Source organism: Cellulosilyticum sp. ST5 (assembly GCF_046529625.1).
GTDB classification, from domain to species: domain Bacteria; phylum Bacillota; class Clostridia; order Lachnospirales; family Cellulosilyticaceae; genus Cellulosilyticum; species Cellulosilyticum lentocellum.
On the sequence record NZ_CP132338.1, the window covers coordinates 3,573,935 to 3,631,605 of the forward strand.

At 34.7% G+C, this 57,671-nt stretch carries 50 protein-coding genes, 10 tRNA genes and 2 other annotated features (2 of these 62 running past the window's edge); of the genes, 20 read left to right on the top strand and 40 right to left on the bottom strand.

Going from position 1 to position 57,671, the window contains the following annotated elements:
- From QTL86_RS17280 to QTL86_RS17340, 13 genes are all read right to left on the bottom strand, one after another.
- Window positions 1–1,167, bottom strand: partial view of a DUF4129 domain-containing transglutaminase family protein gene (locus tag QTL86_RS17280; RefSeq protein ID WP_410495600.1) — the 5' portion only. It extends 1,083 nt beyond the left edge of the window; 1,167 of the gene's 2,250 nt are visible here — the first part of the coding sequence; the start codon lies at window positions 1,165–1,167; its stop codon lies off the left edge, out of view.
- Window positions 1,168–1,181: 14 nt separating this feature from the next.
- Window positions 1,182–2,399: a DUF58 domain-containing protein gene (locus QTL86_RS17285; RefSeq protein ID WP_410495601.1), complete on the bottom strand. Its 1,218-nt coding sequence runs from the start codon at window positions 2,397–2,399 to the stop codon at window positions 1,182–1,184.
- Window positions 2,392–3,327: an AAA family ATPase gene (locus tag QTL86_RS17290; RefSeq protein WP_410495602.1), complete on the bottom strand. Its 936-nt coding sequence runs from the start codon at window positions 3,325–3,327 to the stop codon at window positions 2,392–2,394. Before QTL86_RS17290 ends, QTL86_RS17285 begins: the two co-directional genes overlap by 8 nt.
- 330 nt (window positions 3,328–3,657) lie before the next feature.
- A complete protein-coding gene (locus QTL86_RS17295) occupies window positions 3,658–4,290 on the bottom strand; it encodes a DUF998 domain-containing protein (RefSeq protein ID WP_410495603.1) in 633 nt (210 codons plus the stop codon).
- A 1-nt stretch (window position 4,291) separates the two neighbouring features.
- Window positions 4,292–4,828 carry a PadR family transcriptional regulator gene (locus QTL86_RS17300; RefSeq protein WP_410495604.1) on the bottom strand — a complete coding sequence of 179 codons (537 nt, stop codon included), beginning with the start codon at window positions 4,826–4,828 and terminating at the stop codon, window positions 4,292–4,294.
- A 248-nt stretch (window positions 4,829–5,076) separates the two neighbouring features.
- Window positions 5,077–7,350: a glycoside hydrolase family 65 protein gene (locus QTL86_RS17305; protein WP_410495605.1), complete on the bottom strand. Its 2,274-nt coding sequence runs from the start codon at window positions 7,348–7,350 to the stop codon at window positions 5,077–5,079.
- Between the two features lie 20 nt (window positions 7,351–7,370).
- Window positions 7,371–8,021 carry a beta-phosphoglucomutase gene (gene pgmB, locus QTL86_RS17310; protein WP_127065211.1) on the bottom strand — a complete coding sequence of 217 codons (651 nt, stop codon included), beginning with the start codon at window positions 8,019–8,021 and terminating at the stop codon, window positions 7,371–7,373.
- Between the two features lie 10 nt (window positions 8,022–8,031).
- Entirely contained in the window at window positions 8,032–10,347 is a 2,316-nt protein-coding gene (locus QTL86_RS17315; RefSeq protein WP_410495606.1) for a glycoside hydrolase family 65 protein, read from the bottom strand.
- Window positions 10,348–10,364: 17 nt separating this feature from the next.
- Entirely contained in the window at window positions 10,365–12,467 is a 2,103-nt protein-coding gene (locus tag QTL86_RS17320; RefSeq protein ID WP_410495607.1) for a hypothetical protein, read from the bottom strand.
- Window positions 12,468–12,477: 10 nt separating this feature from the next.
- Entirely contained in the window at window positions 12,478–13,299 is an 822-nt protein-coding gene (locus QTL86_RS17325; protein ID WP_410495608.1) for a carbohydrate ABC transporter permease, read from the bottom strand.
- Window positions 13,299–14,213, bottom strand: a complete 915-nt coding sequence (locus tag QTL86_RS17330; RefSeq protein ID WP_243118637.1) for a carbohydrate ABC transporter permease — start codon at window positions 14,211–14,213, stop codon at window positions 13,299–13,301. The genes QTL86_RS17325 and QTL86_RS17330 overlap by 1 nt, the downstream gene beginning before the upstream one ends.
- Window positions 14,214–14,549: 336 nt before the next feature.
- A complete protein-coding gene (locus QTL86_RS17335) occupies window positions 14,550–15,815 on the bottom strand; it encodes an ABC transporter substrate-binding protein (RefSeq protein WP_410495609.1) in 1,266 nt (421 codons plus the stop codon).
- A 192-nt stretch (window positions 15,816–16,007) separates the two neighbouring features.
- Window positions 16,008–17,018 carry a LacI family DNA-binding transcriptional regulator gene (locus QTL86_RS17340; RefSeq protein ID WP_410495610.1) on the bottom strand — a complete coding sequence of 337 codons (1,011 nt, stop codon included), beginning with the start codon at window positions 17,016–17,018 and terminating at the stop codon, window positions 16,008–16,010.
- Window positions 17,019–17,487: 469 nt separating this feature from the next.
- Here QTL86_RS17340 and QTL86_RS17345 point away from each other — a divergent pair, with 469 nt between their 5' ends.
- From QTL86_RS17345 to QTL86_RS17355, 3 genes are all read left to right on the top strand, one after another.
- Complete coding sequence (locus QTL86_RS17345; RefSeq protein ID WP_410495611.1) at window positions 17,488–18,162, top strand: hypothetical protein; 675 nt, start codon at window positions 17,488–17,490, stop codon at window positions 18,160–18,162.
- A 75-nt stretch (window positions 18,163–18,237) separates the two neighbouring features.
- Complete coding sequence (locus QTL86_RS17350; RefSeq protein ID WP_410495612.1) at window positions 18,238–19,746, top strand: catalase; 1,509 nt, start codon at window positions 18,238–18,240, stop codon at window positions 19,744–19,746.
- The gene (locus QTL86_RS17355) at window positions 19,743–20,150 is read left to right on the top strand and encodes a YbaN family protein (protein WP_410495613.1); all 408 of its coding nucleotides are present in this window, start codon (window positions 19,743–19,745) and stop codon (window positions 20,148–20,150) included. The genes QTL86_RS17350 and QTL86_RS17355 overlap by 4 nt, the downstream gene beginning before the upstream one ends.
- Window positions 20,151–20,391: 241 nt before the next feature.
- On the opposite strand, the gene QTL86_RS17360 is transcribed toward QTL86_RS17355, so the two are convergent.
- The 6 genes from QTL86_RS17360 to QTL86_RS17385 all read right to left on the bottom strand — a co-directional run bounded on the left by QTL86_RS17360 (window position 20,392) and on the right by QTL86_RS17385 (window position 24,674).
- Window positions 20,392–21,309: a hypothetical protein gene (locus QTL86_RS17360; RefSeq protein WP_410495614.1), complete on the bottom strand. Its 918-nt coding sequence runs from the start codon at window positions 21,307–21,309 to the stop codon at window positions 20,392–20,394.
- Entirely contained in the window at window positions 21,306–22,439 is a 1,134-nt protein-coding gene (locus tag QTL86_RS17365; RefSeq protein WP_410495615.1) for a hypothetical protein, read from the bottom strand. Before QTL86_RS17365 ends, QTL86_RS17360 begins: the two co-directional genes overlap by 4 nt.
- A gap of 13 nt (window positions 22,440–22,452) precedes the next feature.
- The gene (locus tag QTL86_RS17370) at window positions 22,453–23,346 is read right to left on the bottom strand and encodes an ABC transporter ATP-binding protein (protein ID WP_410495616.1); all 894 of its coding nucleotides are present in this window, start codon (window positions 23,344–23,346) and stop codon (window positions 22,453–22,455) included.
- A complete protein-coding gene (locus QTL86_RS17375; RefSeq protein ID WP_013655198.1) occupies window positions 23,347–23,733 on the bottom strand; it encodes a GntR family transcriptional regulator in 387 nt (128 codons plus the stop codon).
- 347 nt (window positions 23,734–24,080) lie between these two features.
- Window positions 24,081–24,458: a hypothetical protein gene (locus QTL86_RS17380; protein WP_410495617.1), complete on the bottom strand. Its 378-nt coding sequence runs from the start codon at window positions 24,456–24,458 to the stop codon at window positions 24,081–24,083.
- Between the two features lie 42 nt (window positions 24,459–24,500).
- Window positions 24,501–24,674: a DUF6472 family protein gene (locus tag QTL86_RS17385; RefSeq protein WP_013655196.1), complete on the bottom strand. Its 174-nt coding sequence runs from the start codon at window positions 24,672–24,674 to the stop codon at window positions 24,501–24,503.
- Window positions 24,675–24,867: 193 nt separating this feature from the next.
- On the opposite strand from QTL86_RS17385, the gene QTL86_RS17390 reads away from it, so the two are divergent.
- Window positions 24,868–25,710, top strand: coding sequence for a L,D-transpeptidase family protein (locus QTL86_RS17390; RefSeq protein ID WP_410495618.1), 843 nt, complete (start codon window positions 24,868–24,870; stop codon window positions 25,708–25,710).
- Here QTL86_RS17390 and QTL86_RS17395 read toward each other — a convergent pair.
- On the bottom strand, window positions 25,707–25,871 hold the full coding sequence (locus QTL86_RS17395) for a hypothetical protein (RefSeq protein WP_410495619.1): 165 nt from the start codon (window positions 25,869–25,871) through the stop codon (window positions 25,707–25,709). The genes QTL86_RS17390 and QTL86_RS17395 overlap by 4 nt on opposite strands.
- Window positions 25,872–26,214: 343 nt before the next feature.
- Between QTL86_RS17395 and QTL86_RS17400 the strand changes: the two genes are divergently transcribed.
- Window positions 26,215–27,462 (top strand): NAD(P)-dependent oxidoreductase, encoded by a 1,248-nt coding sequence (locus QTL86_RS17400; protein ID WP_410495620.1) that lies wholly within the window; start codon window positions 26,215–26,217, stop codon window positions 27,460–27,462.
- Between the two features lie 85 nt (window positions 27,463–27,547).
- Here QTL86_RS17400 and QTL86_RS17405 read toward each other — a convergent pair whose 3' ends face one another.
- From QTL86_RS17405 to thrS, 3 genes are all read right to left on the bottom strand, one after another.
- Window positions 27,548–28,456 (bottom strand): helix-turn-helix domain-containing protein, encoded by a 909-nt coding sequence (locus QTL86_RS17405; RefSeq protein WP_410495621.1) that lies wholly within the window; start codon window positions 28,454–28,456, stop codon window positions 27,548–27,550.
- A gap of 102 nt (window positions 28,457–28,558) precedes the next feature.
- Window positions 28,559–29,902, bottom strand: a complete 1,344-nt coding sequence (locus QTL86_RS17410; protein WP_410495622.1) for a DUF4830 domain-containing protein — start codon at window positions 29,900–29,902, stop codon at window positions 28,559–28,561.
- 268 nt (window positions 29,903–30,170) lie between these two features.
- On the bottom strand, window positions 30,171–31,937 hold the full coding sequence (gene thrS, locus QTL86_RS17415) for a threonine--tRNA ligase (RefSeq protein ID WP_127065194.1): 1,767 nt from the start codon (window positions 31,935–31,937) through the stop codon (window positions 30,171–30,173).
- 79 nt (window positions 31,938–32,016) lie between these two features.
- Window positions 32,017–32,241, bottom strand: a binding site (T-box leader).
- Between the two features lie 224 nt (window positions 32,242–32,465).
- On the opposite strand from thrS, the gene QTL86_RS17420 reads away from it, so the two are divergent.
- The 10 genes from QTL86_RS17420 (at window position 32,466) to QTL86_RS17465 (ending at window position 40,831) form a co-directional block, all read left to right on the top strand.
- Entirely contained in the window at window positions 32,466–33,287 is an 822-nt protein-coding gene (locus QTL86_RS17420) for an N-acyl homoserine lactonase family protein (protein ID WP_410495623.1), read from the top strand.
- Between the two features lie 10 nt (window positions 33,288–33,297).
- Entirely contained in the window at window positions 33,298–33,675 is a 378-nt protein-coding gene (locus QTL86_RS17425; RefSeq protein ID WP_410495624.1) for an ArsR/SmtB family transcription factor, read from the top strand.
- A 38-nt stretch (window positions 33,676–33,713) separates the two neighbouring features.
- A complete protein-coding gene (locus tag QTL86_RS17430) occupies window positions 33,714–34,382 on the top strand; it encodes a nitroreductase family protein (RefSeq protein WP_410495625.1) in 669 nt (222 codons plus the stop codon).
- A 241-nt stretch (window positions 34,383–34,623) separates the two neighbouring features.
- On the top strand, window positions 34,624–34,953 hold the full coding sequence (locus tag QTL86_RS17435; protein ID WP_013655189.1) for a PadR family transcriptional regulator: 330 nt from the start codon (window positions 34,624–34,626) through the stop codon (window positions 34,951–34,953).
- Between the two features lies 1 nt (window position 34,954).
- Window positions 34,955–35,941 (top strand): permease prefix domain 1-containing protein, encoded by a 987-nt coding sequence (locus QTL86_RS17440; RefSeq protein WP_410495626.1) that lies wholly within the window; start codon window positions 34,955–34,957, stop codon window positions 35,939–35,941.
- A gap of 273 nt (window positions 35,942–36,214) precedes the next feature.
- Window positions 36,215–36,556, top strand: coding sequence for a hypothetical protein (locus QTL86_RS17445; RefSeq protein ID WP_410495627.1), 342 nt, complete (start codon window positions 36,215–36,217; stop codon window positions 36,554–36,556).
- A gap of 316 nt (window positions 36,557–36,872) precedes the next feature.
- Entirely contained in the window at window positions 36,873–37,820 is a 948-nt protein-coding gene (locus tag QTL86_RS17450) for an AAA family ATPase (RefSeq protein WP_410495628.1), read from the top strand.
- Between the two features lie 11 nt (window positions 37,821–37,831).
- Entirely contained in the window at window positions 37,832–38,968 is a 1,137-nt protein-coding gene (locus QTL86_RS17455; protein WP_410495629.1) for a DUF58 domain-containing protein, read from the top strand.
- A gap of 1 nt (window position 38,969) precedes the next feature.
- On the top strand, window positions 38,970–40,304 hold the full coding sequence (locus QTL86_RS17460) for a hypothetical protein (protein ID WP_410495630.1): 1,335 nt from the start codon (window positions 38,970–38,972) through the stop codon (window positions 40,302–40,304).
- Between the two features lie 80 nt (window positions 40,305–40,384).
- Window positions 40,385–40,831, top strand: a complete 447-nt coding sequence (locus QTL86_RS17465; protein ID WP_410495631.1) for a hypothetical protein — start codon at window positions 40,385–40,387, stop codon at window positions 40,829–40,831.
- Window positions 40,832–40,905: 74 nt separating this feature from the next.
- On the opposite strand, the gene QTL86_RS17470 is transcribed toward QTL86_RS17465, so the two are convergent.
- Window positions 40,906–42,696 carry an ABC transporter ATP-binding protein gene (locus tag QTL86_RS17470; RefSeq protein ID WP_013655182.1) on the bottom strand — a complete coding sequence of 597 codons (1,791 nt, stop codon included), beginning with the start codon at window positions 42,694–42,696 and terminating at the stop codon, window positions 40,906–40,908.
- Window positions 42,697–42,874: 178 nt separating this feature from the next.
- Here QTL86_RS17470 and QTL86_RS17475 point away from each other — a divergent pair, with 178 nt between their 5' ends.
- The 4 genes from QTL86_RS17475 to QTL86_RS17490 all read left to right on the top strand — a co-directional run bounded on the left by QTL86_RS17475 (window position 42,875) and on the right by QTL86_RS17490 (window position 46,600).
- Window positions 42,875–43,585: a PadR family transcriptional regulator gene (locus tag QTL86_RS17475; RefSeq protein WP_410495632.1), complete on the top strand. Its 711-nt coding sequence runs from the start codon at window positions 42,875–42,877 to the stop codon at window positions 43,583–43,585.
- Between the two features lie 442 nt (window positions 43,586–44,027).
- Complete coding sequence (locus tag QTL86_RS17480; protein ID WP_410495633.1) at window positions 44,028–44,774, top strand: ABC transporter ATP-binding protein; 747 nt, start codon at window positions 44,028–44,030, stop codon at window positions 44,772–44,774.
- A gap of 12 nt (window positions 44,775–44,786) precedes the next feature.
- Window positions 44,787–45,533 (top strand): ABC transporter permease, encoded by a 747-nt coding sequence (locus tag QTL86_RS17485; RefSeq protein WP_410495634.1) that lies wholly within the window; start codon window positions 44,787–44,789, stop codon window positions 45,531–45,533.
- Window positions 45,533–46,600 carry an ABC transporter permease gene (locus tag QTL86_RS17490; RefSeq protein WP_410495635.1) on the top strand — a complete coding sequence of 356 codons (1,068 nt, stop codon included), beginning with the start codon at window positions 45,533–45,535 and terminating at the stop codon, window positions 46,598–46,600. The genes QTL86_RS17485 and QTL86_RS17490 overlap by 1 nt, the downstream gene beginning before the upstream one ends.
- 75 nt (window positions 46,601–46,675) lie before the next feature.
- Here QTL86_RS17490 and QTL86_RS17495 read toward each other — a convergent pair whose 3' ends face one another.
- The 16 genes from QTL86_RS17495 to QTL86_RS17570 all read right to left on the bottom strand — a co-directional run bounded on the left by QTL86_RS17495 (window position 46,676) and on the right by QTL86_RS17570 (window position 55,870).
- Entirely contained in the window at window positions 46,676–47,851 is a 1,176-nt protein-coding gene (locus tag QTL86_RS17495; RefSeq protein WP_013655177.1) for a LolA family protein, read from the bottom strand.
- A complete protein-coding gene (locus QTL86_RS17500; RefSeq protein WP_410495636.1) occupies window positions 47,844–49,319 on the bottom strand; it encodes a histidine kinase dimerization/phospho-acceptor domain-containing protein in 1,476 nt (491 codons plus the stop codon). Before QTL86_RS17500 ends, QTL86_RS17495 begins: the two co-directional genes overlap by 8 nt.
- Entirely contained in the window at window positions 49,316–50,020 is a 705-nt protein-coding gene (locus QTL86_RS17505; RefSeq protein WP_013655175.1) for a response regulator transcription factor, read from the bottom strand. The genes QTL86_RS17500 and QTL86_RS17505 overlap by 4 nt, the downstream gene beginning before the upstream one ends.
- 293 nt (window positions 50,021–50,313) lie before the next feature.
- Window positions 50,314–50,727 carry a hypothetical protein gene (locus QTL86_RS17510; protein WP_013655174.1) on the bottom strand — a complete coding sequence of 138 codons (414 nt, stop codon included), beginning with the start codon at window positions 50,725–50,727 and terminating at the stop codon, window positions 50,314–50,316.
- 207 nt (window positions 50,728–50,934) lie between these two features.
- Window positions 50,935–51,007 (bottom strand) — tRNA-Phe (locus QTL86_RS17515).
- A gap of 31 nt (window positions 51,008–51,038) precedes the next feature.
- A tRNA-Met gene (locus QTL86_RS17520) sits at window positions 51,039–51,115 on the bottom strand.
- A 10-nt stretch (window positions 51,116–51,125) separates the two neighbouring features.
- Window positions 51,126–51,206: transfer RNA gene (locus QTL86_RS17525), tRNA-Tyr, on the bottom strand.
- A gap of 26 nt (window positions 51,207–51,232) precedes the next feature.
- Window positions 51,233–51,305: transfer RNA gene (locus tag QTL86_RS17530), tRNA-Thr, on the bottom strand.
- Window positions 51,306–51,492: 187 nt separating this feature from the next.
- Window positions 51,493–51,576 (bottom strand) — tRNA-Leu (locus QTL86_RS17535).
- 7 nt (window positions 51,577–51,583) lie between these two features.
- Window positions 51,584–51,656: transfer RNA gene (locus tag QTL86_RS17540), tRNA-Val, on the bottom strand.
- A gap of 56 nt (window positions 51,657–51,712) precedes the next feature.
- A tRNA-Asp gene (locus tag QTL86_RS17545) sits at window positions 51,713–51,786 on the bottom strand.
- An 11-nt stretch (window positions 51,787–51,797) separates the two neighbouring features.
- A tRNA-Lys gene (locus QTL86_RS17550) sits at window positions 51,798–51,870 on the bottom strand.
- 45 nt (window positions 51,871–51,915) lie between these two features.
- Window positions 51,916–51,990, bottom strand: a tRNA-Pro gene (locus tag QTL86_RS17555).
- Window positions 51,991–52,013: 23 nt separating this feature from the next.
- Window positions 52,014–52,085 (bottom strand) — tRNA-Glu (locus QTL86_RS17560).
- 230 nt (window positions 52,086–52,315) lie between these two features.
- The gene (locus QTL86_RS17565; protein WP_410495638.1) at window positions 52,316–54,145 is read right to left on the bottom strand and encodes a DUF6055 domain-containing protein; all 1,830 of its coding nucleotides are present in this window, start codon (window positions 54,143–54,145) and stop codon (window positions 52,316–52,318) included.
- 195 nt (window positions 54,146–54,340) lie between these two features.
- On the bottom strand, window positions 54,341–55,870 hold the full coding sequence (locus QTL86_RS17570; protein ID WP_410495639.1) for a 2-isopropylmalate synthase: 1,530 nt from the start codon (window positions 55,868–55,870) through the stop codon (window positions 54,341–54,343).
- A gap of 56 nt (window positions 55,871–55,926) precedes the next feature.
- Window positions 55,927–56,244, bottom strand: a binding site (T-box leader).
- Window positions 56,245–56,766: 522 nt separating this feature from the next.
- Here QTL86_RS17570 and QTL86_RS17575 point away from each other — a divergent pair.
- A protein-coding gene (locus QTL86_RS17575; protein WP_410495640.1) for a starch-binding protein crosses the window boundary here: on the top strand, window positions 56,767–57,671 show its 5' end (the start). Its footprint extends 1,426 nt past the window's final position; the window shows 905 of its 2,331 coding nt (coding positions 1–905); its start codon is at window positions 56,767–56,769; its stop codon lies beyond the right edge, outside the window.

Below are 57,671 nucleotides of genomic sequence, written 5' to 3' on the forward strand. Positions count from 1 at the left end.
GATTCTAGAAGCTAAGCTATCCTGAATGTCAGTAAAACCATTAATGGTAAAATAATTGACTTTATTAATAGGGTTTTGATTAATGGTATATCGCTTTTTCATAGTAATGGAGCTTTCTCTATTTAGAATTTGCTTATACTCTGAAAAAAGCTCCGGCTTTTGAGTCCTAAGCCATGCCATTTCATTTAAAATAGTAGCAGTCTGACTGTATTCTGCCTCTATATATGCCGGCCTAAACTCAATGTAGCTTTCATAGGAACTATCTCCTACTTCAAGCTCCCAAGCATTATTAATATATTTTTTATAAGCTACTTCTCTAAGGTAAATAGGTTCACTGGCATCCACTTCAAATAAAATAACATCCGATAAAACTAAATCCTTAGTAAGCTCAGAGCTAGCTGGCAAATTATTATCTAAATTTGCTTGTGTTCCAAAGTTACTTCTTAAGTTCTTTAGCCATCTAGTCCCCGGCAACTCTTGTACTTTGGGCATATTTGTTCCTAATCCCCAGAGCACTAAAACCATTATGGTAAAGGTAATGAAATAATGTCCTGGCTCAAATATATAGCGCGTGTGGTGCATTTTCCCTTCTGCTTTTCTCATAAATAGCACTAGAATAAGAACTCCTGAACCTATCATCAGACTACTAATTCTTGTAAAATGGTTAAACCCTTCTCTTGTATACACAATTAATATAATAGAAAAGATTAGAATCCAACTTGGTGGTAACCAACGATCTATTTTATCACCAAGCATCTTACTAAGAGGTTTTCCGTATAACACAACAGTCACAAAAAAATAGTTAACAAAGATATAGGTAGCTACTTCAAACTCTATAATAGATAGATTCTTATCAAAAAGATGAGAAAGCCAATATAAATAACTAATCTTCTCCGTATAAGCAGCCTGACTCATTAAATAGATAGCTATAGTAAATAAGCAGACGGTGATGATCTGAAAAAGAGGAAAAATGTAGCTTCTCTGCTCGCTATCTATCTGAGCTATAGCTAATAACTTTTTACAAAGACTAATAAGTAAGCCTTGTATTAACACTAAGAGAGTCAATCCAATAAGTAAATGAAAACCCCCGTATAAACTCATACTTAAAACTAGTAATATACTTACTAAGCTTGTACCTATAAACTTAGTTGTTGTAGGTTTACCCATCTTTATCCTCCTTTCTATAGCTTCTTCAGCTCATAATCCTTTGTTACTTGCCAGGCTTCTATGTCTACGGTGCTGGTTTTATTAATGGCTTTTCCAACACAAAGCAATTTAATATCCTCCGGCTTCTTACGCCATGCATCCAAATAATAAAGCACTGCTTGGTCTATATCTTGGGCAACTACTATTTTCAGACCTTGCTCCTTCTCTATTCCCTTTAGAAAGGCTCTTAAAGCCCCTCTATAAGTCCTATCCTTTGAAGATTCCAGTTGCTCATAGCTGGCTAATTTTTCTCTTAGGTATTGAATTTCCCTGGCATACTTTAAAGAAGCCTTAATCCAATTTCCTTTTTGATAATACATAAAAGCTACTTGATGCCCCTTGGCTACTAATTGATAACTTAAAGATAAACTAGCTGTTAAGCTTCTATCTTGTAATTCATAGCGTAGCTTTTCTTCCTCAATATGACTCCCTATTGGGTTTAAAATGAGGAGTACACTTTCTCCATCTTGCTTTCCTGTTTCTCTTTGTCTCACTAAAAGCTGATTCTTCTGTGCAAAGATTTTCCAGTGCAGGAGCTTTGGTGAATCGCCTGCTTTATAAGCTGTAAGATCCTCTGCTACTTCTCCTTCTCCGCCTAGCTTAGCACGATTTTGGCTTCCTCTACTATATCCTATTTCTGTGCCTGCACCTAAAAATTCATCTACTTCTAACCCTTCCCTAACTTCTGGTAATACCTTTATTTTCGGGTTATCAGGTAAAGTTATAGTTCTTCGATACAGACCTAAGTAATCTTTTAAAAATACATCTTCAAAACCCACTGTTTGTTTACCACTTAGCTGTGCTTCATAAACTAAAGCCAGCTCTTTAACAGATCCACTTCCAAGAAAAAGGCAGTAATTTTGTTTTTCCTTAAGACTTAGTCTATATCCATCTCGAGGGAAAATATGTAAATAAGGCGTAGGCCAAAAGCTATTATTTTTTACCTTAATAATAACTTCTAGCTGCTGCGCCTTTTGAACTTTGCTAGGAACAGGTTCTATAACCATCTCTATCTTTTTACTAACCAAGAAGAAATGAAATGTATCGAGTACGATGCTAATAAGAAGTAAACAAAAAAGGTCTATGGTGATATGATCAGGCTTTGTATAAGCTAGTACCCCAGACACTAATACGATTAAGATAAAGGGGACATTAGTCGTATCATCTTGGGGTAATTTGAACTTCTTAAACATGGAAAACAGGTGGTGTTATCTGCTCAAGTACCTCTTTTAAAATATCGCTAATTTGTGTACTTTTCCACTGAGCTTGAGTTTTTAACACTAATCGATGCCCAACAACAGCCTTTAATACTTGTTGCACATCATCTGGTGTAGCATAGGAGCGTCCCCCTACCATAGCTGCACCTCTTGTCGCTTTTAATAAAGCAATAGTTCCTCTGGGGCTTATGCCCACTTCTACCATTTCATGATGACTAATAGCTTCTGCTAAATCTAATAGATAAGCTTTAACTTCCTTACTTACTACAACTTCCCTTAGTTTTTTCTTGGTAGCCTCTAACTCTTGCAGGCTAACCACTTGCTTTAAAGCTTTAAGTGGTTCCACCCCTTCTGATTGCTCTAATATTTCCTCCCACTCTCCTCTAGAAGGATATTCTAGATGAAGCTTCATAAAGAAACGGTCCATTTGAGCTTCTGGAAGTGGATATGTACCTTGACTTTCAATAGTATTTTGAGTGGCAATAACCATAAAGGGACTAGGTAGTTCCCTTGTAACACCTTCTACGGTCACTTGTCTTTCCTCCATGGCTTCAAGTAAGCTTGACTGCACTCTTGGCGAAGCTCTATTAATCTCATCAGCTAATAAGAAATTACATAAAGCCGCCCCTTCTTTATATTCTAGCTCTCCAGTTTCTTTGTTATAAAGGCAAAAACCTGTTACATCTGACGGAAGCACATCTGGTGTAAATTGCACCCTCTTAAAGCTACCTTCTACACTACGAGATAAAGCTATAGCCAGCTTAGTTTTCCCTAGGCCTGGTGCGCCCTCTAATAAAATATGTCCTTCGCTTAAAAGACAAATCATCATTTGTTCAATGATATCATCTTTCCCTATAATTACTTTCTTGACATTGCTTATCATTCGTTCGATGATACCTTCCATCCGTACCTCCTGCGTCACTTTCATTAATTTATTTACAAATCATTTACAAAATTGCTCTTACACAAAAATCTCTCATATCAATAACCAAGGCTTCAAAAACACCTTGCTCACTTCTCTATAATTGGGGTATGTTCAATAATTAAGTTTATTATAGCATATAGTTTACACATATTTATTATTTTATAAATTACTATCACAAATTCTACTCTAGCTGTTTCAACACCGTATCAACCTAATACTGAGCGATCTGGGGCATAACGTAAAAATGAGAGGAAACAACTATCTTACGGTATTTCCCTCGCATTTCTATTAGCCCCATAATTGGTTCTTCTATTCTTTTAATAAGCTTAAGACTATATAAGGTATATACATTAATAAAAAAGAAAGCCTCTGCCATAGTCCGTTATAGATTAATAATTTCTTAATTCCACTGACTGATTGTGTCACATTGTCCCCAGATACAAATGCCCCAAATGTTAAAATAGCCATTAACCAACAAATAAGTAACCACCTAGCGGCTAAAGGATGATTTTTCCATAATAACATAGTGGCGAATAAACCTCCTAGAACAAATAATGTACACCCTATAGCTGATCCATAACCATGTAGTTTTTCAGCAAGGGTTAGCATCTCTTTTGAATCTCCTACCGAAAATATACTTGATACCAAGCAATCCAATATGGCATAGCTAATTGTAACCATTAGTAATAACATACTAGGGATGTACCATGTGCTTTTGTAGCTTGCAAACAATTTAAAGCCAATAATGATAAATCCTATCCCCAAACAAGCCATCCAAAAGTTATAAACCAGTCTTACAGGAGACTTCTTTGCACCCAGTACACTAAGTACCATCTTCATATGACTATACTTAGGATAAAATGCACCTAATATAAAAGGTGTTACTAGGCAGTCTAATAAAACAAGTGTTATTACAAACTGTGTCATTTTATTGATAGTCATCCTAGTCACCTTCCTTTATACTTAAAAGCATTCTATTAGCGCTGACTATTTCAGCTTCTACTATATCTTTCATACGTTCAATATTATCTATTATTAGTGGTGAAAGATTGGATTGCCTCAATTGACTAATATTTTCTTGTATCCCCCTTTTATATTCATCTAACATTTGTAATCTTTTATTTAACAACTCTATTATCTCATTTTTATGTAAAATACTTAAATAGCTTGCCGCTATTGAGAATGTCGTCGTATCATAATCCATATTAAGAAAAGCCCCATGGATGGAAGTCTCTAGAATCTCTTTTCCTTTTGATGATATAGTGTACACTGTTCTTTCTGGCATATTCCCATTTTTCTCTGTGCTACCAGTAATATATCTCTTCTTTTCTAAGACCTTAATGGTGCTATATACTGTAGAATCAGATATATTAAACCACCATTTTACTTGCATCACTTCTAACATTTTTGTTATTTCATACGCTCCTTTAGATGATTCATTAATCATACCTAAAAGCAGCATCCCTGGTTTTGATAACACAATCTTTCTCCTTTTTATCTATAGTACTTTATATATAAAGTACTATAGATAAAAATAATTATCAATATTTTTAATATATTTGAACTATTTTTTATTAAATCATCACTCAGTTATTCTTCAACTTCTAACGACCCGAAAATATCCAGTTTGGCCCTAATCTAAAAGAGCTATCCAAAAACAATTAGTCTTTGGATAGCTCTTTTGAGTTAATTTTATTTATTTGATATTCTAATATGACCTTACTTTTTCTATATCTCCAGAACAGTATCTTCCTCTACTAAATACATAACACCTTTAACTTTAATTTGAATACTTTGAGTAGTAAACACCTCTAAAATTGTCTTATCTTTTTGCATCTTCACCTTAATCTTAGCTCCCTTGTGAAGGAAGGTGAAGCTTAAGCCATCCCACTTAGCTGGCAGTTTAGGTTCTAAACTAATATGGTCTTTTTTAATTCTAAGGCCTGCAAAACCATAAACGATAGCCATCCAAGTACCACCCATGTTAGCAATATGCACACCATCTTTAGTATTATTGTGGGTATTATCAAGGTCTAATCTAGCTGTTTCAATGAAGTATTTATAAGCTTTATCTTCATAACCTATTTTAGAAGCAACTATACTATAAATCGCACAAGATAAAGAAGAGTCATGGGTTGTAATTTTTTCATAGTAGTCATAAGACTTTTTAATAGCCTCTAAATCTACATCGTCTTCTAATAAGAAGTGTGACAACACCACATCTGCTTGCTTAAGTACTTGATAGCGGTAAATAGTAAGTGGGTGATAGTAAAGTAATAACGGATAGTTTTCTTTTGGTGTGTTTTCAAAATCCCACACAGCCTTTGATAAGAAACTATCATCTTGGGCACAAATACCTCTTTCTTCATCATAAGGCAAGTACATATTTTCACTGGCTCTTTCAAAGCTATCTAGTTCTTCTTGTGTTAAGCTGATTTTTTCACAGATTGCCTTTAATGCCTCTGGGTCTGTTTCTTCTAATTCTTTAACCCATTTACCAACTGTACTTAAATTATACTTAGCTAATTGATTGGTATAGTAGTTATTATTTACAATAGCTGTGTATTCATCTGGACCTGTTACGGCATCTATTCTGAATAGACCCTTTTGGAAATGTCCAATTTCTAACCAGATTCTTGCTGTTTCACAAATAACTTCTAGGCCAAAGTCTTTAATAAACGCCTGATCTCCTGTTGCTAAATAATATTGAATATAAGTATAAGCAATATCACCATTAATATGGTACTGTGCGGTGCCTGCTGGGAAGTAAGCTGAGCATTCTTTCCCTGTAATCGTTCTCCAAGCATAAGCTGCTCCTTTACGGTGACCAAGTTCTTTAGCTCTAGCTCTGGCTTCATCTAGAATATGATAACGATATCTTAACAGTTGTTTTGCAATCTCTGGATTACATAGTGTAAAGAAAGGCATGACATAGATTTCTGTATCCCAGAAATAATGTCCCTCATATCCTTCTCCACTTAAACCTTTTGCTCCAATATTACTTACCTGGTCTTTTCCTACACCTTGTAATAACTGATAAATATTAAATCTTAAGCCTTGTTGAAGCGCCTCATCTCCTAAAATTTCAATATCTGCCACTTCCCAAAAAGTGTCCAAATAAACCTTTTGAGCTTCTTTAATAGTCTCAAAGCCTTGCTCACTTACTTGTTTAATTAAACATATACCTTCTGCTACAGGATCTGTATGCCTTCTTGTATCGGTATATACATTATACTTAGTAAATTCAATAACAGCATTGCCTTTATCAAAAGTATATCTTGCCGCAATGGATTTCTCAGCCACATCGACTTCGATGCCTGCCTCACAGTTTGTTCTATGAGTTGTAGTAAGGGCTACTTGTAACTTAGAAACCTTCGTTTCACCTACCACTTGTAAAACCTGATTTTCCTCTGCTACTTTTACAATGTTTAAAAGCTGAGCATGCGAAGCGCCTACCCTTGGGTCATTAGGGTTTGTATAGTTTTCTACGTTTCCATCTATAACAGACTCAATAATGACCTCTTCATCAAAGTTGATTTTTTCTATATGGTAATGGATAGCAAATAACTCAAGGGTTGTAAAAGAAGCTAGACGTGTAATGTCTATTTTAACTTCTTTACCCCTTGGAGAAACCCAGTGGATTTGTCTTGTGTAATAACCTTCTTTTAGATTCACAAAACGTTTTAGGTCTTTAAGCTCACCTTCAAATAGATTAACTCTTTCTTCCCCAATGGTTACAAATACTGTCTGCCCATCCATGACATTAACAATTTTTTGTAAGGTTTCAGGAAAGCCAAAAGCTTTTTCACCGTAAGTAATAGTTGCTTCTTCATAAAACGCATTGATATAGTTGCCTCGTATACTTACCTTATCAGCAGGATACCCTTCTTCAAAGTTCCCTCTAATCCCTATATAACCATTTGCCACATTAAAAAGACTTTCATTTTTAAGTAAGCTCACTTGGTCAATTTGATTCTCTTCTACAATCCATGCTTTAGTCATTTTGTTACACCCCATTACTTCTATTTAAAAGTGTCTATTGTAACTTGATCAAGCCCTGCTACAACTGTCTTTGCATTTGGTAAATTCTCTGCACTACCAATCCCGATGCATCCCATGCCCGCAATATGCGCTGCTTCTATACCAGCTACTGAGTCTTCAAAAACAACACATTTGCTTGGCTCAACCCCTAATCTTTGTGCGCCAAGTACAAAGACTTCTGGGTCTGGTTTTGCTTTAGTTACATGATTACCATCTACGATGGTATCAAAGTATTTAACGATTCCTGTACGTTCTAATATTGGAAGTGCATTTTTACTTGCTGAACCAAGTGCTACTTTAATCCCGTTTTCTTTAAGGGCTACAAGTAAGTCTTTCGCTCCGCTTAATAATTCACTTTCATCAAGTTCTCCTATAGATTCTACGTACCATTCATTTTTAAGGTTCGCTAATCTCTCACGTTCTTCCTGGCTCATGTCTTCTTTACCAGCAAGCTTACACATGATATCCATACACGCCATACGGCTTACACCTTTAAAGTCTTCATTTTGTTCTTCAGTAAAATCTATGCCTAATTCTTTACCTAGTCTTTTCCATGCTAAGTAATGATATTTTGCTGTATCTACAATTACACCATCTAAGTCAAATATCGCTAAATCGTATTTATTGCTCATCTTGTCACCCTTATCTAGTTATGTTTAGTCCGTTTTGTAATGTCACTTCTTCACCTTTTACAAACACAGTTACCGTTTCTTCACCTAGGTTTGTAAGGGTGATTTCTTCTTTTTCTATCTTAGCTTTTAAAGTCTGACCTTTATAAATCATGTTAAAGGTAATACCTTGAATTTCTTCTGGCAGTCTTGGGTTAAAATGAAGGTCCGTTCCAATCATTCTAAGCCCGGCAAATCCATTAATGACGCACTGCCAAATACCGCCATAAGATGCAGCATGAACACCAGCATCACAGGATTTCATATCTTGCCCCAGGTCTATAGTGGTTGCTTTTTTAAATAACTCATAGCTATAGGTTGTGTTACCAATATCATTTGCAAGTATGCAGTAAGTGCTAAAACTTAAAGATGAATCATGTAAACAATAAGGTTCATAATAGTTGAAGTTAGCTGCTTTTATTTCATTACTCCAGTTCTCACCAAAGAGTAAGAAAAGTACCATAATATCTGCTTGTTTAGATACCTTAAATTTACTAATTTGATCTAAGTTGTAGTCTTTTAAGATACCCATTACATTATTTCTATATTTAGTAAGATCAATTTCTTCAAGTGCTCTATAAGTCGTATCTTGATCAATAATTAAATCTTCACCTGGTACTGGAATATACACTTTGCTTGCACGCTCCGCAATAGTTGCCATCATCTCATCTGTTATTCCTATTTTTTTAGCAAGGCGCGCATACACTTCTGGTCTATTAGCTTTAATGTCGTTATAGCATTTTACTGCATAATCCATATTCCATTTAGCAAGATAGTTGGTATACGCATTATCATCTATGTGCTCTGTGTACTCATCTGGCCCTATAACATTAGTGATATGAAGTAAATCATCTTCCTTAGAAGTTTCAAGTCTTGAACTCCAGAAACTTGCTGTTTCAAGGAGGATTTCATAACCATAGTTATCCATAAACTCTTGGTCACCTGTAAAGTTGAAGTAACTATACACACCAAAGGCAACATCACTTGTGATATGAATTTCAATAAAGCCTGTTTTAATACGTTCTCTTTCTCCTGTATAAACGTCCATACCACCATAAATAGGTGTTACTTCTCCATCTTCTGGATTAGCTGCTTCCCAAGGGAACATAGCGCCTTCAAAGCCATTTTCCTTAGCTTTTTTCCTTGCCCCTTCTAAGCCATGATAACGATATTCAATAAGACTCTTAGCCACTTCTGGGTTTTGTACAATGTATCTTGGTAAAAGGAATACTTCTGTATCCCAGAAAGCATGTCCTTTATAACCTTCACCTGATAAGCCTTTTGCACCTATATTCATACGTGGGTCATGAGCTGGTGTCATAGCAAATAAATGATACATGGCATAATTAATAGCTAATTGGTCAAATTCATTTTTAGAACGAATCGTAATAGCATCTCTAGACCAAAGCTTCGTATCTAATGCCGCCATACTTTCTTTAAGAAGTGCTTCATAGCCCTCTTCCATGATGTCTTTTAAGATCAGATAACTTTTTTCATTATCTTCGCAGGCTACATTTTTATTATCAATGGAAGTGTAGTATGTAATATACTTCTCTATTGTTAGGGTACTTCCTACTGAAATATCAAAGCTATATTTTTGGAAAGCTTCTCTTCTGTTCATCAAAGGCTGTGGTAAAGTATGATCTTCTACGTCGTCTAAAAAAATACGGTGCGCTGCATTAATAAAGAAATCAATCTTTGACTGAGTCGTTGTTAGTTTCGTAAAGATAAAACGTTTCTCAAAAAATCTTCTTGTATCATCAATAAAATGTGCTTCACCTGAGTTAGTAGTCTTGCTATCAATACCAGAGATAATGACGATTTGAGCATCTTTATTAAGTGGTGTTATTTTCACCCTTTGCGCTGCTAAATGTAAATTATCTGCTGATACAAAGCGTGTAAACTCAAAACTAATGAGGTTATCTTTTGTTTGATATTTAAACGTTCTTGTTAATTCACCTGTTTTAAGGTTAAGTGTTTTATCATAATCCATGACATTATCTTCTGTTAAAAAGAATCTTTTGCCATCAATAATAATTTCCATCGAAAAGGTATCTGCTGTATTAGGAAGTTCTGTTGGCTCATACCCTGGCCCTTTATTAAAAGTACCTGCAATAAAAGTGTTTGCTGTCTTTTTAGGATAATTTTCTTCCGCAGCCCCTCTAATGCACATGTAACCATTCCCTTGACACATGATTGTTTCTGTCTTGCCTAAGTTGTATTCATCAAAACAGTCTTCTGTTATAAGAAAGTTTTGATACTCTCCAGTTCCTTTGTTGTATAGTATCATGGCTTTTCTCCATTTCCTTATTGTATCTCGAATGTATAATCTGCTCTGTCTTTCTCTACGCGCACAGTTACTTTGCCTTCTCTTACTTTATAAGTAATGTTGTAATGACATTCTCCTACAAGCAAGTTATTAAGTGTAATGTCTGTAAGTGACTCTGGTAAGTTAGGTTTAATAGTAATGTTCTTATTTGGTGCATCTACTTCAATTCCTAAGATATATCTTACAAATACATGGTGAATACCATAGCCTGACCAGAACTGCATAAAGCATCCCTGATTATCATTTGGCAAGATTTCACTAATAGCAGTTGGCATTCCTAATGCGGCACAATCCGTTAACTTTTTCAGTAATGCATACCCTCTATTGGCATCTTTATTTCTAGCAAATACTTCAGCCATATAACCCGTATTAATAGACATAGATTTGTTAATACTATATAAATCATCAGAAGGATCATTTGCGTCATCACACATACAACCAAGTTTCATACCTGATGCATTATAGAAGTTTGGTTTTTTCATTTCCTCTAAACCTTCTTCTAACATTTCTTCTGTTAAGAAATGCTCTGTGTAAGGCAATACTGTAATCCAATTTTTAAGTACTACAGGAATTAATTCATCTTGCTCACACTCTTTTTCAAGTAGCTTATCAAAATAAACTTTTAAAGCTTCATGTTGTGTTTTTGTATTCTTAACAGAGTTAATGAGAAGATCCTTGCTTGCCATAATCTCATCTTTTGTGCAAATAATATCTGCAAAGAATCTTTCTTCCTTGCTATAGAATTTTTCTACAATCTCTTTTGCCTGAGCTTCTGCTTTTTGTTTATAAGTTGTAGCTAAATCTTCTTCGCCAAAGATTGTAGCCATTTTTTCAAGGGTTTCATAAGCCTTATAGGTCCATATAGCAATATCAATAAGGCGTCCATCTACACCATTAATTTCAATAATACCTGCACCCTTTGGACAAATAATACCATCAATCGCTTTACTCTCTACCCATTTCATCCCTTTCTTACAGAAATCATACATTTCCTCTAAGAAAGCTCTATCTCCGGTCCAAGTATAAGCTTCATAAACAGCCGTAATGAACTGCGGTGTTTCTTGAAGATTACCTTTGTTATAAACATAGCCAAAAGGTGATATCTCATGCATCACACGTCCGTTGCCATCATTACATTCATGAGAGATCTGCTTAAGAAGTCTTAGACTTTGAAGTGTCATTTTGTGTTGTCCTACTGCTAACGTCCCATTAATGCCATAAGTAGTATCACATCCAAAGAACCAAGGATAATCAGGGAAGCCTGCTGTATAGCCTTCTCCAATGCCATCTATATTTTGAATAAGCATGTCATAATTGATTTTAAGAGCATTAAAAGCATCATCAAAAGCTTTATCATTTGTTTTAAGTTCTGACTTACCAAATATTTTATTTAACTTTTCGTTTTTATCCTCAAGTAAAATATTAAGCTGACTAAATAATTCTTGATGTTTTACTACTAAAGCTTCTTCACTTTCATTATTAGAAATCATAAGAAACTGAATTTCCTCATTAGTGATATTTTCAAAAGTTAAGGTAGCTAATAAATGATCTCCCTCTGCACGGAAAGCCTGCTCAAAACATAAGTTTGAGAAAAGACCTACATAATTAGGATGAATCTCACTTTTTACAATCACTTGTTTCTCATTAGCACTAGCTAAGATTGTGGCATCATTGATATGCCCACAATCTTCAGCTGTCCAACATCCCATAATATGAAAATCCATAGTCACTGTTAGTGTCTTTGCTTCTTTAAAATTAGGAGAAAGTTTAATAACAATTGCTTTTTCATTCGGCACAGCTATTTCACGACGTTCTAATGTACCAAAAGCTTCTTCATAACCAAATACGCTATCTCCATTATCAAAAGTATATTTTTTTCCTATTAACTGTTTTCCATCCATTTCCAAACCATAGCCATCTGCCATTTTAATAGGTTGGGCAATAATCCCTCCCATCTCTCCTGGCACATGAAAACCTAATTTTCTAAAGGTACCATCTTGTGAACCGATGATATAGATTTTATTTGAAGAAACAACATAATCATCATGTAAATCTTGTGTTTTAATTATTTTATCAATCATGGACATTCTCCTATTTAATTCCTGAAGTCGTAATTCCTTGGATGAAGTGTCTTTGGAATACTAAGAAAAAGATAATCATTGGTATAGATAACAACATCGCCCCTGCCATTATCTGGTTAGGATATGAGAAATATTGGCTATTTAATGAAGCCATACCTACTGGAAGCGTATACATATCTCTTGAAGTAATTAATAAGTTAGGCATTAAGAAGTTATTCCAGCTTCCCATAAAACTCATAATAGTGATTGTTGTTACCGCTGGTTTTGCTAACGGTAATGCTACTTTAAAGAAAATCTTAATTCTTCCCATTCCATCAATCTCAGCCGCTTCTTCTAAACTAGCTGGGAAAGATAAGAAGAATTGTCTCATCATAAAGATATTAAAAGCATTAAAGATGAATGGTAAAATAAGACCCACATAGTTATTTACTAGGTTTAACTCATTTAAAAGCATATATTGAGGAATCATTGTGATTTGAGCTGGTATCATCATTACACCAACGACAGCAATGAATAATATCTTTTTACCAAAGAATTCAAGACGCGCAAGGGCATATCCCGCCATTGTGCTTGTTGCTACTCCTAAAAAGGTAACGCAAGTAGCTACAAATATACTGTTTAAATACCATTTGCCAATGTCATTTTTTTGGAAAAGTGATTTGAATGCATTAAGACTTAAATCAGCAAAATCAAAAGTCAATTTATAGGCCTGACTTGTAGGTCTAAGGGCTGTATAAGCCCCCCATATATAAGGGAATATTGCAATGAGTGCATAGCTTATTGCGATCACATAAAATAATATTTTAGCCATTTTAGGTGTGCTCTTACGCATTATCTTCCACCTCTATTCTCTTGTCTTTTTTCACGGTCTTCAAAAAAGTATTTTTGTATTAAAGTAAGGGTTAGGATGATGACGAAAAGAAGCATTGCTACTGCTGAACCATACCCTAATCTATTTTCACCAAATGCTTTATTGTAAAGGTATAATACAACTGTTGTTGTTGAACCAAGTGGTCCACCTACTCCACCAGAGATAATAAATGCTTGGTCAAACATTTGGAGCGTTCCTATCATACCTACTACAAGTACGAACATCGTTTTAGAACTCAGCATAGGTACTGTAATTTGTATAAATCTTGTCCATGGGCCTGCGCCGTCCATGTCTGCTGCTTCATAAACTTCCTCTGGAATATCTTGGAGCCCTGCTAAGAAGATAAGCATCTGAGAACCTACTGTTGACCAAATCGCCATAATCATAGCAAGTGGCAAGGCAAACTTCGGATCATTAAACCAACTTACTGCTTCAAAACCAAATAGTCCTAGGAACTGGTTAGCAATCCCTTTTGTATTGAAAAGAAACATAAAAATGGAAGCTGCTGCTACAGCTGAAGTAACAGCTGGCACGTAATACGCTACTCTAAAGAAAGTTTTTCCTTTAATCTTTTGATTAGCAACCATTGCTAATAATAAAGATAAAATCGTTTGAACTGGCACAACGACAATAGAGTATTTAAATGTATTGTAAAGCGCCTGATGAAATGCTGGGTCTTTAATAACCTCTTTATAGTTTTCAAACCATGTCCATGTTGCTTGGTCTGGTTTAAGCATATTGTAATTTTGGAAGCTTAAAAACATAGAGTATATAGCTGGTCCAATTACGAATACAAGCATAAGAAGTACAATAGGAGCAACAAGTACTAAGCCTGCAATATTTTCTTGTGTCTTTCTGTGAGTAAGGTTTTTCACGCTTTCCACCCTTTCTAGTTTTATAACGATGGCCTACAGGTATGTAAACAATTCGTTTTTTTGGTAAATATCTTATTTTTGTCGTATTTTTCTACCGAAACGTTTTGGTAGCTTTATAGTTTTATTATACAATATATCTGCACTTTGTCAATTTAGTTTTGTATATTTTTATGCATTTTAAACTGTAAAACATCACCATTTCACTTTTTCTCCTTCTACTACTCGCGTCCAAACTCTCGACTAAGTTTTTCGTTATTTCCAAATCTACACAAAAAAGCAGACTCTCTTATCAAAAATTTAATAAGAAAGTCTGCTTTTTATTTAAATATCAATGTTTTATTGATTAGATAGTGCTTTATCAATGTTTGCTTGTGCTTCATCAAAAGCTTCTTTAACAGTAATTGATGAATCTAAAAGCAGTTTTTCCATGGCTTTAGCTGCTTCTGCTACAACTGTTGAAGAAATAACACCGTAGTTAAATTCACTAGCTACTGGTGCAGCTTCTGCGAACACTTTACGGTCTGGCCAAGCTTGTACAAACGCTTCTAATGATGATTTTCTAGAAGGCATAGCTCTACCAGCATCTGTGATTAATTTTTGTTGTTCTTCTGATGTTAAGAATTTGATTACATCTTTTGCTACATCTGGGTTTTTAGTTGATTTAGACATAGAGTAAGCTACTGTAAACTGCATAGAAGCTGGTTGTTCTTTTTGTGGAACTGGTACAACACCATATTCTAAATCAGGTGCAATCTCTTGTAAGTTAGCTATCATCCAAGTTCCTTCTACAGTCATAGCTACATGTTCACCCGCAAAAGCATCTCCATCCCAGCCTACACCAAGTTGTTGAGGTGTTTGAGCATAGCCATTTTTAAGTAATGATAACCAGAATTCATAAGCTTCAATGTTTTTAGGATTATTAAGTGTTGGTTTACCATCTTCTAACATAGAACCACCATTACTATAGAAGAATGGTTGTACACGATCGATTCCATTTTGTAGTGAAAGGCCTACTACACCGTCTTTTGTAAGTGCTTTAGCTGCACTTTCAAGCTCTTCCCATGTTGTAGGTGGTGTAATACCAGCTTCCTCAAACATTTTTTTGTTATAGTATAGTGCTAATGTGGAGAAATCTTTTGGGATACCATAAAGCACACCATCTTGTCCTTTAAAACCATTTACTAAAGCAGGTTCGAAGTCAGCTAATTCTTCTGGTGTAAAAAGATCATCTAAAGATGCTAATTTACCTGCATCAATAAACTGCGCCGCTTGGAAAATGTCCATATAGAAAATATCTGGCTCCGCATTAGATACCATTCTAGTTTTAAGTACTTCCCAAATATCACCTGCGATCGGCTCTACTACCAATTTAACATTTGGATTTTTTTCCATATAAGCTTCAGCTTGTTGCGTTACTAAATCAACCTCAACAGGATCCGCACTTATTCCGATGGTTAACTCTACTTTTTCACCATTATTTACGCCTGCGCCTTCAGTTGATGGTGTTGAAGTATCTCCTTTTGAGCTAGAGCACCCAGTTACAACTGAGCCTAGCATAGTTGCTGCTAACATTAAACTCATTGCTTTTTTTGTCATTTTCATAGTTGTGTCCTCTTGTTGTTAGATTTACCGAATCGATTTGGTTTTATACTCTTATTATACATTAGACAAAACTTTTGTCAATTACTTTATTTTTTGTTACATATTTTACAAAAAATATACACAAAAAAATATTGTTTATGCTTCAATTATGTCCACACAAACAATATCTTATTAGAAATTTGGTTTATTTCTTTACACTGAATCTCTTATTTTCAATTCACATTCCAAAGTAATAATCCTTGGTGTATTTTCTTTTCTTATGATTTCATGAATAAGTGTAGCTGCTGCATATCCCTTTTCGTAACTATTTTGAGCAACCGTGCTTAAACTAGGCATCAAATACTCAGACACCGGAATATCGTCAAATCCTACAACTCCTATATCCTCAGGAATACTTTTTCCCATTTCTCTTATACCTTCCATGCACCCAATTGCCATATAATCACTGGCACAAAAAAATCCATCTATGTCTGGATATTTCTTTAATATCTCCTTAGTACATTCTCTAGCAGTTTCTCGCTCAAAATTTCCCTTTAAAATAAATTCAGTATTCCAATCTATTTGGTGTTTAGCGAGTGCAATTTTATAACCAGTTTCTCTTTCCATACTTACTATGGCATTTTCTTTACCGGTGATCATTGCAATTTTCTTTTTACCTGCCTTTATAAGTAGCTCCACCGCTTCACTTGCATAGTAAGAATTATTAACGATAATACACCCATTATTTCCTGCCGTAGTAGGAATATCAATACATACACAAGGTATAGGTGACTCTAACAATTCGGATAAGTAGGGGTCATTGTATTCAAATCCAATTAAGATAGCACTCGTAATTCCCTTTGCATTAAAATAAGCTACATAAGATTGCATTTTTTCACGTATTGTATAAATAGTTAAATCATAATTAATCTTGGATGTATAAGCTTCAATACCTCTTATTACAGAATAAACTGCGCTGTATGTATTATATTTATTGTCATTCTCCATACCCTTAATAACAAGCGCAATTTGATTAGAACACTGAGTTGCCAATTTTTGAGCTGCCACATTTTTTATATATCCCATTTCATCAGCTAACGCTTTAATACGTTCTTTTGTACTTGCGCTAACATCATTATAACCATTAAGCGCTCTAGATACTTGTGTGACAGACATACCTGCTCTTTCTGCTACATCCTTAAGTGTTACCGTATGTTTTCCCATATTTTCTCCTCTTCATTCCCCTTATATCGAAATACGTTCCAATTCTGGCTATTATTATTTTTCTTTATTATACCTTATTTATATCCTCTGTATAACACCAAATAGATAATTTCATCGTTTTTGTAAATAACTTACAGTTTTTTCGGTAAAAAATTAGCTTAGTGCTCTCTATTTTATTATTCCCAACACTTCTTAATCCATCAAGTAACGAAACGAATGTTGACTATAATAATAAAAATTATTATAATTATATATAATATTACAAATATCAACAAATTATATGTAACTATTTACTAATCATAATATCTTCAATCTCGCCCATTTAGAATATGCTTGCATCTTCTTCGCTATTATTTTAATGAAGGATGTATTGCATAGATTATGTGGAGATTAATCCTCTTATTTTATTGTAAATATCATCACACACCCTAAATGTGCGAATAAAAATATGAATTGGGGAGGATGAATTATGGTACAAACTAATCCAAAGAGAAAAATGATGAACACTGTTGAAGCCATATTTGACTTATTATATCTTTTTACAGTGTTCATAGCCGCAGTGTTACTATATATGACTGCAGAACCTGGAAGCTTACGATGGCAATATGCACTTATGGCTTTTACTTTAGGAATTGGAGATGCCTCTCATCTTATTCCTCGTATCTACGCCATAACTGATAAAAATAATCATAATCATACACCTGTATTAGGAATGGGGAAACTTATTGCGTCCATAACAATGACCCTATTTTATATTTTCTTATGGGAAATTGGTAACGGTTACTACCCTTTTCATGCTAATAAATACCTTTCCATAATTGTTTATGGTTCTGCCCTATTACGTATTTTCCTATGTGTTCTACCTCAAAATCGTTGGCTAGATGAAAATCCACCATTGATATGGGGTATTATCCGAAACATTCCATTTTTTATTTTAGGAATGACCGTCATGCTATTCTATATGATAGCAGCCTTCAAATATGGAGGCAGTTTATCTCTTCTATGGCTTGCAATACTGATTAGTTTTGTCTGCTATCTACCAGTAGTATTATTTTCAAAAACAAATCCAAAAGTTGGGATGCTTATGCTCCCAAAAAGCTGCGCATATGCCGCTATTGTACTGATGGGGGTTTCACTTACTTGAGTATGAATGCAGCCCGATTATATTGATTGGAGTCCGCATTTCATATAAATACATAACTTTAAAGGAGGTATTATGATGGATGAAAACAAAAAACTAACAAATGAAGTAGGGGCACCAGTAGCTGATAACGAGAATTCTATAACAGCCGGCCCTAGAGGACCTGTGGTTATGCAAGATGTATGGTTAATGGAAAAAATGGCACATTTCAATCGCGAAGTTATACCAGAACGTCGTATGCACGCAAAAGGTTGGGGAGCATATGGTAATCTAACCGTTACTGGCGATATTTCAAAGTATACTAAAGCAAAAGTTCTTCAACCTGGTGCCAAAACAGATCTTTTCATTCGTTTTTCTACTGTAGCTGGTGAACGTGGTGCAGCAGATGCAGAACGTGATATACGTGGCGTTGCTGTTAAGTTTTATACCGAAGAAGGTAACTGGGACCTTGTTGGAAACAATACACCTACTTTTTTCATTCGTGATGTTCATAACTTCTCAGACCTTAACCGAGCTGTAAAACGCGATCCAAGAACTGGTATGCGCTCAGCTCAAAATAACTGGGACTTCTGGACACTACTTCCTGAGAGCTTCCATCAAAGGACCATTGTCATGTCAGACCGTGGCATACCAGCCTCCTTCCGAAATATGCATTTTTATGGAGAGCACACCTTCTCATTCTATAATGATAAAAATGAACGCGTTTGGTGTAAATTCCACTTCCATACACAACAGGGAATTAAGAATCTCACTAACGAGGAAGCAACTGCTATTTGTGGACAAGACAGGGAAAGCCATGGTCGAGATCTTTTTGAGGCTATTGAACGTGGAGATTATCCAAAGTGGACTATGTATGTTCAGATTATGACAGAAGCGCAGGCAAAAAATCATTATGAAAATCCTTTTGATATCACCAAAATTTGGCGCCACAAGGAATTTCCACTGATAGAGGTAGGCGTTCTTGAGCTTAACCGTAATCCTGAGAACTATTTTGCCGAGGTTGAACAATCAGCCTTTACACCAGCACACGTCGTTCCTGGAATCGGATTTTCACCAGATAGGTTTTTACAAGGAAGACTTTTTGCTTATGGTGATGCTCAGAGATATAGACTTGGTGTCAACCATAATCATATACCGGTTAATCGTGCCAAATGTGAAGTCAATGAATACCACCGTGATGGTGCAATGCGCGTAGATGGCAACTATGGAAGGTTGCCTGCATATTCTCCAAATAGTGACGGCTATTGGTCACCACAACCAGATGTAGCAGAACCACCTCTTGAACTTGAAGGTGCTATGTATAGATTTGATCCAAAGGATGATCCTACAGATGATAATTTCCGAGCAGGAGGAGATCTTTATCGATTAATGACAGAGGATAAGCGTAAGCTTTTAATTGAAAATACTGCGGCTGATATTGCTCCTGTAACAGATAATGTAAAATACCGTCATGCTGTACACTGCTATCTAGCTGATCCTGAATATGGAGAACGTATTACAGCAGCTATGGGTCTTGATTTTGATAAAGTAAAAGAATTATCAAAACTAGACAATGATGGACTCATTCAGGCAACATTAAAACCATGAGCTTAAAAAATAGATTGCTCATTATTTTAGGTTTCGTTTTTCTTGTAATAGGAGCAATTGGCGTGTTTTTCCCGATATGGCCCACGACTCCCTTTGTCCTCCTTGCTGCCGGATGTTTCACTAGTAGTAAAAGGCTGTCAAACTGGTTAAAAAAGAGTAAGTTTTTCGGAGAATATATTACAAATTATAGGGAGCGCAATGGATTAAGTACTAGAACAGTTATCAAGAGCTTGAGTTTTCTATGGACTATGCTAATACTCTCTGCTATATGTGTTCATACTTTATGGCTAACAATTCTTTTGTTCTGTATAGGGATTGCTGTAACTACTCATATACTATGGATCGCAAAACCAAAGGTAAAAAGAACACCACAAGGGAATCTTAAGATGGATGAAAATTCGTAGTAGTGGTAACGGTTAAAATGCTAAAACAAGCATTAACTATCGAAACTAAAAATCAACGAGACAAAATTAATTTCATTTGAGAGATCAATACTTAGAGTATCATAATCTCAGATACTAATGAGCATGAAAAAAGATGGCTTCTAAACAATATAGAAGTCATCTTTTTCTTGCTTAATCTCTTTTCATCATATTGTTGACAAAAGGGACCGTTTATTTTGCCTAGCACCTTTATATATACTATTTAAGGAGTAACTACCACTTCTATTAGCTTTTCATACCATATGCGTGCATCTTTTCTAGTGACTTCATAGTTAAGCGTTCCTATTTTACCAGACTCTTTGCTACTTTTTTGGTCAGCTACTTTATAAATATCATTAATAAAGTCAGTCATATCAATCTCCTCACCAGCAAGTTCATTCACCATTCTTTGAAGTGGTTCTAACTTCTCTGGATCTAAGTCTCCTTCACTATAATCATCACTATTCATATACTGATTAACTATCATCCTCACCTTTTCTAATTTTCCTTCATTTGTTCTAAACATTTGGAAATATGAGGTGGTATTATGAAGGTTTACGAAATCATTTCTAATTAAATAACTTGGATAACTTACCTCTATTAAATGCTTATCTTCTCCTCTCGTAGCTGCACTTACTACTAGATCTTCACCGCAGATTGCTTTAAGCCAATTACTATCTATCTCGTCTTTCATTTGAATGCTTGATGCTACAATACCTAAGTGAACTTCCCCTGACTTTATTTTTTGTAAAATAATTCCTGTACCATCTATTACTTTTTCTTTAAAAAAATAACTATTACCTTCTGGAATCTCATTCAAAAAAACATCGAAGCTACTTCCTAACTGTGCACCTAAAACTTCTATCATTTCTTTACCTAATGGTGAGTATATATTTTCTATCATCATTCCACCATCTAGTCTTTTGATTCCAAGTTCATTAATATACCAACTTCTACTCATACTCCATGTGCCATCATCCTTCAAGTTTTGTATATCCACAAGCTTCTCCCAATTCGTTACATCCTGACTAAAATACTCATCTGTTTTACTTTGAACCCTGTACTCCTTCTGTAATTCTAATACACTTTGGCAGCCTGGTAGAAACATGGTTATACTTAATAAAAGGATCCACTTTTTCATGCGCTCTTCACCTCTTTTCTCTTTACCTGTCCAATAGAAGCAATATTCTTACTAATGATGAAGCTTATAACGGCTCCAATTGTTAAAGCAAACCATCTATCTCCACTAATACTATTTCGCAAAAGCCGCTCTACTAGTAAAAGGTATAAATCACATAATAAAAAACTTCCGCAAAGTGTAACACCAGCTATAAAAACCCATCTGAGCTCTTTCACTGGAATTAACTTATCAGCTTGCTCTAAAAGTTGACATCGACTCAATTTCCAAATCGCTAGGATCATTAAAGCAATGGCAATCAGATAAAAAGCAATTTGATATATTTCTATATCCTCTGCATAAAAATAGAGACTATAATTGTTTCCTCCTTCTTGTATAGCCATTCGTCTACCTGTCGGACCTCTTACCACCGAAACATACAGCCAACCAATTGCTCTATCAAAAATTTTTATATCAAACTGTGGAAAACAGTAACAAATGCTACCCAACAAGAATATAGGTGAAGCCAGTATACAAATTGCAATCAAAGTACTCCCCAGTTTATGTGATACTATATACTGTACTAATATAAAAAAGAGATATACTGCTAAAATAGTTAAATAAACAACTAGTAATCGTCTTGCCAGATCAGTTGCGCTCATGAATTGATCTTGTATCTGCCCAAACGGAAGTACATCATAAATCTCCTGTAATTTAACTACATAACTGCTTCGCATAACCATTACTATTAAGCTATAAAATCCAAAGCATATGGTAAAGCTCAATGTTCCTAATCCTACTTTAACTAAACTTCTTTCACCACTTGTATAAGGTAAACTTTTCAAAAATCGGCTTGTTTCTATACTTTTGTCATATCTGACACTTAAAATACTTAGGAATAGCATACCTATCAAATAAAAAATTAATAGGGTAGTTATTTCATTATTAAATATATTTCTTATTAAATCTATCCTATCTACTCGATTAACAAACTCCCCTATGCCACCTACTAGATAGTTTTTCCATACCTCATTCATCTCTTTGCTTAAAGTAATAAATCCGAAAATGTTAACCAGCATCAAATAAATGCCAACTCCTAACACAGGTTTTAACTCTAACTTAATAAGTGGTTTTAATCGCTTGATTGATTTCATATGCCTCCCCTTTCTATGCTTCTTCCCCGATATTTTCTCTAGAAATAGCTGTGTAAATAAACACTTCTTCTAAATTTAGACCTATAGTCTCTACTAACATAGCACCTGCTAACTTTAGGCGTTTTTCTAAAGCTGCATTATAATCATTGGTTACCACATAGTACACACTACCTACATGCTCTACATTTAAAATCCCATGCCATTTATCTAGGTCTTCTGGCGCTCCTTTGTCAAAGACTACTTGAAGCTTTTTCACCTTGCTCTTTAAGTCTTCTACTGAACTTTGATAGACCACCTCTCCTTTAGAAAGCATAGTAATTTCATCACAGATACGCTCTAATTCTGCTAAGTGATGTGAGGAAATAACAACAGTCATACCTGTTTCATCCACTTGTTCAATAATAAAGTCTAATACTTGTTTCTTTGCTAAAGCATCCAGCCCTGAAGTAGGCTCATCTAATACTAATACCTTTGGCATACTTGCCATATTAAGCATTAAGGAAAGACGCATTTGCATCCCTTTTGAGAGATTTTTTACTTTAGTCTTTGGATTTAATTTAAAGGTTTCATTGTAAGCATTAAACTTTTCTCTTGAAAATTTAGGATAAGTTTCTTCAAAAAAGGTCACCATTTGCTCTACACGGTAACTATTAAAGAACTGATTACGATCTGCTACATAACCTATTTGCTCTTTCACTAGATTATTTTCATAAACTGGTTGACCGTCTATTAAAATAGTTCCTTCATCTATTTTATATACTCCTGTTAAACATTGAATGAGCGTACTTTTACCTACCCCATTCTCCCCAATAATGCCGTAAATGCTCCCAGGCTTTACTTCTATCGAAACATCTTTTAGAACCTCTTGCCCATTAAGGCTTTTACAGACATGCTCTATTTTTACCATTTACTCTTCCTCCTTTGAGAGTTCATCGTAAATTTTTTCAATCTCTGCCATAACCTCTTGCTTACTCATCCCCATATAGTGCATAGCTACAAAACTACTTTTTAACGCCTTACGTACTTCTATAATCTGCTTTTCACTAATAACTTTACTTGGCATCATAGCAATAAACGCTCCCTTCCCCCTTATGGTTTCAATCACTTCCTGTCTTTCAAGCTCTGTATAAGCCTTCATCACCGTATTAGCATTCACTGTTAACATACTTGCTAGTTGTCTAACAGATGGTAGCTGATCTCCTGGCTTTAAAATCCCCTTCATTACCTGTTCTTTAATTTGATCAATAATCTGCTCATAAATTGGTCTACTATCCCTTGCGTCTATAGGAAACACAGCTTCACTCCTTTCTTAAACTGTACTATTCACCTTAGTACAGATAATACACTCAGTTTTATATTTTGTCAATATTCAAACAATAATTTTTCTGAAATTATACAAGCTAGTAGTTATCTAAAATATCCACAAAACTTCTACTGAAAATACTTCCGTTTAAAAGCTAAAGGGATTATATAAAAAACAAAAAAAGACTATTGCACATGAACTGCTCCTCCTTAAAGTAAACAGTATCATTCTTCAAACTGTCTACTTTAAGGGAAATCCATCATGCGCAATGGTCCCTTTTATCCTATTTTCATCATTTATATTGAGGCATACTCTATCTCATGGTTTTTTTCTTACATCTATTTAATCGGGCAACCCATTTGATTAGCTTCATTAAACATCTCTGCTCGTCTTTTTTTATTGAGATGATTAAGCACTCTCATTTTGAATCTGCCTTCTTCACCTGCTTTATAGAAATCCAGAAGATCAATGGCTAAGAACAGTGCATCTACTAATAAATATTTTAAATCCTTAAAGTTTGTTTCATCCGCTTCTCTAAGTTCAATTTCATTACTAGCCGCCATCAGCTCTTCAAATCCTTTTTTTGCCTGAGTTAATAGTTGAAGTATTTCCTCTGGCTGGTTATTTTTAAAATCTGTGTTTACGGTTTCTTCTATAAAGGTCATATAATCTCTATTGATTTCACTATAGCTTTGATAAAGCTCTACTAATCCCATATTCTTCTCCTTTTATACTTGCTGCTACTTTTCATCTGTCAATTAATTTTGTTTACGAACTATAGTATATTCATCACCTATTTTATAGTATGGACATCGTTTACTAGGATAGTAACTCATTCTTGCCATATCATCTTCATCCATAATAGGTGCAACACTGCACACATACTCTTTCGTGGCTTCATCATATTCTAAATGCATACAATCCTCACACATTTCACTTTACTCCTCTATTTCATCGGCACTTACCTACTTAATATAGCTTTATTATATCACTTATGGCTATCTCACTCACTATTTCTTTCATTTATATACGTGTATTTTATATTTAGTGGCAAAAAAGTTAAATCCTTTCACTAATCCCTTAAATCTATCATATTTTATTATGTGACTAATTGCGAGGTGAACTATGAGAAAGTATACCCGACAAACATCAGATTCCTATAAATATACTTTGGCTAATGTTAATCTAAGAGAAAGCAACACTACAACCTCTAATGTACTTACTGTAATCCCTGCAGGTTCAAAGGTTCAAGTTATTGATTCTGCAGAAGATTGGTATGAGGTCATCTATAACAACCAAAAGGGTTATGTCTATGCTTCTTATCTATCAATCACAAAATATACCTGGAGAGATACTCTTTTAAGGTCCTATCCAGCTGCTGAATCTAATCCAATAACTGTCGTCCCAGCCAAATCTGAAGTAGAGGTTTTATCTGTGGTTGGGGACTGGAGTCAGGTTATCTATAATGATAGAAAAGGCTATATATTTACCACCTTTTTATCTGATGATGGTAATCCTCCGACGGCATATGATTTCACCTATTTTTACACGGATATGACTCGGTTTGTAAATGATAACCAGATTAAAAGCCCAACCACAAATCTAATTACAACAGACTTAGAAAATAAGTTTACCTATATATATGAAAGAGGTAGCGATGGTCTATGGAAGCTACTTTATAAATGGGAATGTACTGTTGGAAAGCCTAGTACCCCTACAATCAAAGGTACTTTTTATGTCACTGGTAGAAAGCCTTACTTTGGAACTGACACTTATAGAGTCAAATATGCCACTAGAATCAAAGGTGCTTATTACTATCATTCCATCCTATATAACGCAGAGGGAACCGAAGTCATTGACGACCGATTAGGTATGGCTTTAAGTCACGGCTGCGTTAGATTGGCAACCAAAAATGCTCAGTGGATCTATGATAATATTCTAGATTCAACAGCTATTGTTATTAACTAAATAGCAGAAAATAAAAGTCTAATGATACGCTCTATAAACAGCTTTCTATGATTAATCAAATTCATAGAAGGCTGTTTTATACTGTATATTATTGCCTTAAACCAACTCTTTCCCATACGTTTATCTTTTAACAACAAAATAGTATTTTCTTGCTCTCTCATGCTAAATAATAACTTTTATTATACAATTATTTGTGTTGTTTTAAATTTTCATATAAGCGCTTCCCCTTAATTTCAATAGTCTTGTAAGTTTTAGTACTCATTTTTTACCACAATTAACCACATGACTAATACTTATCAATCGTTGCACATCAGCTCTATATCTTCTAAAATAAATTTAGTTATGACTTATTTTTTATTATAAAATATAAAAGTTCAGCTTCGTTTATTTTAGTATACGAATACTTTTTATGTTGATTCTAAACGGTTACACCCGACTTTATTCTTGACTATCTTTAGACTATATATTAATGGCTTGAAATGACTATATAAAGATTTTTTTGACTTGAAAGGAGCCCATAAAATGGAAAAATTATTATCAGAAGCAAATCGCTGCTTAAAATGTAAAAAACCACTTTGCCAGCAGCATTGTCCTATTAATACAGCTGTACCAGAAGCTATCACCCTCTTTGAAGAAGGTAAACTGCAAGAAGCTGGTGAACTTTTATTTAACAACAATCCTCTTAGTGCCATTTGCGCTATTGTTTGTCCTCATGAGGATCAATGTAAAGGAAATTGTATCCGCGGCATTAAAGGAGAACCTGTTCCTTTCTGCGAAATAGAAGCTTATATCTCTGCCGCTTATTTGGAAGGACTTACTACTCGAAAACCTGCTCCTAATGGAAAACGTGTAGCTGTTATTGGTTCAGGACCTGCTGGTATTACTGCTGCTATTTTATTAGCACAAAAAGGCTATGCTGTTACTATGTTTGAAATGCGTAACCGTATTGGTGGTGTATTATCTTATGGTATTCCAGAATTCCGTTTACCTAGAGTACTTGTTCAAAATCTAGAAAAGAACCTCGTTCAACTAGGAGTAAGCATTAAATACAATACGCTTGTAGGTCCAGTAATCACTCTGGATAAGCTCTTTAATGATGGCTATGATGCTGCATTTATCGGCACAGGTGTTTGGAATCCAAAAACATTAAATATTAAAGGAGAAACTTTAGGCCATTCTCACTATGCTATCGACTACCTTAAAAATCCAACTAAATATCAGCTAGGTAAAAAAGTTTGTGTGATTGGTGCCGGTAACGTAGCTATGGATGCCGCTCGTAGTGCTAAATATTATGGTAGTGAAGAAGTACATATCTGTTACCGTCGTGGTGAGGAAGATATGACAGCTACTAAGGCTGAGATTCACGAAGCTAAAGAAGAAGGCATTCAATTTACTCTTTATAAATCACCAGTTGAAATCACCGATGAAGGTGTCATCTTTGCCGATACTAGAAAAGTAACCTTAGAAGATGGCTCTACTAAACTTGAAACTATTCCTGGTTCAGAAAAGCTATTCCCTTGTAATTCAGTGGTAATTGCCGTTAGCCAAGCTCCTAAAAACAATATTGTAGCTGGTACAACTGGCCTTGAAACCAACCGTGGACTTTTAGTAACAGATGAAGAAGGTCATACTACAAGAGAAGGTGTCTTTGCTTGTGGCGATGTCGTAAGTGGTGCTAGAACAGTTATTGAAGCTGTTGTAAATGCTAAACATGTGGTAGGTAGCATCCATGAATATCTTCAAAATGCATAAACTTCCTCTAAAATAAATATTAACTTTACCAAATAGTAAAGGGCTATAAAACTAGTATGCAATCTCTAGGTTTATAGCCCTTGTTCTACTTAGTAGATACTGGTATCATCCAATGCTCTAAATATGAATATTCAGCAGTAGATGGATAGTACATTTCTCCTGCAAAATCAGTCGTCGTTAAATGATGTTCTCTCATCCATCTTTCCATGAATGTCTGTGCTTTGTAAACAGCAGAATTTGTTAATTCCTCAAAGTTTTCCGCTTCAAAACCACAAATAAGGTACTCGGCAGCAGGAAGTTCAAAAGTCGAATATCCCTCTGCACTTGCACCATATTCTGCCTCTGCTCCTGCCATATAGATGCAATGCCCCTCTTTAGCTTCTCCTATATAAAGTGCACCAAATTCATTTCCTCCCTTAACCAAATAAGGAATTTGCGATTTTACAGAATGAAAATCATCCCATAGCTTTCCTGTAACAGAAACACTTGTAGTCGTTCCGCCCATTAATTCTGCAATAGGTATTTCTCTTGCAATACCTATATAAGAACGTGGAACCTCTAATTTTTTTCGCTTAACCTCAATTACAATGCCATCCGTAATTAATGGGACATTTTCATCAACCATTACATAATTTAAAACCAGTTCTGGTTTCACAAATTGGTTAAGATGAATTTTACCTGTACGATATTCCTCTGGTGTAATGCCATAGGTTTCCTTGAATGCTCTTGTAAAATTAGCATGACTGGAGAAACCATAGTTTATTGCAATATCAAGTATTCTCACTTCTTTACCTTTTAGTTCGTTTACTGCTTGTGCCAGTCTGCGTAACTTAATGTACTCACAAACAGGCTTCTTAGCTAAACGTGTAAATAGTCGTTGAAAATAGAACGGCGATAATCCAGCTATACTTGCGAGTTCTTCAATTTGTATTTCTTGTGTCAGGTTTTCTTCAATGTACTCAATACTTTTTTGTATTGCTTCCCATGCGTGCATTTTAAACACCTCCTACACAAAATATAGCATAAGAATTTTGTATTGCGCTTTTCATACAATGCCCTTTTAATATAAAACATTTTATTTATCTTAGTTTATTGCTTATATTCCTTGGCTATATATCACTCTAACACCATTTTCTTCTCCTATATAGACAGGCTCGAAGTTTTTTTCTCCTCCTGCTTCACTCTCAATAAAAAAGGTAACTGCATAAGCCTTTAAAATCTTAGGACTGTGCTTTTCATCTTTTATTTCCTCAATAGAAATTATCTTAATGCCTTGATAGCCTGTACGCATTCCCTGTCTATTTTCCTTTTGGCTAAATAATTCCTTCTCTTCCTTATATAAGAATAGAGTCTGTAACCAAAGTTTACTAGCCCTAATTTCATAAAAGCGATTATAGTTTTCATGAACATTGCACTCTATATAAGCTGTAATGAGCTCCTCATCTGATAAAGAGGGCCTTTGGTAAGTATCCATAATCTTTTTATTGATATATTCTTCCTTTGTAATTCCTGTCAATTGCTCAAAGTTTTTTCCTGTTAGAGCATAATAATTTGCTGAGAAATCATTACTATCCAGATGAGCTCCTACAATATCTCCTTGATACCTTATGACTATTCCTCTTGGATTCATCTCCTGTTTATACTCGCCTTCTAAAAATGACTCTTTTAAATAATAGCTTTCTATAGTTACCAACTTGCCTAATAACGCTGTATAATCTAGTCCTATTACCTTAGACATTTCCAATCCTAGTCCAAAGTAAATGGTCTCTATTTCATCCACACTAGTTACTTTTAAATCCTTGGGTAAAGTATACTCGCATTTTTGAACTAGCATTACAGGTGTAAAATTATATTTTGAAAATAATGCTATAGCATCTTCCGATATTAATTCTTCATTAGGTTTATACCGCTTTAAGTCTTTAATAGTTCTAAAAAAATCACCGTCAACCTCATACTGGTTCCCTTTATATTCAGCCCAAAATGTTTTTTCTAAACTATTCTCTTTTAATGTTAAATCTCCCATGATGTTTCCTCTATCGTAAAATCTTAATATATACCCATCTATCCACTCACCTTCAGTCATTAACTTCGATTCTCTTTCTTGTAGCTGCTGAACTATTAGCTGAATCTGTTGGGGATTAGTGAGGGTAGTAAGTGAATCTACTAGCTCTGGATTTTCTTCGCTCTCTCCACATTCTATAATATCTAGAGCCTTTGCTCCCGTTGCTTTTTCTAGCAACTCATTAATATCTATAGCTTCAGCTGATTGCTTTTCTTTTTTCTCTTCATCATTAACTACAGCATCCTCTGTTTCTTTAACCTCTTTCTCCAATCCTTGTTTTCTTACAATAGATTCCTTGCTTCCCATGGATTGTTCTTGCTTATTACATCCTATTAATATGAATAAGCTATAGTAGTTTACTTTTACTGTCCCATTCATTACGTTCCCCCTCGTATATCCTGAACTACTCACCAGCAATACATTTATTATCTTCTTAATGCTATATAAATATCGTATCATTCTCTAAAATGTTTATCAATATTATCAAAACATTTAGTCTTTAAGACTCTACATGTTTTTTCTCTACATCTATCAACATCACAAAAAAGCTACATTAAGCAATCTGTGCTCGATGTAGCTTCTCTTTTATTCACTCTTTATTAGCTTAGTTTATTATCTTAATTTCTTATCACTACTACTTCTCCTACTAAACAGTTCCCCCCTGTATTTCATTCTTCAGGAGCTGCATTAACTCTTGTATGCTGTAGCTTTCTTGAGCATTTTCATCTCGCCTACGAATTGTAACAAGCTTATTATCTACTTCTTTTTGACCTACAACGATCATATAAGGCACTTTACCAAGCTGTGCTTCTCTAATCTTATAGCCTATCTTTTCATCTCTATTATCTATTTCACAGCGGATACCTTGTTTTTGTAATTCTGCCATGACAGAAGCTCCATACTCTGCGAATTTATCTGAAATAGGGAGCACTTTTACTTGAACTGGCGCTAACCAAAGTGGGAATTTACCCGCATAATGCTCAATTAGAATGCCTATGAATCGTTCAATAGAGCCAAAGACAACGCGGTGAATCATAATAGGTCTATGCTTCTTACCATCTGCACCAATGTATTCTGCTTCAAACCTTACAGGTAGCTGAAAGTCTAGTTGAATAGTACCACACTGCCATGTTCTACCTATAGAATCCTCTAGGTGGAAGTCTATCTTTGGTCCATAGAAAGCGCCGTCTCCCTCATTAATCACATATTCTAGCTGCATCTCATCTAAAGCCTTTTTGAGTCCCTCAGTTGCCACATTCCAATCTTCATCACTACCAATACTATTTTCTGGACGTGTAGATAACTCCACATGATACTTAAATCCAAACTTGCTATACACTTCATCAATAAGTCTTACAACACCTTTAATCTCATCTGTAATTTGTTCCTGTGTCATGAAAATATGAGCATCGTCTTGTGTAAAGCAACGTACACGCATAAGACCATGTAAAGCTCCTGACTTTTCATGTCTATGAACCAATCCCAATTCACCCATACGAATAGGGAGTTCACGATAAGAGTGAGGTTGTAATTTATAAACTAACATACCACCAGGACAATTCATTGGTTTGATGGCAAAATCTGTATCGTCAATAACTGTGGTATACATGTTTTCACGATAATGATCCCAGTGACCAGATGTTTCCCAAAGCTCTTTATTGAGCATCATCGGTGTGCTAATTTCCACATAACCTTCTCTCGTATGAAGCTTTCTCCAATAATCAATTAAGAGATTTTTAAGTATCATACCTTTTGGCAGGAAGAATGGAAAACCTGGTCCTTCGTCTAGAATTGTAAATAAACCTAGTTCTTTTCCTAACTTTCTATGATCCCTCTTTTTAGCTTCTTCAATGCTTTGTAAATAGGCTTCTAAATCACTACTCTTTGGAAAAGCTGTTCCATAAATCCTTGTGAGCATCTTATTTTTTTCGTTTCCTCTCCAATACGCCCCAGCCGTTGCTGTTAACTTAAAGGCCTTGATTAGGCTTGTATTAGTTACATGTGGTCCTGCACATAATTCCACATAATCTCCTTGCTGATAAAAGCTAAGCTGTGCCTCTTCAGGTAAGTCATTAATAAGCTCTATTTTATAAGGTTCATTTTTCTCTTTCATCAGTGCAAGTGCTTCTTCTCTATTTAAAGTATATCTTTGCAAGGAGAGACTTTCTTTAACGATTTTTCTCATCTCTTGCTCAATCTCTACTAAATTCGCCACTGTGAATTCAAAGTCAAACTCAAAATCATAGTAAAACCCATCTTCAATCACAGGTCCAATAGCACACTTAGTAGTTGGGTATAACCTTTTAACAGCTTGTGCTAAAACATGAGATGCTGTATGTCTAAAAGCATTCTTCCCCTCTTTTTCCTCGAACTTAAAATCTTTTACTAAACCATCCTTCATTATTACTTTCATTTCTTATGTCCTCCTTTTCAAACTTGAAATATATAACATAAGAAAAGCACCCTAAAACAAATGACCTTATAGTCATTTATTTAAGGGTGCAATTATAGTCTGTGCACGGTTCCACCTTAACTTTTCACTTCAGATTCTAACAAATCCTAGCCTTTAACGCAGACATACGGATGTACTTACTTATTGGTTCAGCACAACAGCTCAGGAATGGTTTTCAACTAAACGCTTTCATAAAGAACTTCCACCAAGTATTCTTCTCTCTGGATGATTTATAAAGTCTACTCTTTTCCATCTTTGCTTTTCCTATGTTATTAAGGTTATTATAACTAATCATCATAAAATGTCAATATATTATCTTTATTTCATAATATTTTCAACATTACTTCCCAATCATAGCTAATTGACATTTTTTGAATGGTCTCGATTTTCTTTACCAATGATCTATTTAAAGATATATATGTTATAATCGTTTAAAAATATGAACCATTATCATACTAGAATATATGGTCTTCTAGAAAGGAGTCACTAATGGAGAAAAAGGTAAAAGTGCATGTGTTTCATACAGGAGAAGTAAATGTTGACCCCGCTGTTCCCTTTAGAGATATATCAAGAAATCCCATAGCTTATACAGGCCTATTACGAAATCCAAAAAAACGTATTTGGCTACCTGTATCAGCTTATCTTATTGAACATCCAAAGGGATTAGTACTAATTGATACAGGATGGCATAAAGATGTAAGGGTTAATCAAAGAAAACATATGTCCTGGAAGCTTAATATAGCAAGTAAAGCTAGACTTCCATTAGGTGAAGCAATAGATGAGCAGTTGCAATCCTTGGGCATTACTCCTAAAGACCTTGACTATGTTTTTTTAAGCCACATGGATGTTGATCACATAAGCGGTGTAGATTTAGTAAAAGATGCCAAGCAAATTCTTACCTCTAAAGAAGAGTTACAAGCAGCAACTACGGGTGAACTTAGATATGAGAAAAGACTATGGAAAAATGTAAATATACGCACATTTGAGATGAAAAATTCATCATATGGGCCATTTGGAAGAAGTTATGACGTCTTTAATGATGAGAGTATATTAATGATAGATGTAGCAGGTCATACTAAAGGAAGCAGTGCAACGTTAGTACAAAACAACGGAAAATTTATTCTTTTAACGGGAGACTGTGGTTACTCAAAAGATTCTTGGAAAAAATTACGTTTACCGGGCCCTATATCTGATAAAAGAAAGATGAGAAAAACTCTAGAATGGGTAGGGGAAATGTCTCACAAAGAAGGATGTATAGAGATATTAGCTACACATGACCCCGAGGTAAAACCCCACATTATTGAATTATAGGAGAAGCTAAATGGAACAATGCAAAGAAAGGTTAGCAAATATTGCAACAGAATTTAGACAATGCAGCAAGGTCTTTACTGCTATTGGTGATGAAACTAGGCAGAAAATTATTCTAACACTTTTAGAGAGTAATTGTAACGGCATAAGAGTTGGTGAAATTACAGAAAAGACAAATCTTTCTCGTCCCGCAGTATCACATCACCTACAGCTACTAAAAGAAGCGGGCATTATCAACATGCGTAGAGTGGGAACTAAAAACTATTATTATATGGATTCAAACAAGGAACAATGGATGAAAATAATAAAGCTTATGAATCATATTTATGAAGTTGTTCAGGACTTTGCACCAATTGATACCCGAAGTGATGAGAGCTATTATTCAAAATAAGACAGTAAATAAATAATAATTAAAGGAGGTCATGATTAATGAATCTAGTTGAAGCAATGCAAAAAAGACATTCAGTACGTAGTTATAAAACACAAAAAATAGAAGGAACGGTAGTTAATGAACTTAGGGCCTATATAGATGAATGTAATAAACAAAGTGGTATGCATATTCAGTTATGTATAGATGAACCCAATGCCTTTAATAGTTTCATGGCACATTATGGTTCATTCAAAAATGTAACTAACTATATTGCTATAGTTGGAAAGAAAGGAAAAGATTTCGAGGAAATGTGTGGTTATTGGGGAGAAAAAACTGTTCTAAAAGCTACACAACTGGGACTTTCTACTTGTTGGGTAGCTCTAACCTATAGTAAAGGTAAAAGTACCTGTAAAATAGATAAAGGAGAAAAACTTTGCTGTGTCATTGCTTTAGGTTATGGTGAAACACAGGGTACAGCACATAAAAGTAAGCCAATAGAAACACTTTGTAAAGTAGACGGTCAAATGCCAGAGTGGTTTAGAAAAGGTATGGAAGCTACCATGCTTGCTCCTACATCAATGAATCAGCAGAAATTTCACTTTACATTAGAAGGAAACACTATAACAGCAAAAGCTGGAATAGGTTTCTATACAAAAGTAGATTTAGGTATTGCAAAATATCATTTTGAAATCGGTGCAACTGATGCTGACTGGAAGTGGCAAAGCTAAAGCAGCTCAAACTAACTTCAATAACTTTATAAAATAAACAATTATCCTGGTAGTACAAGAACCCTAGCTTATTTAGAGGTCTTGTACTATTTTTCTTTTTTCTAAGGTCATTTTACAAATAGTCTAAACTCATTCAAAAAATTACTTTACTTGTCGTAGTAGTTGTGCTACACTTACTTCATCAGACGTACTACTTCTGTCGTAGTACATCTATCGTAGTAATAGAACGGGGGCACAAAACATGATTAGTAGCGACGTAATTAGAGGCTATAATGACACCATCATTTTGTATCTCTTAATAGAAGGAGATTCTTACGGCTATGAAATTTCTAAAAACATCCGTACTTTAACAGAAGAACAATATGTCATGAAAGAAACTACTCTCTACTCTGCCTTTAATAGACTGGAGAAGAATGGCTATATTACCTCTTACTTTGGAGAAGAAACACAAGGAAAAAGACGTACTTACTTTAGAATTACCGAAGAAGGTCTCTCCTACTATAAGGAGAAGTGCAAAGAATGGGAACTCACCCAAAATGTTATCAATAGATTTATAAAGGAGTTGGATTAGTATGGAAATTATTAAAAATTATTTAGACAATGTTTTTCAATCTTTACCACAAACACAAGAGATTTTAAATCTAAAAGATGAGCTTTTGGCCAATATGGGGGATAAATATGAGGAGCTAAAAGCTAGTGGAAAAACAGAAAATGAAGCCATTGGCATCGTCATCTCTGAATTTGGAAATATCGATGAGTTATTAAAAGAAATGAATATTAACGTGTCTTCTGAGTCTCAGCTCAGCTTAAATAAGCCAGTAGGTCCTACACTTAGCTTGGAAGATGCTCGAAATTTTATTAGCCTTAAGCGAAAAAGTGCACGTTTTGTTGGTTTAGGTGTTGCTTTAATTTTATTAGGTGTTGCCACTTTAATTGGCTGTATTGCTCTTATTGATGCCGATATAATTCTCAAGCAAGCCAACTCTAACTCTAAAGGCATGTTCCCTGTCATTATGCTATTCTTATTTATTGTTCCTGCTGTAGGACTCTTCATTTTTTCAGGTACTCAGCTAGAACTATTTAAATTCATTGAAGAAGGTAAGTTTGAACTAAGCAATTCTGCTAAAGCTATTTTATCTAAGGAATATCCTAGTGTAAATGCACAAAAACCACTAGCCATTATTACTGGGGTTAGTCTTTGTATCCTTTCACCAGTACCTATTTTTATCGGTTCTATGTTTAGCGATAATCTTACTCTCGCTGGCGTATGTGTTTTATTAGTCATGATTGCTCTGGCTGTTAATATCTTTATTTACACAGGCATGGTTCCTGAGGCCTATAAAAGACTTTTAAAATTAGAAGAGTTTAGTCCTGAGAAAAAGCAAGAAGACAAACTCATTGGCGCTGTTGCTGGTATTGTATGGCCTTTAGCTACTGCTGTTTTTCTTTTCTTAGGCTTCGTCTTTAATCTATGGGGCATTTGTTGGTTAGTCTTTCCTATCACCGGCATGCTATTTGGTGGCTTTTGTGCTTTCTACAGTGCTCTTCATAGCAAATAGCCGTGAACAATTTTAATTTATAGCCGTTATGAATAGCAACAAAAATAGCTTCTCAAGTATTCTTTATACTCGGGAAGCTATTTTTACTTTATTTATTTCGCTTTACACTTATGTATATGTAATCAAAAAGCCGACTTCCTAATAAAACGTGAAAAGCAATTTTCCAGTTTACTATGTATTTTTTCTTTATTTTGTCGATATATATAATACAAAAAACAAAGAAAGGGTGATGCCAGTGTTCACAAAAACATAGTTATATAGGAGGTGTTTATTATGCTTAATCTTATTACTAGCATCGTTAATACTTGTAATGTTTCACCACCCACTTCTACTAGTTCTTCTCATGCCGATGAATTCAAAACTTCCTTGCATACAGAGATGACACGCGTTAGAAAAGTAAACTCTAGTTCAGCACTTAAAGGCTATAGTGAAGAAATGCATGCGTTGCCTACAGAAGCTCTTAAAACTAAGGTGACAACTAATGAAGCTGGTGAAAAATTTCTCATTATGCTGGCCAATACTTCTATTGTAAGACAAGTTGCATTAACAGAAGCTAAGCCACCTAAACCCAGTATTAACTATACTGCAGCTAAAAAAGCATATGATCTAGATTAAAACTTAAGAATATAAGAGAAAGAGGTACTAAATTAGTGAATATCGAAGAACAACCTATATAAACTCTCTGGGCTACAGGAATCTGTGACTTGGGGAGTTTATTTGCGTCTGTCAAAATAACCAGTTAATTCCTCCTCTTTTCTTTAGATATACATATATTAAACTCAGAAATCATCAGCTATACTTAGTATAGTTGTATAAATATATTTACAAATCAAATTTATTCATAAGCAACTAATTATTCACTCTTCATCGCCTTTCAATTTTCTCATTCAGTAGTTACGTCGCAATTCCAAAATATTTAGGAGGAATCCCAATGAACTTATCAATTGTAGAACAAATAGCTTCATCGCTTAAAGGTAATATGACAAAGGTTATTAAAGGTAAAGATACTGAAATTAGTAAACTCATTATGGCACTTTTATGCAACGGTCACATTCTATTGGAAGACATCCCTGGCACTGGCAAAACCACATCTGCTAAAGCTCTGGCTAAATCATTAGGTTGCCAATTTAAGCGTATTCAGTTCACCCCTGACTTACTTCCTTCTGATCTTATGGGTATTAATTTTTACAATCAAAAAGAACAAGATTTTATCTTTAAGCCTGGTCCAATTTTCACACATATCTTATTAGCTGATGAAATTAATCGTGCTACACCTAGAACTCAATCTAGTTTACTGGAATGTATGGAGGAAGCTCAAGTAACAGTAGATGGCATTACTTATCCTCTAGAAGCACCTTTCCTTGTTATCGCCACTCAAAATCCTATTGAAACTCAAGGTACCTTTCCTTTACCAGAAGCCCAATTGGACCGTTTTTTTATGCGCCTTAGTATGGGCTATCCTAGTGAAGCTGATGAAATAAATGTACTTTCTAGTCAAGCTAATGCCTCTCCTTTAAATGACCTTCAATGTGTTGTAACTAAAGAACAAATCTTAGAAGCCCAAACAGCCGTTAAAGAGGTCAAAGTAAGCGATAGTATTAAAGCTTACATAGTAGCTATTAGTAATGCCACTCGTCAGGATTCAAGGCTTAAACTTGGCCTGAGCCTCAGAGGTTCTTTAGCTATGTTTAAGGCTTCTAAGGCTTTTGCAGCTATGGCTGGTAGGGACTATGTTATTCCTGATGATGTAAAAGCTATTGTCAAAGATGTAGCTCTTCACCGTGTCATTTATAATGGCTATCAAATAGCTAGTAATGTACATACCCTTGAAGGGATTTTTGAGGACTTATTAAGCCAAGTACCTGTACCTATTGAATAGGAGGACTAATTATGGAAATCTTCGGCATTTGTTTTCTTATTATTTTAGGTATTCTTATTGAACATCAAATCTATTTAACTAAAGTTTTTCCTTACATAGGTTATGAATGTAAATTCAGTGTAGATGAAGTTTTTGAAGGTGCTGATATTGAAATCATAGAAACTGTAACTAATCCCACAGCCCTGCCCATCTCCAGCTTAAAATCAGAAATCTCTACTAGTAAATATCTCGATTTTGCTGGTAATACTTCCGCCGTTAATGATAAAACACGTTCTTTAGCCAGCTTATTTAGCATCGCTGGAAAAAAACGTGTTACTAGAGCTTGGAAGGCTAAATGTCTTAAAAGAGGTATCTATCATATTGAAGATACTACCATTGTGGCCAATGACATCTTTGGCTTTTGCAAATATAGTAGTTTATTTTTTGTTAAAGGCAGCTTAGTTGTACTGCCTACCCCTGTACTTTTGGACATTGCTCCCATTGGTTATAAGGAGCTTCAAGGTGATCAGGTAGTAAGACGCTTTATACTAGAAGATCCCTTTACCGTTTCAGGTGTTAGAGAGTATACCCAAAGGGATACTATGAATCAAATCCACTGGGGCATGAGTGCTAGACATAATCAGCTTATGGTCCGTCATCATGAAGCTACTACTCAGCAAAATATGACTGTTATTATCAATATGCAGCTAAACAAAGCTCAGCTTCGAGAAGAAATGACAGATGATAAGCTAGAACTAGCCATTCAAATCGCTGCTGGTGAACTTGAATATACACTACCTAGAAGCATTCCGATTAAACTCATGGCTAATGCTGCCACTTTGGATGCTCAGACAAGTTTAGTCTCTAAAGAAATGTGGGGCTATACCCATATTCATGACCTCTTTGTTTCCTTAGCTGGCCTACAAACAACTTTTACTTTGCATTTTTCTCAGTTTTTAAAGGAGTATGACTCAGAAATCACCTCTCCTTATGTCACTCTTATTACAGCTTTTATGGATGAAGAAATTGCAACATTTATTAGAGAAAAAGAACGTTTCGGGATTCACTTTAAAGTCTACTTTTTATCATTCTCTAAAGATGCCTTGCACTTTCCTGATTTAGAAATTTATTATGTATTAGACCACACTACTAGAAAGAAGGTGAGCTAAGATGAATACTTCTAGTTCTAAACTATTACCTCATTTAGCTTTATGGACTTTCTTTTTAACAGTCATCCCCATTTTATTTCTAGTAGCTTATATTGGTGAGATTAATTGTACCCTTACATCTTTTAGTATAAACGCTGTAACTTTATTGATAGGTGCTTACTTAGGTTACTTTCAGGCTAAGTTTAAATACTATATCCTCCGTAAAAATGGTCTTTCTATTATTGGAAAGTATCTTCTACTTATAGTTACTTACCTCCTAAGCTTTGGCCTCCCTTTTACTTACGCTCTCCTTATATATAAGGACTACATTGGCCTCATTGTTTGTTGGTATATTCTTTTTCTTATATTTTATGGCAAGTTTTATAAAAGCTATGGACTTCACTATACAGAGATTATTTCTTGGGAGATTTGCATTGTTGCTGCATTTATTGATTTGGGCGCTATGATTGCACAGAACTATAGCTTTATATCCCTTCTATTTGTTGCCGTCATTGCTCTTTATATTTTCTTACATAACCAAGCTAACTTAGATGATATGCTGGAAAGATCACGGAAAAATACACCTATGATAACAAACATTAGACGGAATAATACTAAGTGGCTATGTTTAGTCATGAGCTTTATTTTTATTGTCTATCCTTTAAGGAAGCTTATAGGTAACATTTTACTTACCATCATCAAAGTGTTTATATTGCTGATTGGCTATATACTAAACTTCATCAGCAGTCTCATGCCTAGAGGCGATGATTTGGCAACACAGACAAGAGAAAATACGGACGTTATTACGCAACTAGTAGGTGAATCTACTACTAGTCATCTCTGGGAAGTTATATTTTGGTGTATTATCATTAGCCTGATTATCCTTCTTAGAAAATATATCATAGCATGCTTACTAGATATTATTAAACTTATCAAGAGACTTTTCATAAAACTATATGGAATTTTATTTGGATTAAAAGAAGTCACAAAACCGCCTAATTTATTCTATGATGAAACGATCGAGGAGGTCTCCTTTACCACGACTCTTCAAAATAAGGCTCCATCTCTTAATAAAAACAGATGGAAAAAGCAGCTTAAGGAATTCCTTAAGTTGCCTAACAATGAAGCTAAATATCGTTTTGGCTTTAAACTACTTCTAGAAGGCTTCAAACTACAAGGACTAACCTTTAAAGCATCTCATACGCCAAAGGAATTAGCAAACTTAGCAAAGGATCAATCTCATTTACCATCTATAGATTCAGTTACATATGAACGTATTCGCTACGGAGAAAAATCTCTAGAAAAGGGGAACCTAGAAGAGCTAGAAAATACTCTTGTCACTTTAATAAAAAAATAGATACTACTTCACTTTAAGTTAAGCATTACATAAACTACTAGTGATACATGAATTCATAAAATAATAAAAGGAGCAATGAAATGAAAAAATCCATTAACCTCCTCCTCCTTACGCTACTACTAGTTACCTCAGGCTGTTCTAACAAAGAAATTATTGAACATCATTATACTTATTCAGGCGAAAATGAATCCTGGCACGTAGAATATATAGTAGATAATATCATAACCTTTACCGAGGGCAACGGAAAATTAGATACTACTAGCGAAAAAGATAAGCTATTAACAGCAACATATAAAAAGAATCTCTCTGATTTATCAGAAGTAAAAAATCTAAGTATTTCCTATGAATATAACCACGGTGGTGGCTCACTTAGTGAAAATTATGATGAGGCGCCCCCAACTGATACTATCTTCACAATACGATCAGGTAGTACAGGCGGTGTGGTAGAAAGCAAACAAGAATCTATTCAGGTTACTATTACTATGGATGGAAAAGAGCAAATTCTAGATTTAAAAAGTAATGACTAGTTATTTATAAAAACACAGGTGGCATTTTACTGAAATGCCACCTGTGTTTTTATAGGATATATATAGGATAAAAACTAGCCAATACGTCCTTTAGCAAGTTCGTAGAAAGCTCCTTGCTTTGCCATGAGTTCTTCATAGCTTCCGTTTTCAATATTTTTACCACCGCTTACGACAACGATGCGGTCTGAATCAATAATAGTAGAAAGTCTATGGGCTACTACAAAGGTTGTTCTACCTTTAATCAAATTTTTCATAGCTTGTTGAATATGCATTTCAGACTGATTATCAAGAGCTGAAGTTGCTTCATCTAAAATAATCACACTTGGATCCCTTACCAAAGCTCTTGCAATCGCAATACGTTGCTTTTGTCCACCTGATAGCATATCACCATGCTCTCCTACTAAGGTTTCTAACCCGTATGGAAGTTTTTCTATCACTTCTTTTAAAGCTGCTGCTTCTATAACTTCATTGAGTTTCTCCTCACTTACAGTAGGAATCCCATAGGTAATATTATCTCTAATGGTTCCTGAAAATAAAATAGTATTTTGAGGAACCATAGCTATCTTACGCCTATAATCATGTAGGTCTAAGGTCGTCATATCCTGTCCATCTAAGAGTAGTGTTCCTTTAGTCGGTTTCATAAAGCCGATAAGAAGATTTAATAAAGTCGTTTTTCCTCCCCCTGATTCTCCTACGAAAGCAATACATTCTCCTGGTTTTACATCTAAATTGAACTCATCTAAAACTAAGTCCAGGCCATCTTCATATTTAAAGCTCACATCATTAAACTCAAAATGCCCTTCTACTTGTTTGAGCTTCTTCTTACCCATATGTCTTTCTACATCCTCTGCTAGGAAAATCTCTCCTACTGAGTTAATAGATTCAAAGCCTTTTACAATATCAGGGTAGATATTAATCACCGCAGACACTTGGTTAAGGACTGTAGCAAAATAGGTTTGATAAAGTACAATATCTCCTACTTGTATCTCTTTTTTATAAGCTAAATAACCTGTAAAAAGTAAACATGCCACCTGCAAAACTTGAATAGATACCCAACTACAAGAACCTAAAAAGGAATTGAGTACATCTACTTTATAGCCTGTATCTTTTACCTTATGTACTGTACTATCAACCTTATCAATTTCTACCTGTTCTAAAGCATGAGCTCTTGTAATCGGTACCATCTCTACCATCTGAGATACAGTAGCAGACATTTCTTCTATATTCTTACGGAAATCTCTACTCGTTCTTCGGATACGTTTTCTAAAAAGCTTCACTATAAAGAAACAAGCAGGCATAGATAATGCAAAAAATAGGGCCACAGAACCATTTTTACTAATCGTAATCGTAAAAGCTACTGTTAGATTTAAAATAATAGGAACAATACTATTACAAAATTGTGTAGATAAAGTGGTAATGGCTTCTACATCTCTTAACACTTTGGCTTGCAGTCTTCCAGCTTGCAAATGTTTATGATAAGGAATAGATAATACTTGGAGTTTTTTTACGAGGTTAATACGAATATCTGATTCCACTTGTCTAGTAGCTAAACTGATGTAGCGTATATATAAATAATTAGATGGTATATTAATGAGTACTAAGACTAGTAAAATACTTACGTTAATAACAATCTTATGAAGCTGATCACCTTCTCCTGAGCTAATAATGTTAATAATATTAGTTGCCACAATCGGTGTAAACCATACTGGTGAGTGTTTAACAAAGAAACACACAAAAGCACGCAGTAGCTTTAAGTAATTTCCTTTGTATAAAGTTAAAAGCGTTTTTATCGGGCGATTATTATAAAACTTATTCTCTTTTTCTAATGCTGCCATAGTTTCTAAATTCTTCTCTATCGGCTCCATATCTATCCTCCTTATGTCTTTCACTTTTTAAGTTACCCCTATTCTACTTTACTTCTCCTACTTTGTTAATGTATAAAACGCTTATTGTTTTAATGTAATTTTCTATATTGTATTGACATTATCCAACGTTGGGTATAATATAGCATTATATTAACCAACATTGGATAAGGAGCTTTATATGGTACGCACACTTATTTTATATTATCTCAATATCAAAGCAACTCATGGCTATGAAATTCAAAAGTTCATTCAAGAAACAGGCCTAGAGCAATGGACCCAAATCAAATCAGGCTCTATTTACTACGCCCTATCTAAACTGGAAAAACAAGAAGAAATTACTTTAGTGAAAGAAGAAACGCATGGTTCTAGAGTAAGACGCATTTATCAAATTACTGACCTAGGAAAGAAAACCCTTCATACCTTGTTAGAAGAAAAATTAAATGAAGAACTCATGCCTTCTGCTTCTGAGAAGTTTGTACTTCCTTCTATGCTTAATCGCTTAGATAAAGAAACTGCCATTGAAATTATCAATCAGCATATTCAAAATCTTAAAGCAAGAGAAGACTACTGGCGCTATTGGCAAAATATGAAAGTAACGAAAGATAGCCTCAAGCTAGATAAGCTTACCTTCGAACTGCCTCTTGTTAACCTTGAATATGCTATTAAATGGCATGAAGCCTTAATAGAAGAGTATGATAGCATTATTGAGCTAGGTAAAAAACAGGAACAATTTATTGCTGGCTTTAACTTTGATGCACTTGAGGAAAGCCATTCTCTTACAAACCAAAATAATCGCATCTCTGAACTAAAGAAAAAAATTCTTGATCAATCTCAAGATTCTAAAATGGCCCTTGATGAGCTTATTACACTACTTTCTAATCCTCAATAGGCCACTAACTATAATACTTATGTGAAGCTTGATACATTATTGCTCTGGGCGCCTACCCCCGATTCTGAATGTTTTTTAACTGTCGTTACACCTTCTTTCCACGCTGCGTCACTGTCTTGGATGTTTATGAGGTCAATAATGTTTGTGAAAATAAGTGGATAGGGGTGTCTGGAGTAGTGACTTGGGAGCATTTTTTAGAAGCACTTAGTGAACGTTTTAGATGGGTTTTAGGCAGCTGTCTGAGCGAAGCGAGTTCTGCCTTTCATCTAAATAAGTGAGCTTAGTGCTCTAAAAATGTGAACCGGAACAACGGAAGACATTCCTATCCACTTATTTTCTCTCAGATGTAATTCTCATAAACACCGAGACAAATTTCAATTTATTATTTTTTAAGCTTTATATCCAACGTTGTATATAAAACATTGAGTAAAGGAGTTGTATTATGGAAAATTTATTAGAAGTTCATCAACTTTCTAAATGCTTTGGTGACAAAGCCGTCGTTAAAGATATTTCTTTCTCTATAAAACCTGGAGAAATCTTGGGCTTTTTAGGTCCTAATGGTGCTGGTAAAAGTACTACCCTTCATATGATCACTACACTTTTAGACCCTACTACAGGTCGTATTATCTTTGAAGAACAACCGGTAGCAGATTATAACTATGATTATAAAAGAGCCTTAGGTCTTGTTCCTCAAGATATTGCTGTTTTTTCAGATTTAACAGCTTATGAAAATGTGAAATTCTTTTGCTCGCTTTATGGCATTAAAGGGACTGCTTTAAAAGAAGCTACTAAGACTGCTCTTGATTATGTAGGCCTCCTAGAACATAAAGACGAATATCCCAATACCTTTTCTGGCGGTATGAAAAGACGTCTTAATATTGCTTGTTCTATTGTACACAAACCTAAGCTTCTCATTATGGATGAACCTACAGTAGGTATTGACCCTCAATCTAGAAATAAAATTTTAGAAGTAGCTAAGAAGCTCTGTGAAGAAGGCACAACTATTATTTATACTTCTCATTACATGGAAGAAGTAGAAGCTATCTGCTCTAGAGTTATTATTCTAGATCATGGTGAAATTTTAGAAGAAGGACCTTTGGAGGATATTAAAGCCAAATATTTACCTTATGGCGCAGATAACCTAGAAGCCATCTTTTTACACTTAACCGGCACGGCTTTAAGGGATTAGGAGGAGATAATGATGAACGAATTAAAAGTACTTTTTTCTTTTGGCCTTAGAAGAAGGATAAAGGACTCATTTTTAATAAGCTATGGTATTATAATGCCCCTTATTATGATTTTGCTTCTAGGCTACTTAGCCAGTGGTTACTATACAGGAATAGAAGGGATTTCTTCCTATAGCTATTACACTGTAGTCTCCTTACCTCTTTATACTTTTTTCTCCTCTATTACACTGATTTATGTTGCTAGAGAGGAACAACTTTTTAATGCTGGCTCACGTTTTATTGTGTCACCTATTCATAGATCCACCCTTGTACTTTATAAGATTTTACCTTCTACCTTGGTTACCTTTGCTTTCAACCTAATAGTCATGCTAGCTTGCAAATTACTGTTTAAAGTTAACTTTCAGGGGCAGTTCTTACAAGTTTTAGCACTCTTTGGTGTCTTTGGCTATATGTCTTGTAGCCTTGGTACTTTTATTGGATTATGTACTAAAAATTTTATGACCGTTAAAAACCTAGTAAGTACCCCTCTGCTCATTATGGGCTTTTTAGGAGGTAGTTTTTTCCCAATTGGTAGCTTAGGTAAAGGGTTTTTAATTGCTAGTTATTTTTCTCCTCTTACCTATGTTAACCAAGGACTATTTAAGCTACTTTATGATCACAATAACTTATTTTATATATTTGCTCTATGCATTACTCTATTCCTAGGTATTATCTTCACTGTAGGTTCTACCATAAAAATGCAAAAGGAGGCCTTTATCTAATGTGTACTTGGCTTATTTTCAAAAAAGAATGGACAAAAAATAAAAAGCACCCTGTTCAGCTTTTACTCACACTTTTATTACCTATTATCACTACTTGCTTAGTCATTTTATTTTCGAGTCAAATGAAACCTTCCATACATCTAGGCCTTATTAGTGAATCCTATCATTCAGATATTATAAAAAACCTAAAAGAACAGTCATTGTCTATCCCAAGGCTTACACTAACATCTGTTGATGCTGATTCTCTTTATTCAGATCTAATGACTTCTAAGTATGCTGCTATTATTAAACTAAAAGCTGATAACACCTTTGAAGCATTTAGCTTAGATGCGGGTCTTAGAGATCGATTAAATGCATTACTCAATCATCCTACTAACCTAGGTGAACTTCCTATTCTTAGTAACCTCTTAGAAAATCAGTCTGAGGCTTCTCTTTCTACTGCTAGTAGAAGTATGAGTTTTATCTTTTTAGTCATGATTATTACTGCCACATTACTAGCTGTTTCTATTCACAGAGAAAAAGCTGATGGCCTTTTAACACGCTATGGTTTATCTCCTCATCATGCATTATCTTATGTCAGTGGTTTCTTCTTGTATAACTTAGGTATGACCTTGCTACAAACTTCTGTAATAGCTAGTCTCATCTTTGTTTTTAAATTACCTTTAGATATTTCATTACCTTCATTTATCCTGATAGGAGGCTTAATCAGTTTCAGTAGCTCTACCCTTGCATTTTTAATAGTAGGCTTAACCTCCAATGAGCTTTCTGCTAGTACCTTAGCTTCTTCTATTGGATTATTGCTTTCTTTACTTGGTGGTGCTTTTTTACCCTTAACTAAAATGCCTTCTAGTTTTCAATTTATTAGCAAATTCACCTTTACCAGATGGCTTATCGAAGCCACAGACGCATTAACATCCCCTCCTCTTACTACTTCTAATTACCTACCTATAGGGGCCATGTTACTTCTCACACTGATTATGCTGTTTCTTGCATTTGCACTTAATGCTAAAAAACTCTCCACTCATCATATCAATCCTCAAAAATCAGAGTCCTGCATCAAAGCCTAGCCTCATAGGCTCGACTTTGTACTCATAATAAAAGCAAGCTACCTCACTATAAAGCCCATGTAGCTTGCTGTAATCTTATTTCTTTATTTCTAAAGCTTCCGCTAACTTAACGAGTTCTTCCTTACTAATTTCACCATTCTTTACATAAAGATCACAAAGGGTTCCTTCTTTAGCAAACTCTATAATCTTCAGCGGTGCTTGTTCTACAAAAATCGCCTCTACATCACCTATTTTTATCTTTTCACAATTAAGTTCGAAGCTTTCTTGAAGTTTGCTACTTGGCATATTCTGTACAATAAACTCTTCCCCTTCTGGAGTTAGATATGTAATTTCCACTCTTGCATAAATTTGATTGCTAGTTTCTATATAGCGTGCTTCCTTCATTTTTGCAACCTTCTCATCAGGTATATAAAAAATCGGAACTTTAAGCCAATCAACAGCTTCTTTCAGAGATACTTCTTGATTAACTATATCTAGATTTTCATCTAAATGAACTACCTTTGCATCTTTAGGAATATCCATGATAAACTTTTCCTTATCTATTCTAGGATTTAAGGTGAAATCCTTATATTCCTGCTCTACTATTAAATTTCCTATGGTACTCTTACTCTTAATAACCATCCAGCTATCTTGATCAATCCAAAGTTCCACAGTGGCCTCACCTAGTTTACCCTGCTTAGGTACCGCTAATACATATTGTGTTGTATAACCACCTATTTTTACATTATCTTTAATTGTAACATCATGACTACTACTCACTTCATTAATAAATTCCAGGGCATATTCCTTTAAACTTCCAGAACGAAGTACTTGATTAATACCTTGGCACACCGTAGGATTGACCTCATCTGCTAATGACACAGGTTTAATATAATAAATATCCTTAGCAGGCACATATGCAATGAGTTGATCCCCATTAGTTACATCGATTTCTTCATCAGCTTCAATTTCCCCCTTTATTAATCCGTTATCAACTGCTTCCTTATATGCATCTGTTATTGTAAATTTATACTCTATACGATACTTATTTTTATCGCCTTTCCACTCTTTGTAATTTGTCTTGGACAAAAGTTCCCCATCTTGATATTGATTAATCTCCGCTTCACCATAAAAGGTATTAATAGTTTCATCACCTTGCACCATAGCTTCTGCGACTCCCTCTGATGCAAAAAAACTACAACCACTGGTTATTCCTAACAGATTACTTACTAAAAAAAAATATAAGATATAATTCCAAGCTCTTTTACTCATTTTCTTCCCCTTTCCTATCCGAGGTAATACTTGGTAAATAACAAACCATCATATTACCCACCTCTGGAATTGGTACTACTTCTATTGCACCACCGTGCTTACTCATAATCATCTTAGAAATACTAAGGCCTAATCCCACACCTTTATGTTCTTTCTTACTACGTGCTTCATCCCCTTGATAAAATGGTTTAAACAAACTCTCCCTTTCTCTCTCTGCAATAGGTATTCCTTGATTTATAATCAGAAGCCACATACCAGGCGTTTTATACTTTTCTAAAGCTTCTTTTCCTACTTCATGAACCCACTCCGGTAATTTAACATTGGTAGAAAAAGCTCCCATCCAAATCTTTCCGTAATCTGGTGTATGCCGTATAGCATTACTTACAATGTTATCTACCACTCTAGTCATATATTTAACATTTACTAAATAGTCATCATGAACTTCTATGGCTTGCTCTAAACTTAAATGTTTCGCTTCGCACATACCCTCAATACCTGAGAAGAGCATATCACAGAATTCCTCACCTTCTACTTCTACAAGGCCTAAGTCATACTCCATAGTTAATAAATTATAAGTCAGTAAATCATCTAGCATATCTTTCATATAGTCACATTTATTTAAAATGGTTGATAAGTATTCCTCATACCTTACTTCATCTTTAACATCTCCTAGCTTAAACATCTCCGTATAAGCTCTTATAGCTGTTAAAGGCGTTTTTAAATCGTGCGAGATAGTAGCAATCATATATTCTTTAGCTTTTTGTTCCTGTTCCATTAAATGCTTATTCTTCTCTAAGTTATCCTTCATTTCATTAAAATGAGCACATAATTCTCCGATTTCATCACTCGCCCTATAAGTAATATGAACCTCACTATTACCCTTGGCATAGTCATTCATACTTCTAATAACTCTCTTAATAGGCTCATTAAATCTTTTATTAATCATTCTAATAGCTAGGCCAAATATCAAAATATTAACTAGTATAAAACAGCCACAACTTAATATAATATTATATCTTATAGTATTTTTTAGATTCTCCCTAGCAATAGTAATTTTATAGAAACCAACAATATGACCTTCATCAAAAACAGGTTTTTTCAACGTGTCGGTATTATAAGTATGCTGAATTTCATTCAGATTTTTATAAAGGCCTTCTCTAGACAACATGTACTCATATCCTGGCACAGTAGAATAAATAGACTTCCCGCTCGCATCATATAAGACTACTTCTACATTTTCATTAGCTTCTAGTTCTTCTAACTTCATATCTTGATCTGGATTTAAGTAAAGCTCAGGTTTGTCTAATAACTCCTCGTACTTAAAAAGCTCTATACTAGAAGCTAAGTAGTCTTTTACTTCTGTTCGTTTATTATAAGCGCTATTAGCTTGGTATAAAATGCATACCGTTAATATAGGAGTTAAAAGAACCAATAAGTGAGATATGATTAAATAGGTTTTTAGCTTCACTGAATCCTGCCTCCTATAAACCTATAGCCAATGCCCCACGCTGTTTCGATAAATTTAGGATTTTTACTATCTTCTTTTAGCTTGTTTCGTAGCTGTTTTATATGTACGGTAATCGTATTACTGCTTTCAATATCTTCTTCGTGCCATATATGTTCATAAAGTTCTTTTTTAGTAAAAGGTCGCTGAGGATTTTTTGCTAAGATGGTTAATAGCGCCCACTCTGTTGCTGTTAAATTTAATTCTTCTTCATTTAAATAAGCTTGCTTACGATTAAAATTGATACTTAATCCACCTTCATAATGATGAATTTCTTCCTGTTCCTCACTGCTATTCATACGTTTATAGCGTCTTAGCAGTGATTCAATGCGAGCTTCTACTTCAGGTAAACTAAAGGGTTTTGTCACATAATCATCTGCTCCAATTTTTAGCCCTTTAATCTTATCTAGTTCTTTATTTCTAGCACTAATAATTAAGATGGGGACATCACTAACCCACCTTATACTTTGACAAAGGCTATAGCCATCCATTCCAGGCAGCATAATATCTACAATAAGAAGATCATACATTTTCATTTTAAAATCTTCTAAACCTTCATTCCCTGTAGAAGCCCAGTTCACCTCATAGCCTTTATTCATTAGATATTCTCTTAAAATATCTGCAATTTGCTCATCGTCTTCTACTATTAATAAACGTCCAAGCATCTATATCTCACCCTCTCTATGCCCATTCTCCATTTTCTACTTTTATCATATACCGTAATTACCTTAGTTTAAAATTGTTTATAAATATTTTATTTATATACACCTACTATGTTCTATTATAATGCTTAAAATCTATTTATCAAAAGATATAGTCTATATGTTCACTATAATTATTTATTAATTACTTTTTACTATTAAGATTTCATGAAACCCCTTGATAATTTTACACTACATAAATTTGCATGCAAAAAGGACTGTTTATTGTAACAGTCCTTTTTTACAACAAGCTTTATTTAAATATTTTTTAGGGGGATCTTTTTTCTAATCTTATAGCTCACTTTACCATTTTCATTTACTTCTTTTATGCTATTAAGATAAAAAATGTATTCTTTATCAACCATTACAGGTTCATAACCGCCTTCAACAATCATACAAGCTCTACCTCTATAGCTACTTTCCATATAAGGTTCTTGTACTTTGATAATTTCCTGTTTATTTACTTCTCCAGCTATAATACCTGTGATTTGTAATTTTGCTTCTGTAAATCCAGATACTTCGCTAAGTTTGATAGTTGTTTTTTCTGGTAATACTGTTGCTATTACAACTATTTCTGCATTAATATCATTATATATTTTTTCTCTTTGGTTAATAGAAGGTCCGTTATAAACGCCATCTATTATGTTTCCTAGTATGCTATTTATATTCATATAGTATGACCTCCTTAACTTGAGTGGATAGATTTTTTATTTGAAGCTTCACATTATCAAGTATATACACTCATATCAAGGCTGACTATTAAATATTCATTCTGTAACATTACTATCAACTAAACGAAATATTTTGAAATCTAAATTTAACAATAAAAAAATACCCCCCAACTAAGCTTTCTTAGTTAAAGAGTACCTTTTCTTAAATGCCCAGAGCCGGAATCGAACCAGCGACACGAGGATTTTCAGTCCTCTGCTCTACCGACTGAGCTATCTGGGCATGTATTAGCGCCAAGTTCGCGCTAATCTTATGGTAGCGGGAACAGGATTTGAACCTATGACCTTCGGGTTATGAGCCCGACGAGCTACCTAGCTGCTCCATCCCGCGATATAGGTTATGGAGGGAGAAGGATTCGAACCTTCGAAGCTATCGCAACAGATTTACAGTCTGCCCCCTTTGGCCGCTCGGGAATCCCTCCATAGATACAAAATATTCATTTTGTAAAGCCGACGATCGGACTCGAACCGATAACCTGCTGATTACAAGTCAGCTGCTCTGCCAATTGAGCCACGTCGGCATATTCATAATATAATTGAAATCATTGACGATACTAGTCCTTGGCTAGGTTAGTCTTCTATACGTGTGCACCAATTAGCAATCCTCTTGATACCTTTGGTATCTGCGCTAGAATTGAGCCACATCGGCCTTCATCTACCAGCTTTTGAACAATCCAATTATATAATCACACTTTAATTATTTAAATATGCCCGAGACCGGAATCGAACCGGTACGAGGGTTAGCTCGCAGGATTTTAAGTCCTGTGCGTCTGCCAGTTCCGCCACTCGGGCACATTAATGGTCGCTATAGGGCTCGAACCTATGACCCCCTGCTTGTAAGGCAGGTGCTCTCCCAGCTGAGCTAAGCGACCTTATAATGGTAATATTACCACTTGTTAAAAATTTAAGCAATTACAAATCACTTAAACGACCCAGAAGGGACTCGAACCCTCGACCTCCGCCGTGACAGGGCGGCGTGCTAACCAACTGTACCACTGGGCCATATAAAAAAGTGAGCCACCCGGGAATCGAACCCGGGACAACTTGATTAAAAGTCAAGTGCTCTACCGACTGAGCTAGTGACCCACATTAGATCTAAAAGCCTACTTCTAAGGAAGTCGTTTTAGATAATCGGGGTGACAGGACTCGAACCTGCGGCCTCCTGAACCCAAATCAGGCGCTCTAGCCAAACTGAGCCACACCCCGGCTTTTGTTAGATAAACTAACAATGACCCATACGAGAATCGAACTCGTGTTACCGCCGTGAAAGGGCGGTGTCTTGACCGCTTGACCAATGGGCCTCATTATTATTTGCTGCGTTTGTTTCTTTGTTTCCTCGCCGCTGACTTTTACTATGTTACACCATATTGTTACATACGTCAACTCTTTTTTTATATTTTTTTCTTTCCTTCTACACATTTATTCTTAACCCCTTAAAATCCATCATATTAAAGGATTAAGAATAAATTTAGTTTATGCTTTTCATTAAATTTTATGCTTATCTATTTGTATTTTTCTTTTTAATAGTTATTTATCTTGGTACGCTCCCACTTATAAGCTTTCCTTCATAAAACAATGCAGGGCCCTTATTGTATGAGTAATCGTTGACCTGATTATAATTACTCCAATTTTGGTTGTACAATCTTGAATCTACACTTAAGATACTTTGTCTATTTAAGTATATTTCCATAGTGTTAAAACTAATTTCTATATAATGGTCTGCGTCTTCAGAAGATGTTATAGCAATAGATTTTGCTTTAGTCAAACTGGTTGTATCTACATACCAAGGTGCAACATTATAACTTATTGCTGAATGGTCATTAGAAACGGTTTGCACCGCTGCTGACTCTGCTGTGTAGTAATACCTGATAGTTAACTTGGAAAGATCATATTGTTTTTCATCACTTGCAGTTACTTGATATTTTTGAGCAATTGTGCTAGTTATAGCCCCACTGGTATTTTTTATAGATAAAGAAAGCCCTGTTTTATCACCTTCTTCTACATCTGTCCTATCTTTTGCAGCAACTTTCACCGCATATGGATATTTTGTTCCTGTAGCATTTTCATTAAACACTTCTAAGTCATTCATCTTATCTGGTGTAGCACAAACAACTAGGTATATCTCTGATTCATCACCTTGTAAGTTCAAGTTATTGATGCCATTACTCCACATTGTTGAATATCTTGTTTCTCCTGACTTTGTTTTGGCCACTATACTTACTCTCCAGTCAGCTCCTTCAATACCTTCTTTGCCTTTAAAATCAACTTCTACCACTTTTTTAGATAGATCTACACTTAGTGGTACAATATTATATCCACCTTGCTGAGGTGCTCTTTCATCTGATACATGTAACCAGCCATCTGATTCTTGCTGTAATGTAGTATAAATTTTACTTCTATTACTACTTTCTTCTAATAATTGATTCAAGAAAGACAAATAACTATCCTGCCTTTTATAATCCATTGTCACCATTCTTCTTGCATAATACCCCAATATGTCTTTAATGGGTTGACCTGATAATTTTTCTAGAACTTCGAACATATTTCCGGATTGGTTATTATGAACTAATTTCTGCATTAGCTCCAGTCCTAATCCATCTACTTGATCTGGATTTTCTGTTATATAAAGTAGGATTGCCCAATCATCATACCAATTTTTTAGATGTGGAAAATATAAATTTGAATTTAACACAACTGGTGCAAAGAAATCAGAAGCAGGTCCATATACATTATTACCATACTTATAATACTCACTTCCTAAGTACTGATCTCTATACCAATTAGCTATTGATTCATACCATTCACCAGGTATGTTTCCTCCCTGGTGATAGGTTACAACATGAGCATATTCATGAGGCACTACCCAACTTGGTGGATCAACTCTCATAGCTCCTGGTGCCATAACTACATACCCAAATCCGTCTTTATCTACAGACATATATGCCCAATCTGTTTCTATCTTCTCTAGTCCAGTTGCTGCAATATAAACATTTGTTTTATATTTAGTATTTCCAAAATAAGTACTAGTAGATGTAGCCGGATCACCCATTCCTAGTTTATCCAAATAAAATGTCCTTATGTTTTCTAAATTCTCTAGGTTTCCTAAAACAAATTGTCTGTTTACTGTTCCTGTTGTATCGCCATTTCCCCAAATGATTTGAAAATGTTCTGATTCTGCTCTGTTAACTGATGAATCATTTAAATCATATACTGGGTCTCTAGTTACATAGCTTTGAGTGGCATACTCGCCTTGTATAGTATACTGCTGTTCTTCTAAGCTAGTTATATCTGTGGCATAAATCATTCCTGTTCCCATACTTATGCTAAGCCCCATAATTAATAACCTATTCACTTTTTTCATTTATATCCCCTCCTATGTAATCTGCACTTTTATCTTATAGTTGCTCATTATTTACCTCAACACATTTGACATAAGATGTCATATTCCTTTTATCATCTTGTTATTTCTCCTATGACTTTTACTTTTATTTATCAACATTTTATTCTAAAAATACTAGGACTATCATATTAATTGATGATAGTCCTAGTTAATCTATTACTTAGTTGAATCTAATAATGTCTTATTAATAGCATTGATGAGTGCAATACCGCTTGCTTTCATTACATCTTTTTCAATTGCTTTTCCTTGATAAAGCTTTCCTTCGTGCTTAATTTGCACAACAACTTTTCCAAGACTTTCCTTACCTCTTCCTAGGTTATGAATGCGATACTCCATTAAATCAATACTTTGATCTACTGCTTTTATAATAGCACTATAAAGTGCATCTACAGCGCCTTCTCCGCTTTCACTTCGTATAATCATTTTCTCCAACTTTTGAAGCTTAACAGTGGCAACTTGCATCTGACTTGAAGCAGTTACTTGAAACTCCTTAAGCTGCCATAATTTTATCTCTTTATTATTAGTAATTTCAGTATAGCTTTCTAACAAAGTCATCACATCGCTATCGTAGACTTCTTTCTTTTGATCTGCCATAGTAAGGAAACTTTTATAAACTTCAGGCTCTATTATTTCTGGTATATTATAGCCTAACTTTTTAGTCACATAGCTAAAAGCATGCTTACCAGAACGTGCGGTTAATACAATCTCCATAGGAGGTGCACCTACTTCTTCTGGAGTGATAATTTCATAGACTTCTTTTGATTTAAGTAGTCCGTCTTGATGAATACCTGAAGAATGGGCAAAAGCATTTTCCCCTGTAATTGCTTTATTAACTTGAACATCTAATCCCATAATGGCACTTACCATTCTTGAAGTTTTATAAATCTCTTCTATATTAATATTAGTTTCACCTCTATAGTATTTTGGATGAAGTTTAATCCCCATGACGACTTCTTCTAAAGAAGTGTTACCAGCTCTCTCTCCTATTCCATTAATGGTACATTCAACTTTGTTTGCACCATTTCTAATAGCTGCTAAAGTGTTAGCTGTAGCAAGCCCTGTATCATTATGGCAGTGTACACTCAAAATAACATTGGGGTTAAGATTCATCAAACGGTCATTGATTTTACAAATCAGCTTTCCAAACTCTTCTGGAACAGCAAAGCCCACAGTATCAGGAACATTAATAATAGTTGCTCCTGCCTTAACTACAGCCTCTATAGTTTTCCACATATATTCGAAGTCAGACCTACTAGCATCTTCTAAAGAGTACTGTACCTGTGGCATCAAACTTTTAGCATATTTTACCGCTTCTACGCCCATTTCTAGTACTTGAGTGGGTGACTTACTAAATTTCTTTTCCATATGCACATTGGAAGACCCTAGTACAATATGAATCATTGGATTTGCTGCTCCTCTAAGACTTTCATAAATGGCATCAATATCTGATTTTACTGCTCTACCAAGTCCTGTTACCATCACATCTTTACCTGCTATTTGACCAATAGCTTTAACAGCCTCAAAATCTCCCTTTGAGGAGGATGGAAAACCTACCTCCATCATATCTACCTTTAATTTTACTAATTGTCTCGCAATCTCTAACTTCTCATTTAAATTCAACTTTGCTCCCGGTACCTGTTCTCCATCTCTTAAAGTGGTGTCTAATACATAGATTTTTCTTGACATATATGTCACTCCTTTATAATAGAAATAAGCCCCCTTTCATCTCAAGCTAATTGCTTGTAAGAGACGAAAGGAGGCTTTCCGCGGTACCACTCTTTTTCACATTAAAATGTGCACTTTTTTAATACAGGTAGAAAAATAAAAAACTCCTATCTCAAAAGAGACAGAAGTGTAATCTGCTATACCACTCTTAGGTGTTTCATTGATACAGGTTTCTACCGATATCTATCCCTTTTAACGGTGGGCCTCCGTCTAGACCTACTTTGTTCAGTCAGCAACTCCAAGGCGAGTTCACTATTTTCTAAATCCTGTTTCACACCAGCCAACAGGTCTCTGACATTTATCCAGTAGCTACTATTCCTTTTCTTAGTTTTTAATATATTAAATTAACATTAGTATATATACTTATCTTATATTTGTAAATACATTTTAGAATATTTGATCTTGATTACTTTTAATATCTTGCATTTATGTAATAATTTGTTACTTATTTTAATTTTTATAAATTTATAGTTGAATATATTAATTAAATATAATATAATTTTCTAATAATTATGCAGCATTTTTTGATAGCTTTTGCTATTTCTCTTTACTTTCTTATCAATCTTCATTTTACTAGTTTTAACTGCTTATCTCAAAACCTTTTACATCTCAATTTCCTCTTACTACTTCACTTTTCTTAAACTATTATTTTGATAATTTTTGGTAACGTTCCCGGCATTGTTACTTTTTGAATACATGATTTTCTATTTATATTTAACTAGAAGATCTGTAGATTATACATTACCTAGGTATATGCTTTTCATTTTTTAACAAAGGAGGTGTATTATTTCATATAGCTTTCTAGGGCAAAAGATTAGATTAAAAAGATAACTATCTAAAAAACAGGGGGAATAAAAGTGAAGAAAAAGTTTTTTACTAAAAAATTGGCTGCCTTTTTAGGTGCCTTAGGTATAGCATTTTCTGTTATACCTACCATAGCTTTCAATGAAGCTGTTATTTATGCTACTACGCAAACACCTAATTTAAACAACATCAAAACTAAAGATGGTATCATTATTCAAATGCATATGTGGTCCTTCAACAATATTAAAAGTAAATTGCCTGAATTAGCTGCAGCTGGTTATAAAGCTGTTCAGGTTTCTCCTATCCAAGGCTGTATTCGAGGAACAGAATGGTGGGCATTATACCAACCAACTAATCAAGCAATAGGTAATCCATTAGGCTCAAGAGATGATTTTAAAGCGCTTTGTTCAGAAGCTGAAAAATATGGTATTGATATTATCGTAGATGCAGTTATGAACCATATGGCTAACAATGGTAAGGGACGTGAAGATGAATGGTCTTCTCAAGTAGTAGATGAATTTAAAAATTGGGACTACTACCATCATGTTGGTCAAAACAGTACACCGGATTACAAGGATAGGTACCGTACTACTCAGGGTGGCATAGGTATGCCTGATTTAAATACCCAGCATCCTGCAATACAACAAAAAGCTATTAACTTTTTAAATGACTGTATTGCTTCTGGTGCTGATGGTTTTAGATTTGATGCTGTTAAACATATTGAAACCAATGTTGGCGAAGATGCTGGTAAGAGCTGGGCTGGTAACTATTGGACTAATGTCTTAGGTAATTTAAATAATAAAAACAATTTATTTATCTATGGCGAAGCTCTAGATGAAGCTAATAGCAATGCTGATAATATTGGAGGTTATGCTAGCTTTATGAGTGTAACTGACCATTATTATGGTAAAACTTTAAGAGATGCCGTTAGGAATTATAACCTACCTGCTGCACAAAG

What these genes read in the sequence shown, in the direction of transcription:
- QTL86_RS17285 (WP_410495601.1), bottom strand. Translation starts at nt 2,399, where the DNA reads ATGTTTAAGAAGTTCAAATTACCCCAAGATGATACGACTAATGTCCCC.
- QTL86_RS17290 (WP_410495602.1), bottom strand. Translation starts at nt 3,327, where the DNA reads ATGGAAGGTATCATCGAACGAATGATAAGCAATGTCAAGAAAGTAATT.
- QTL86_RS17295 (WP_410495603.1), bottom strand. Translation starts at nt 4,290, where the DNA reads ATGACTATCAATAAAATGACACAGTTTGTAATAACACTTGTTTTATTA.
- QTL86_RS17305 (WP_410495605.1), bottom strand. Translation starts at nt 7,350, where the DNA reads ATGACTAAAGCATGGATTGTAGAAGAGAATCAAATTGACCAAGTGAGC.
- pgmB (WP_127065211.1), bottom strand. Translation starts at nt 8,021, where the DNA reads ATGAGCAATAAATACGATTTAGCGATATTTGACTTAGATGGTGTAATT.
- QTL86_RS17315 (WP_410495606.1), bottom strand. Translation starts at nt 10,347, where the DNA reads ATGATACTATACAACAAAGGAACTGGAGAGTATCAAAACTTTCTTATA.
- QTL86_RS17320 (WP_410495607.1), bottom strand. Translation starts at nt 12,467, where the DNA reads ATGATTGATAAAATAATTAAAACACAAGATTTACATGATGATTATGTT.
- QTL86_RS17325 (WP_410495608.1), bottom strand. Translation starts at nt 13,299, where the DNA reads ATGCGTAAGAGCACACCTAAAATGGCTAAAATATTATTTTATGTGATC.
- QTL86_RS17335 (WP_410495609.1), bottom strand. Translation starts at nt 15,815, where the DNA reads ATGAAAATGACAAAAAAAGCAATGAGTTTAATGTTAGCAGCAACTATG.
- QTL86_RS17340 (WP_410495610.1), bottom strand. Translation starts at nt 17,018, where the DNA reads ATGGGAAAACATACGGTAACACTTAAGGATGTAGCAGAAAGAGCAGGT.
- QTL86_RS17345 (WP_410495611.1), top strand. Translation starts at nt 17,488, where the DNA reads ATGGTACAAACTAATCCAAAGAGAAAAATGATGAACACTGTTGAAGCC.
- QTL86_RS17350 (WP_410495612.1), top strand. Translation starts at nt 18,238, where the DNA reads ATGGATGAAAACAAAAAACTAACAAATGAAGTAGGGGCACCAGTAGCT.
- QTL86_RS17355 (WP_410495613.1), top strand. Translation starts at nt 19,743, where the DNA reads ATGAGCTTAAAAAATAGATTGCTCATTATTTTAGGTTTCGTTTTTCTT.
- QTL86_RS17360 (WP_410495614.1), bottom strand. Translation starts at nt 21,309, where the DNA reads ATGAAAAAGTGGATCCTTTTATTAAGTATAACCATGTTTCTACCAGGC.
- QTL86_RS17365 (WP_410495615.1), bottom strand. Translation starts at nt 22,439, where the DNA reads ATGAAATCAATCAAGCGATTAAAACCACTTATTAAGTTAGAGTTAAAA.
- QTL86_RS17370 (WP_410495616.1), bottom strand. Translation starts at nt 23,346, where the DNA reads ATGGTAAAAATAGAGCATGTCTGTAAAAGCCTTAATGGGCAAGAGGTT.
- QTL86_RS17380 (WP_410495617.1), bottom strand. Translation starts at nt 24,458, where the DNA reads ATGGGATTAGTAGAGCTTTATCAAAGCTATAGTGAAATCAATAGAGAT.
- QTL86_RS17385 (WP_013655196.1), bottom strand. Translation starts at nt 24,674, where the DNA reads ATGTGTGAGGATTGTATGCATTTAGAATATGATGAAGCCACGAAAGAG.
- QTL86_RS17390 (WP_410495618.1), top strand. Translation starts at nt 24,868, where the DNA reads ATGAGAAAGTATACCCGACAAACATCAGATTCCTATAAATATACTTTG.
- QTL86_RS17395 (WP_410495619.1), bottom strand. Translation starts at nt 25,871, where the DNA reads ATGAGAGAGCAAGAAAATACTATTTTGTTGTTAAAAGATAAACGTATG.
- QTL86_RS17405 (WP_410495621.1), bottom strand. Translation starts at nt 28,456, where the DNA reads ATGCACGCATGGGAAGCAATACAAAAAAGTATTGAGTACATTGAAGAA.
- QTL86_RS17410 (WP_410495622.1), bottom strand. Translation starts at nt 29,902, where the DNA reads ATGAATGGGACAGTAAAAGTAAACTACTATAGCTTATTCATATTAATA.
- thrS (WP_127065194.1), bottom strand. Translation starts at nt 31,937, where the DNA reads ATGAAAGTAATAATGAAGGATGGTTTAGTAAAAGATTTTAAGTTCGAG.
- QTL86_RS17420 (WP_410495623.1), top strand. Translation starts at nt 32,466, where the DNA reads ATGGAGAAAAAGGTAAAAGTGCATGTGTTTCATACAGGAGAAGTAAAT.
- QTL86_RS17425 (WP_410495624.1), top strand. Translation starts at nt 33,298, where the DNA reads ATGGAACAATGCAAAGAAAGGTTAGCAAATATTGCAACAGAATTTAGA.
- QTL86_RS17430 (WP_410495625.1), top strand. Translation starts at nt 33,714, where the DNA reads ATGAATCTAGTTGAAGCAATGCAAAAAAGACATTCAGTACGTAGTTAT.
- QTL86_RS17435 (WP_013655189.1), top strand. Translation starts at nt 34,624, where the DNA reads ATGATTAGTAGCGACGTAATTAGAGGCTATAATGACACCATCATTTTG.
- QTL86_RS17440 (WP_410495626.1), top strand. Translation starts at nt 34,955, where the DNA reads ATGGAAATTATTAAAAATTATTTAGACAATGTTTTTCAATCTTTACCA.
- QTL86_RS17445 (WP_410495627.1), top strand. Translation starts at nt 36,215, where the DNA reads ATGCTTAATCTTATTACTAGCATCGTTAATACTTGTAATGTTTCACCA.
- QTL86_RS17450 (WP_410495628.1), top strand. Translation starts at nt 36,873, where the DNA reads ATGAACTTATCAATTGTAGAACAAATAGCTTCATCGCTTAAAGGTAAT.
- QTL86_RS17455 (WP_410495629.1), top strand. Translation starts at nt 37,832, where the DNA reads ATGGAAATCTTCGGCATTTGTTTTCTTATTATTTTAGGTATTCTTATT.
- QTL86_RS17460 (WP_410495630.1), top strand. Translation starts at nt 38,970, where the DNA reads ATGAATACTTCTAGTTCTAAACTATTACCTCATTTAGCTTTATGGACT.
- QTL86_RS17465 (WP_410495631.1), top strand. Translation starts at nt 40,385, where the DNA reads ATGAAAAAATCCATTAACCTCCTCCTCCTTACGCTACTACTAGTTACC.
- QTL86_RS17470 (WP_013655182.1), bottom strand. Translation starts at nt 42,696, where the DNA reads ATGGAGCCGATAGAGAAGAATTTAGAAACTATGGCAGCATTAGAAAAA.
- QTL86_RS17475 (WP_410495632.1), top strand. Translation starts at nt 42,875, where the DNA reads ATGGTACGCACACTTATTTTATATTATCTCAATATCAAAGCAACTCAT.
- QTL86_RS17480 (WP_410495633.1), top strand. Translation starts at nt 44,028, where the DNA reads ATGGAAAATTTATTAGAAGTTCATCAACTTTCTAAATGCTTTGGTGAC.
- QTL86_RS17485 (WP_410495634.1), top strand. Translation starts at nt 44,787, where the DNA reads ATGAACGAATTAAAAGTACTTTTTTCTTTTGGCCTTAGAAGAAGGATA.
- QTL86_RS17490 (WP_410495635.1), top strand. Translation starts at nt 45,533, where the DNA reads ATGTGTACTTGGCTTATTTTCAAAAAAGAATGGACAAAAAATAAAAAG.
- QTL86_RS17495 (WP_013655177.1), bottom strand. Translation starts at nt 47,851, where the DNA reads ATGAGTAAAAGAGCTTGGAATTATATCTTATATTTTTTTTTAGTAAGT.
- QTL86_RS17505 (WP_013655175.1), bottom strand. Translation starts at nt 50,020, where the DNA reads ATGCTTGGACGTTTATTAATAGTAGAAGACGATGAGCAAATTGCAGAT.
- QTL86_RS17510 (WP_013655174.1), bottom strand. Translation starts at nt 50,727, where the DNA reads ATGAATATAAATAGCATACTAGGAAACATAATAGATGGCGTTTATAAC.
- QTL86_RS17565 (WP_410495638.1), bottom strand. Translation starts at nt 54,145, where the DNA reads ATGAAAAAAGTGAATAGGTTATTAATTATGGGGCTTAGCATAAGTATG.
- QTL86_RS17570 (WP_410495639.1), bottom strand. Translation starts at nt 55,870, where the DNA reads ATGTCAAGAAAAATCTATGTATTAGACACCACTTTAAGAGATGGAGAA.